Raw genomic sequence first — 42,844 nt, forward strand, 5'->3', positions numbered from 1 at the left:
GGTGCGGACATCGAATTGGTCCGACTCGGCATCGGCTCCGACCCGCGCATCGGCTACAGCTTCCTGTACGCCGGCGCCGGCTACGGCGGCTCGTGCTTCCCGAAGGACGTGCAGGCGCTGATGCGCACGGCCACGTCGTACGGCAAGCCGATGCGGGTGCTGGAGGCCGTGGAGGCCGTCAACGACGCCCAGAAGCAGGTCTTGGCCAACAAGGTCATCAAGCGCTTCGGCGAAGACCTGACGGGCAAGACCTTCGCAATCTGGGGTCTCGCCTTCAAGCCGAATACCGATGACATGCGGGAAGCCCCGTCGCGGGTGCTGGCGCGCGAACTGGTGTCGCGCGGCGCCGCGCTGCGCGTGCACGACCCGGTGGCGATGCCCGAAGCGCGCCGTGTGATCGAGACAGATCTTGCGGACATCGAAGGCGGMGCGGGGCGAGTACACTTCTGCGAGGCGCAGATGGATGTCCTCGAGGACGCCGACGCGCTCGTGATCGTGACCGAGTGGAAGGTCTTCCGGAGCCCGGATTTCAGTGCCATCCGCGCCAAGCTGAAGACCCCGGTCATTATCGACGGCCGCAATCTCTACGAACCCGATGCCATGGCGACAGCCGGCATCGAATACCACGCGATCGGGCGCTCTGCCTCGATGCGCTGAGACCCTATGAGCAAGAATCAGATTTCGCAGGACCAGATTCGACAATCGCAGGTGCTGGTGGTGGGCGACATGATGCTGGACCGTTACTGGTTTGGCGACGTGGAGCGCATTTCCCCGGAGGCGCCGGTGCCCGTGGTGCAGGTCAAGCGCAGTGACGAGCGCCTGGGCGGCGCCGCCAACGTGGCCCGCAATGCCGCGGCGCTGGGCGCCCGGGTAGGCATGCTCGGCGTGATCGGCGATGACGAGCCGGGCCGCACGCTCGAGGCGCTGCTGGCCGAGAGCCACGTGCAGCCCTACCTGCAACGCGATCCCACCCTCAATACGACGATCAAGCTGCGCGTGCTGGCCCATCAGCAGCAGTTGCTGCGCGTCGATTTCGAGAGCGCGCCGGCCAACGAAGTGCTGGCTTCGGTACAGGAGCGCTTCAATACTCTGGTGGCCGACTATCAGGTGCTGGTCTTGTCCGACTACGGCAAGGGCGGTCTGGCGCACGTCGGCCGCATGGTGGAGGCGGGCCGCGCGGCCGGCCGCACCGTGCTGGTGGACCCCAAGGGCGACGACTACTCGCGCTACCGGGGTGCCACGCTGATCACGCCGAACCGTGCCGAGATGCGTGCCGTGGTGGGCGCCTGGAAGACCGAGGCGGACCTGACCATCCGCGCCCAGAACCTGCGCCGCTCGCTCCAGCTTGAAGCGCTGCTGCTGACGCGCTCGGAGGAGGGCATGACGCTCTACACCGAGGCCGAGGTGCTTCATGTCTCGGCCCAGGCGCGCGAAGTCTATGATGTATCGGGGGCCGGCGATACCGTGATCGCCACGCTGGCCACGATGATCGGTGCCGGCGTGCCGCTCAAGGAAGCCGTGCAGCACGCCAACCGGGCCGGCGCCATCGTGGTCGGCAAGCTGGGTACCGCCGTTGTCACGTATCCCGAACTGTTCGGCGCCTGAGGCGCGTGTCGTAAAAGTCCGAAATTCGAGTCTGAAACTACCATGACCATCATCGTGACCGGCGCCGCCGGCTTTATCGGCAGCAACCTCGTCAAGGGCTTGAACGAGCGCGGCGAGACCAATATTGTCGCGGTCGACAACCTGACCCGCGCCGAGAAGTTCGGCAACCTCGTKGACTGCGAGATCGCCGACTACCTCGACAAGTCGGAATTCGTCCAGCGCTTTGCGCGGGGGGACTTCGGCAAGGTCCGCGCGGTGTTCCACGAGGGCGCGTGCTCCGACACCATGGAGACCGACGGCCGCTACATGATGGAGAACAACTACCGCTACACGCTGGCGCTGATGGAAGCCTGCCTGGAGCAKGGCACGCAGTTCCTCTACGCCTCGTCGGCGGCCACCTACGGGGCGTCGACGATGTTCCGCGAGGACCGCGAGTACGAGCGCCCGCTGAACGTGTACGGCTATTCGAAGTTCCTGTTCGACCAGGTGGTGCGGCGCCGGCTGCCGGCGGCCCACTCGCAGATCGTCGGCTTCCGCTACTTCAACGTGTACGGCCCGCGCGAGTACCACAAGGGCCGCATGGCCTCGGTGGCGTTCCACCACTTCAACCAGTTCCGCGCCGAGGGCTCGGTGAAGCTGTTCGGCGAGTACAACGGCTACGCGCCGGGTACGCAGAGCCGCGACTTCGTGTCCGTGGAGGACGTGGTCAAGGTCAACCTGTACTTCCTCGATCATCCGGAAAAGTCCGGCATCTTCAACCTTGGCACCGGCCGCTCGCAGCCGTTCAACGACATCGCCGCCAGCGTGGTCAACACGCTGCGCGAGATCGAGGACAAGCCGCCGCTCTCGCTGGAGGAGATGGTGCAGGAAGGGCTGGTCGAATACGTGAAATTCCCCGACGCGCTGCGCGGCAAGTACCAGTGCTTCACGCAGTCCGATGTGTCGCGCCTGCGGTCGGCGGGCTATACCGCCCCGTTCCTCACGGTGCAGGAAGGCGTCTCGCGCTACTGCAGGTGGCTGCTCGAGCGTAACGGCTGACCGTTTCGGATGTTTCCGACCGCCGATTGCAACATCCTCGTTGCAGTTGGCCACACATCCGCGCGGATGTTGTGAACGATTGTGGCCGACTACGCGTCTAGCCGTCACCCGCTCCTATCCTGACAAGGCTCCGTCGCCATCCCGGCACGGAGCCTTGAGTCCAATAAGGAAAGGAGTTTTCTGATGCGCAATCCCTTCGATGTTTCCCTGATCCAGTGCATGCGCCGGATGTTCGTGGCGCTGCTGGTGTCGCTCGCGTTCGGCGGCGCGGCCTATGCCAACGTGGACGTCAACGTKGCGGACGAAGCCGCGCTGACCGGCGTGAAGGGCATCGGGCCGGCTACCGCCAAGCGGATCCTCGATGAGCGCGAGAAGCATGGCGCCTTCAAGGATGCCGGCGACCTCGCGGACCGGGTGCCCGGCGTGGGGCCGAAGTCGGTGGCCAACCTCGAGGCCGCCGGGCTGACGTTCGGCAAGGCTGCGCCGCCCCCTCGCAAGGATCCCAAGGCAAAGGCCAGCGCGGCACCATCGACGCAGAAGGCGGCCCGCTGACGCCATGCGGCAGACCAGGCCCGGGGCGTCAACAGCCCGGGGCTGGTATGCGTTGTGCTTCCTTGCCGGCCGGCGCCGGCCCGGTCGCTTCGCGGCCAGGGCGGCGCGGAGTATCATGCGCGACGTCGATAACAGGGAGAAAACAACATGGCGAATGGCGAGGACACGGGCTTCCTGCCGAAATGGCGGCTGAAGACATCGGGCGTGATCGGCCCGGACGAGCGGCTGCCCGCGGGGCAGACGATTCTGGCGGGCATCCAGCACGTAGTGGCGATGTTCGGCTCCACGGCCATCGCGCCGATCCTGATGGGCTTCAATCCGAATATCGCCATCCTGTTCTCGGGCATCGGCACGCTGATTTTCTTCCTGTTCGTACGCGGGCGCGTGCCGAGCTATCTGGGATCGAGCTTCGCGTTCATCGCCGTGGTCATCGCGGCCACCGGCTATGCCGGCAGCGGGCCGAACCTGAATATCCCGGTGGCGCTCGGCGGCATCATCGCGGCGGGGGCGGTCTACACATTGATCGGCCTGATCGTGCAGGCGGTCGGCTACGCCTGGGTGGAGAAGCTGATGCCGCCGGTGGTGACCGGCGCCATCGTTGCAGCGATTGGCCTGAACCTGGCGCCGGTGGCCGTCAAGGCCGTCAGCGCCGCGCCGCTCGATACCTGGATCGGACTGCTGACCGTGCTGGCCGTGGGTCTGATCGCCGTGCGCGCGCCGGGCATGGTGGGGCGCCTGCCGGTGCTGCTGGGCGGGCTGGCTGGCTACCTCGCGTATTACATCGCCACCAATGTGATGGGCATGGGCAAGGCCATCGACTTCTCAGGCGTGATTGCGGCCGGCTGGTTCGGCCTGCCCGCGTTCACGGCGCCGGTGTTCGAGCCGAGCGCGATGCTGCTGATCGCCCCGGTGGCGATCGTGCTTGTGGCGGAGAACCTCGGCCACATCAAGGCCATCGGCGTGATGACGGGCCGCAACCTGGACCCGTATATCGGTCGCGCGTTCATCGGCGATGGCGTGGCCACGATGCTGTCCGCCTCGGGCGGCGGCACGGGCGTGACCACGTACGCGGAGAACATGGGTGTGATGGCGGTGACGCGCATCTACTCGACGCTGATCTTCGTGGTAGCGGCGGCGGTGGCCATTCTGCTCGGCTTCTCGCCGAAGTTCGGCGCGCTGATCCTGACGATTCCGGGCCCGGTCATCGGCGGCCTGACCATCGTCGTGTTTGGCCTGATCTCGGCCACGGCCGGGCGGATCTGGGTGCAGAACGGCGTGGATTTCTCCAGCTCGCGCAACCTGATCACGGTGGGGGCCACGCTGACCGTGGCCGCTGGCGACCTGACGCTGAAGCTCGGTGGCATGACGCTCGGTGGCATCGGCACGGCCACGTTCGGCGCCATCCTKCTGTATCACCTGCTGGGCAAGGGCCGCGACGAAGAAACCGCGCTGCCGCACTGATTCGGCGGCATGGCGGGGCCGGCTGGGGTGGGGGAATGCCCGCCCTGCCGGTGCGGGTAAGGTGGGTGCATTACAATGACCCGCGACAACAAAGACATTGGCGACACCCCCTCCCGCGACATTCCCCTGCACCATGGCCTACAAGACGATCGAAGACACCATCGGCAATACGCCGCTGGTCAGACTCCAGCGCATCCCCGGCGCCGCCATCGAGGCGCGCGGCAATGTGATTCTMGGCAAGCTCGAAGGCAATAACCCGGCCGGTTCCGTCAAGGACCGTCCCGCGCTGTCGATGATCCGTGGTGCCGAGGCGCGCGGCCGCATCAAGCCGGGCGACACGCTGATCGAGGCGACCTCGGGCAATACCGGCATCGCGCTGGCCATGGCTGCGGCCATCCGCGGCTACCGCATGGTGTTGATCATGCCGGAGGACCTGAGCCTCGAGCGCCGGCAGAGCATGTCGGCCTATGGCGCGGAGATCATCCTCACGCCGGTCAAGGGCGGCATGGAGTACGCGCGTGACCTCGCCGAAGCCATGGAGCGCGAAGGCAAGGGTGTGATCCTCGACCAGTTCGCCAATCCGGACAATCCGCTGGCGCACTACGAGACCACGGGCCCGGAACTCTGGGCGGAAACCGAGGGCCGTATCACGCACTTTGTGTCCGMGATGGGCACTACCGGTACGATTACCGGCGTCTCGCGCTTCCTCAAGGAAAAGAACCCGGCGATTCAGATCGTCGGCGCGCAGCCGGCCGAAGGCTCGCGCATCCCCGGCATCCGCAAGTGGCCGGAAGCCTATCTGCCGAAGATCTACGATCCGAAGTACGTAGACCGCCAGGAGCCGGTGTCGCAGGCCGACGCCGAGCACATGGCCCGCCGCATGGCGCGCGAGGAAGGCATCTTCTGCGGCATTTCCGCCGCCGGCGCGCTGTGCGTGGCGCTGCGCGTGGCCGAGGAAGTGGAAAACGCGACGATCGTGTTCGTGGTCTGCGACCGTGGTGACCGCTACCTGTCGACCGGCGTATTCCCGGCCTGATCGGTCCCGCGTTTCTCGTACGAGTAAAGGCCCCGCGCGTTTGCCGGGGCCTTTTTCTATCTAGCGCAAGTTCAGCGCGAAGTCGTCGAGCTGGGTGATGCAGGTGTTCCAGCCGTCGAAGAAGCCCAGCTTCTCGTGCTGGTCCCGCGTTTCGTCATCGGGGTGCATCACCGTGGCGGTGTAGCGGCTGCCCGTGCCTTCGTCGGCCATGGTGATGATGGCCGTGAAGCCGAGCCACGGCTTGGCCGGACGCCAGCCGCCGGTCAGCATCGACGTCATGACAAGGCGCGATTGCGGCACCACTTCGAGAAAGCTGCCAGGGTTGTCGCTCACGCCACCGTMGGGGCCGCGCATGATGGTATGGAAGGCGCCGCCGGGCTGGAGGTCGAAGGCCAGCACCTCGGTCGTCCAGGGCTTGGGGCACCACCATTCCTTGAGCAATGCCGGATCCGACCAGGCGCGCCACAGTGCCGAGCGCGGCGCGCGCAGCACGCGGGAGATGACGAGGTCGCGGGATTCAGCGTTGTCGGCTGGGCTGTTTGACATGGGCTTGCTCCTCCTGATGTAGATGTTCGACGAATTGGGCCATGCGATCGGACCTGGCCTCCCAGACGGCGCGCTGCTCGGCGATCCACTGCTCAGCCTGCGAGAGCCGCTCCGGCAACAACTCACACGTGCGGGTGCGCCCGAGCTTGTGCGTGCGGATCAGGCCGCTACGCTCGAGCACGGTCAGGTGCTTCATGAACGACGGCAGCGCCATGTCGAACGGCGCCGCCAGCGTGGACACCGACTGCGCGCCGCCGCCCAGTGCGCTGACAATCGCACAGCGGGTGGGGTCGGCGAGCGCGTGAAATACCTCGCTGACTGTCGCTTGATAGTTAGCCATATGGGTAACTATAGGCCAAAAGAAAATCCCCGGCAAGACAGAGCCTGGACGGGGATTTGGGGTCGGCGAATGGGGGGTGGCGATCAGCCCATCGCCGCTTTGACTGCCTCGCCGAGTTGGTACACCGCCAGCGCGTAGAAAAAGCTGCGGTTGTAGCGCGTGAGCACGTAGAAATTGCGCAGGCCGATCAGGTACTCGGTGGGCTGGTCCGGCGTGGGCAAGTCCACCACCAGCACGCCGGTCTCGCCTTCGCGCTGGAGGTCGATCGGCTCGTCCACGCGCAACCCGGCGCGGGTGAGCTGGTTCAGCGTGCGCGTGGGCCACGGCTCGCCGTCTGCCGCAGCCACGGCAATGCCCCGGCTGCCTTCGTCGCCGGCAATGCGCCAGATCACGGGCCGGCCCTGTTCCCAGCCGTGCAGCTGCAGGAAGCGGCCCACGCTACCAATGGCATCGACGGCGCTGTTGCGCAGGTCGACGTGCCCGTCCTTGTCATAGTCGATCGCGTACTCGCGCAGGCTGGTCGGCATGAACTGCGGAATGCCCACCGCGCCCGCGTACGAGCCGAGTACCGAATAGACATCGGTGCGGGTCTCGCGGCACCAGAGCAGGTAGTCCGCCAACTGCTCGCGGAACAGCCGGGTGCGTGCGTCGCGGTTCGGGGTGTCCGGATAGTCGAAGGCCAGCGTGGAGAGCGAATCCAGCACGCGGAACGTGCCCATATCGCGCCCGTAGATGGTTTCCACGCCGATGATGCCGACGATGACCGACGCCGGCACGCCGAATTCGGCCTCGGCGCGGCGCAGCGTGTCGCGGTTTTCCTGCCAGAAGCGCACGCCGGCGTTGATGCGGATCGGCTCGATAAAGCGCGAGCGGTACGTCCGCCAGCTCTTCCGGCCCGGCGTGCTCGGCGGCATGATCAGCCGCGACACCGTGGCCGAATACACGGCCTGACTGAAATACGTGTCCAGCTCCGCGCGCGGGAAGCCGTGGCGGGCCACCATGTCGTCGATGAACGCACGGGTTTGCGGATGATTTCGATAGCGGCCCGGTTCGATTTCTTCTTCCCGGACGGCCACGCGACGCTTGCCGGCAGCCATCAGTCGAGGAGAAACGCCGCACAGGCCCAATGCGGCAGCGGTGAGTGCGGCGCCCAGCAGCGGGCGGCGCATGGAGCGCTGTTTGTCGGTCATGTTGTCCTTTGCAAGTCGCACCGAGTATAGCGGATGCCTCCCGGCGCCAGCGACCCCGCCGGCCCACGGATGATGTGGCACGTCATGTGCTAACGTATCGATTGGAGACAAACTTGACCCGGAAACGACAATGCCAACGGGCTATTACACACATCCCGCATTCCAGCTGCACGAGATGGGACATTTCCATCCGGAATGCCCGGAACGGCTGCAGGCGATCGAGGATCACCTKATCTCGCACGGGCTGGACGGGCTGCTGGACCGCCGCGACGCGCCGGCCGCCACCGAGGAGCAGATCGAGCGCGTGCACCGGCCCGACTACGTCTCCCAGCTGGCGTCCGTGAGCCCCGCGAGCGGCTACCACGCGATCGATCCCGATACCACGATGAACCGCCACACGCTGACCGCCGCCACGCACGCGGCCGGCGCCGCCGTGGCCGCCACCGACGCCGTGATGGCCGGCGAACTGGAAAACGCGTTTTGCTGCGTGCGCCCGCCGGGCCACCACGCCGAGCCGGACCGCGCCATGGGCTTCTGCTTCTATAACAACGTGGCGATTGCCGCCCGTCACGCGCTGGTCGCGCATGGTCTGGAGCGCGTGGCCGTGATCGATTTCGATGTCCACCACGGCAACGGCACCGAGGCGGCATTCCGCAACGACCCCCAGGTGCTGATGTGCAGCTTCTTCCAGCACCCGTTCTATCCGTATAGCGGCACGGAGCACATGGCGCCGAACATGTYGAATATCCCGCTGCCCGCCTATACCAACGGCATGGCCGTGCGCGAGGTGGTGGAGACGATCTGGCTGCCACGCCTGAACGAGTTCCGGCCCCAGATGCTGTTCATCTCGGCCGGTTTCGATGCCCACCGTGAGGACGACCTCGGCCAGATGGGCCTGGTCGAGCAGGACTACGCCTGGATGACCGAACGGCTGATGGAAGTGGCGCGCGTGCACGCCAAGGGCCGCATCGTGAGCTGCCTCGAGGGGGGCTACAACCTCAGCGCGCTGGGGCGGAGCGTGCTCGCGCACCTGAAGGTGATGATGGAAGGGTGAATACGCTCAAAGATCATCGATGCAAGTGACCCGTAATTCGCAAAAATGCGATTGACGGTGCTTCTATATGCTCCCAGCGCATAAGGCGATCGAAAAAATCTCGTTTGAGGTATGAAGCGGATCGCATAAAATGCGAGCTTCAGAAAAATAATGCGCGGCAACAACGCTGGAGACCCCACGCTGTTGCCGTTTTCTTTTCTCTTTCCATGATCGAACTGCAAGGACTCTCGCAGCGATTCCCCGGCGGGTCGGGGGAAGTGCATGCGCTGCGCGATGTCAGCCTCTCCATCGCGCCCGGTGAAGTCTTCGGCATCATCGGCCGAAGCGGGGCCGGCAAGAGCACGCTGGTGCGTGCCATCAATCTGCTGAACCGGCCCAGCGCCGGCCGGGTGATCGTCGACGGCCACGATTTGACTGCGATGGATGCCAGCCGCCTGCGCGCGGCGCGCCGCGAAATCGGCATGATCTTCCAGCATTTCAACCTGCTGTCGTCGCGCACGGTCTATGACAACGTGGCGCTGCCGCTGGAGCTGGCCGGCAAGACCAAGGCCGAGATTGCCGCGACGGTGCTGCCGCTGCTGGACCTCGTGGGTCTGTCGGCGCTGCGCGACCGCCATCCCGCGCAGATCAGCGGCGGCCAGAAGCAGCGCGTGGGCATTGCGCGCGCGCTGGCGAGCAAGCCGAAGGTGCTGCTGTCCGACGAAGCCACCTCCGCGCTGGATCCCGAGACCACGCGCTCAATCCTCGACCTGCTCAAACAGATCAATCGCGAGCTGGGCCTGACCATCGTCATGATCACGCACCAGATGGAGGTCATCAAGCAGGTCTGCGACCGCGTGGCCGTGCTCGAGGCCGGTCAGGTGGTGGAAAGCGGCCGTGTGATCGACGTCTTCCTGCGCCCGCAGCACGAGGTCACGCGCGCGATGATCGGCGACGTGATTGCCCAGGAACTGCCGGCCAGCGTGCTCAAGCGCGTGGAAAGCCGGCTCGGCAACGGCCGCGACCACGTCTACCGGCTGGCCTTCACGGGCGAGAACGTCGACCAGCCGGTGCTGGCCCAGGCGATCCGCCAGCACGGACTGGACTTCAACATCCTGCACGGCCATATCGACGAGATCCAGGGGCAGGCGTTCGGCTCGCTGGCGATCATGGCCACGGGCGAGCCGGCCGCGGTGCGCGCGGCGATGGAGTATTTGCAGACGCAGGGCGTCGTGGTGGAGGAGATCGAACATGTGGTCTGAAATGTTTGACCTGTTCCTGGCGTCGTTCGGCGAGACACTGTTGATGGTGTCGATCTCGGGCGTGGTGGGCGCGCTGTTCGGCGTGCCGCTGGGCGTGCTGCTGCACCTGACCAACCGGGGCGGCGTGCTGTCGCATCCGCTGTTCAACCGCTCCATCGGCGTGGTCGTGAACGCGGTGCGGTCGATCCCGTTCATCATCCTGCTGGTGGTGGTGATCCCGTTCACGCGCTTTATCGTCGGTTCGTCKATCGGCACGACGGCGGCTGTGGTGCCGCTGACGATCGCGGCGGTKCCGTTCATCGCCCGGCTGGTCGAGGCGGCGCTGCGCGAGGTGGACAAGGGCCTGGTGGAAGCCGCGCAATCGATGGGTGCCACCACGCGCCAGATCGTCTGGAAGGTGCTGCTGCCCGAGGCGATGCCCGGCATCGTGGCCGGCCTGACCATCACCTTCGTGAGCCTGGTCGGCTATTCGGCCATGKCCGGCGCCATCGGCGGCGGCGGGCTGGGCGACCTGGGCATCCGCTACGGCTACCAGCGCTATATCACCGAGGTCATGGTCGCCGTGGTGGTGATCCTGATCGTCTTCGTACAGGCCGTGCAGAGCTTTGGCGACTGGCTCGTGCGCCGCATCAGCCATCGCTGATGGGTTTCAATTCGCAGGGAAACTAGGGGTAAATCAAAAATGCAACGTCGTAATTTGCTGAAGACTGCCGCAGCGGTGGCGCTGGGCCTGGCCGTTTCCACGGGCGCGCTGGCGCAGGAAAAGCCGATCAAGGTTGGCGTGACGGGCGGCCCGCACGCGCAGATCATGGAGCAGGTGAAGAAGGTGGCGKCCAAGGACGGCCTGAACATCCAGGTGGTGGAGTTCAGCGACTACATCCAGCCGAACGCCGCGCTGGCCGCTGGCGACCTCGACGCCAACAGCTACCAGCATCTGCCGTACCTGGAAGCCCAGATCAAGGATCGCGGCTACAAGTTCACGCACGTGGGCTTCACGGTCACGTTCCCGATGGGTGTGTACTCGAAGAAGGTGAAGTCGCTGGACCAGATCAAGCAGGGCGCCCGCGTGGGCGTGCCGAACGATCCGACCAACGGCGGTCGCGGCCTGTTGCTGCTGCAGGCCAAGGGCCTGATCAAGCTGCGTCCGGACGCCGGTCTGAAGGCCACGCCGCTGGACATCGTGGAAAATCCGAAGAAGATCAAGATCGTCGAACTCGACGCTGCCCAGCTGCCGCGCTCGCTCGACGACCTGGACGCCGCCGCGATCAACGGCAACTATGCCGAGTCCGCCGGCCTGTCCCCCACGCGTGATGCAATCGCCACAGAAGGCCCGAAGGGTCCGTACGCGAACCTGATCGCCATCCGCGCGGCGGACAAGGACAAGCCGTGGGTGGCCAAGCTGGTGAAGGCCTACCACTCGGCCGAGGTGAAGCAGTACATCGCCAACACCTACAAGGAGTCGGTGATCACCGCCTGGTAATCATCAATCGGGCGCCGGTCCGGGACGATTTTCGAGGAAATCGTCCAAACCCTGTGCACGCGGGGCATCCTGCGGCACAATGGGCGCAGATTTCTTCAGTTGCCGGGCTAGCCCCGGCAATTCTTTGTCTATAAAATAGTACGATCGTTCGAAAAACTAAAGCTGCGCCACCCCGGTGGTTATAATGGCGAGCGATTCAAATCTTTGGACTATCAGCTATCAGTGGAGTGAGCGCATGAAAGTACTCGTCGCAGTCAAGCGGGTGGTGGACTACAACGTCAAGGTCCGCGTGAAGTCGGATGGCTCGGGCGTCGACCTGGCCAACGTCAAAATGAGCATGAACCCGTTCGACGAAATCGCCGTGGAAGAGGCCGTGCGCCTGAAAGAAGCTGGCGTCGTCACCGAAGTGATCGCCGTGTCGTGCGGCGTCACGCAATGCCAGGAGACCCTGCGCACTGCGATGGCCATCGGCGCCGATCGCGGCATCCTGGTGGAATCGAACGAAGACCTGCAGCCGCTGGCCGTGGCCAAGCTGATCAAGGCACTGATCGACAAGGAACAGCCGCAACTGGTGATCCTGGGCAAGCAGGCCATCGACGATGACTCGAACCAGACCGGCCAGATGGTGGCCGCGCTGGCCGGCCTGCCGCAAGCCACGTTCGCCTCGAAGGTGGTGGTGGCGGATGGCAAGGCATCGGTGACCCGTGAAGTGGATGGCGGTCTGGAAACGCTGTCGGTCAAGCTGCCGGCCGTGGTGACCACGGACCTGCGCCTGAACGAGCCGCGCTACGTGACGCTGCCGAACATCATGAAGGCCAAGAAGAAGCCGCTGGAAACCGTGAAGCCCGAAGACCTCGGTGTGGATGTGGCCCCGCGTCTGTCGACCGTGAAGGTCGTGGAGCCGGCCAAGCGCAGCGCAGGCGTGATGGTGCCCGATGTGGCCACGCTGGTGCAAAAGCTGAAGTCTGAAGCCAAGGTTATCTGAGCGCGGGGAGAGAAAACATGACTGCACTCGTCATTGCTGAACACGACAATCAATCGATCAAGGCCGCCACGCTGAACACCGTGACGGCTGCCGCCCAGTGCGGTGGCGACGTCCACGTGCTGGTAGCCGGCGCCAATGCCAAGGCTGCCGCCGATGCCGCTGCCAAGATCGCCGGTGTGACCAAGGTCCTGCTGGCCGATGCCGCCTATTTCGGCGACGGCCTGGCCGAGAACGTGGCCGAGCAGGCCCTGGCCATCGCCAACGACTACAGCCATATCCTGGCGCCGGCAACGCCCTACGGCAAGAACATCCTGCCGCGCGTGGCCGCCCGCCTGGACGTGGCCCAGATCTCGGAAATCTCCAAGGTCGACGCACCGGATACCTTCGAGCGCCCGATCTACGCTGGTAACGCCATTGCCACCGTGAAGTCGGCCGACAAGATCAAGGTCATCACGGTGCGCGGCACGGCGTTCGACGCGGCTGCCGCCGAAGGTGGCTCGGCTGCTGTCGAGACCCTGCCGGCCGTGGCCGACCTGGGCATCTCGCAATTCGTCTCGCGCGAAGTGGCCAAGAGCGACCGTCCGGAACTGACCGCTGCCAAGATCATCGTTTCCGGTGGCCGTGGCGTGGGTTCGGGCGAGAACTACACCAAGGTGCTGACGCCGCTGGCCGACAAGCTGGGCGCCGCGCTGGGCGCCTCGCGCGCGGCCGTGGATGCCGGCTTCGTGCCGAACGACTATCAGGTCGGCCAGACCGGCAAGATCGTCGCGCCGCAGCTGTACATCGCGGTCGGTATTTCGGGCGCGATCCAGCATTTGGCCGGCATGAAGGACTCCAAGGTGATCGTCGCGATCAACAAGGACGCCGAAGCCCCGATCTTCTCGGTGGCGGACTACGGCCTGGTGGGCGACCTGAACACCGTGGTGCCTGAGCTGGTGGCAGCACTGGGCTGAGGTCTGGCCCCGCGCCGGCCCCCGTACTGTCTGGTACGGGCGCCGGCGCCACAACAAGAAGAATGAAGCCGTTCCGGGAGCGTCCCGCGAGCGGCTTTTTTACAAGATCCAGGAGACTTCGATGACCTATCGCGCACCGCTCAAGGACATGCTGTTCGTCATGAACGAACTGGCGGACCTGAACGCCGTCAGCCAGATGCCGGGCTATGAGGAAGCCACCCCGGACACGGCGCAGGCCGTGCTTGAGGAAGCGGCCCGGTTCAACGAGGAAGTGGTGGCCCCGCTGAACCGTGCGGGCGATCTCGACCCCAGCAGCTGGAAGGACGGCGTGGTCACCACCACGCCCGGGTTCCGCGACGCGTTCCGCCAGTTCGGCGAGGGCGGCTGGCAGGGCGTGCTGCATCCGAGCGATTTTGGCGGCCAGGGCTTGCCCAAGCTCGTCGGCACGCCGTGCATCGAGATGCTGAACAGCGCCAACCTGTCGTTCGCGCTGTGCCCGCTGCTGACCGATGGCGCCATCGAAGCCCTGCTGACTGCTGGCACCGACGAACAGAAGACGGTCATCCTGCCCAARCTGATTGCGGGCGAATGGACCKGCACGATGAACCTGACCGAGCCGCAGGCCGGCTCGGACCTGGCCGCCGTGCGCACGCGCGCCGAGCCGCAGGGCGACGGCACATTCAAGCTGTTCGGCACCAAGATTTTCATCACGTACGGCGAGCACGACATGGCGAAGAACATCGTCCATCTGGTGCTGGCCCGCACGCCGACCGCGCCCGAGGGCGTCAAGGGCATCTCGCTGTTCGTCGTGCCGAAGTTCCTGGTCAACCCGGACGGCACGACCGGTGCGCGCAACGACGTGCACTGCGTGTCGATCGAGCACAAGCTCGGCATCAAGGCCAGCCCGACGGCGGTGCTCCAGTTCGGCGATCACGGCGGCGCCGTCGGCACGCTGGTGGGCGAGGAGAATCGCGGCCTCGAATACATGTTCATCATGATGAATGCGGCGCGCTTCGCGGTGGGCATGCAGGGCATCGCGGTGTCCGAGCGCGCCTACCAGCACGCCGTGGCCTATGCGCGGGAGCGCGTGCAGAGCCGGCCGGTCGATGGCTCGGCGCGCGAGGCCGTGACGATCATCCATCACCCCGACGTCAAGCGCATGCTGATGACGATGCGCGCACTGATCGAAGGCGCACGTGCCGTGGCCTACGTGGCCGCCGCGGCCAGCGATGCCGCCCACCAGCATCCGGACGAGGCGACGCGCCGCGAAAACCAGGCGTTCTACGAGTTCATGGTGCCCGTGATMAAGGGCTGGAGCACCGAGCTGTCGATCGACGTGACCAGCCTCGGCGTGCAGGTGCACGGCGGCATGGGCTTCATCGAGGAAACCGGCGCGGCCCAGTACTACCGCGACGCGCGGATCCTGCCGATCTACGAGGGCACCACGGCCATCCAGGCCAATGACCTCGTCGGCCGCAAGACCGTGCGCGATGGCGGTGCCGTGGCGCGCGCGATCTGCGCGAAGATCGCCGAGACCGAGGCCGCGCTCGGCCAGCACAGCTGCGCCTCGTTCCAGGCGGTGCAGGGCCAGTTGAAGCGGGGTCGCGAGGCGCTCGAGGCCGTGGTGGGCTTCGTCGTGGAGAACGCCAAGGGCGATCCGAACGCGGTGTTCGCGGGCAGCGTGCCGTACCTGAAGCTGTGCGGCATCGTGTTCTCGGGCTGGCAACTGGGCCGCGCGATGCTGGCGGCGGATGCCAAGCGTAGCGAAGACCCGGCGTTCTACGAGGCCAAGATCGCCACGGCGCATTTCTTCGGCGAGCACATCCTGTCGCAGGCGTCGTCGCTGCGCGACGCCATCGTGGCCGGCGCCGAGCCGGTCAAGGCGATGTCGGTGGACCAGTTCTGACGCGCAACTTGCGTTGGGGATGAAAAAAGGCGACCCGAAGGTCGCCTTTTTTTCGTCGAAGTCCGAGATCAGGAACGATCAGGCCGGCACCGGACGCGGCACGCCGTGCGTGCGCGCGGGCTGGCGGTAGCGGTCCACCGACAGGTCGTCGGCGCGAATCGCTGGCTGCGTGCCCGAGACCAGGTCGGACAGCAGCTTGCCCGAGCCGCAGGCCATGGTCCAGCCGAGCGTGCCGTGGCCGGTGTTGAGCCACAGGCCGCGAATCCCGGCGGGGCCGACCACGGGCGTGCCGTCCGGCGTCATCGGACGCAGGCCAGTCCAGAACGTGGCGCGGCTGACATCCCCGGCGCCGGGGAACAGGTCCGTCACCACGTGTTCGAGCGTGCGGCGCTTGGCCGGATCGAGCGAACGGTCGTAGCCGACGATCTGCGCCATGCCGCCCACGCGGATGCGGTCGTCGAAGCGCGTGATCGCCACCTTGTAGGTCTCGTCGAGCACCGTGGATACCGGGCTGCGCGCGGCATCGGTCATCGGCACCGTGATCGAGAAGCCCTTGAGCGGGTACACCGGCAGGTTCGACAGCCCCGGCAGCACATTGCGGACGAACGGCGTGGACCAGCTCCCGAGCGCCACCACCACGGCCTCGGCATACATCGGCTGGCCGCCGACCACGGCACCGGTCACGGCATCGCCCTGGGTCATCAGGCCGTCGATCGAGCGGTTGTAGAGGAACTGCACGCCGAGCGATTCGGCCATGGCTGCCAGCCGTTGGGTAAACAGCTGGCAATCCCCGGTTTCATCGTTCGGCAGGCGCAGGCCGCCGGCCAGCTTGTGGCCTGCGGCGGCCAGCGCCGGTTCGCTCGCGCCGAGTTCCTCGCGCGAAAGCAATTGATAGGGCACGCCCGCTTCCTCGAGCACGGCGATGTCGCGCGCGGCGGCTTCGAGCTGCGCGTCCGTGCGAAACACCTGGAGCGTGCCTTGCTGGCGGCCTTCGTAGGCAATACCGGTCTCGGCCCGCAGCGTGCGGATGCAATCGCGGCTGTACTCGGCCAGTCGCACCATGCGTTCCTTGTTCACGGCATAGCGTGCCGGCGTGCAATTGCGCAGCATCTGCCACATCCACTGGAGCTGGAACAGCGTGCCGTCAGGCTTGATGCTCAGCGGCGCGTGCTCCTGGAACATCCACTTGATGGCCTTGAGCGGCACGCCCGGCGCGGCCCACGGCGACGCGTAGCCCGGCGAGATCTGGCCGGCGTTGGCAAAGCTGGTGCCGAGCGCGGGCGCGGACTCGCGATCCACGACGGTCACTTCATGACCGGCACGGGCCAGGTACCACGCGCTGGTCACGCCAATAACGCCACTGCCAAGCACTAGAACACGCATCTCGATGACTCCGGACCTGMGAAAGAATGGAATAGAAGGATTCGTATCTATACTATTGACTTCAAAGCAGTGTTAGTTACCGATTAAATTAGAAAAACAGGAAAAAGTCATGAGAACGACACGTCAGCCGGTACGCGGCCTCGATCGGCTGGATCGGAAGATTCTCACGGTGCTCCAGGACGACGGGCGGGTGTCGATGAAAGACCTGGCGGAGCGGGTGGGGCTGACCATCACGCCCTGCATCGAGCGCGTGAAGCGGCTGGAGCGCGACGGTGTCATCATGGGCTACTACGCCCGGCTGAATCCGGGGCTGCTCGGCAGTGCGCTGCTGGTATTCGTGGAGATTTCGCTGGGCAACAAATCGGGCAATATGTTCGAGCAGTTCCGGCGCGAGGTGCTGCGGATTCCCGAGGTGCTGGAATGTCACCTCGTCTCGGGCGACTTCGACTACCTGATCAAGGCGCGGATTCGCGAGATCAGCGAGTACCGCCGTCTGCTCGGCGACATTCTGTTGCAGTTGCCGGGCGCAGCCCAATCTAAAAGCTACGTGGTGATGGAAGAAATCAAGGAGACATTGGCCATCTCGGTGGAAGAGCGCGAGTAAGGCCGTTCGATGCAAGATGGGTGACGAACACGACTTCGGCGGCGACGGAGAGGGCGAGGGCGCCCGCCGTCCGCCCGTGGCCCGCAAGGGGCGCGGCGCCGTCAGCAACCTCCAGGGACGCTTCGAGCGCGACCAGCGCGAGGCGTTCGACGACGGCTGGGCGCCGGCCGATGACGACCCGGCCCCCGCCGATGACGCGCTGCCGCCCAAGCTCGTCACCCGGGTCACGCTCGAGCAGGCCCGCTCGATCCTGTCGCGCAACGCCTCGCCCGACATCCCGTTCGATGTCTCGCTCAATCCTTACCGGGGCTGCGAGCACGGCTGCATCTACTGCTTCGCCCGGCCGACGCACGCCTATCTGGACCTGTCACCGGGGCTCGATTTCGAGACGAAGCTTTATGCCAAGACCAATGCGGCCGAGCGCCTGCGCGAAGAATTGTCCAAGCCGTCGTATCGGTGCGAGACCATCGCGCTGGGCGTGAACACCGACGCCTACCAGCCCATCGAGCGCGAGCAGCGCATCACGCGCAGCCTGCTGGAGGTACTGCACGAGACCGACCACCCGGTGGCGCTGATCACGAAGTCGTCACTGATCGAACGGGATATCGACCTGCTGGCGCCCATGGCCGCCAAGCGGCTCGCGGTGGGGGCTGTGACGATCACGACACTCGACGCCGGCATCGCCCGCACGCTGGAACCGCGCGCAGCCACGCCGGCGCGGCGGCTGCGCACGATTCGTGAACTGACCGAGGCGGGGATTCCGGTAGGGGTGAGCGTGGCGCCGATTATCCCGTTCGTCACCGAACCGGACCTCGAGCGCGTGCTGGAAGCCGCCCGGGAGGCCGGGGCGGTCTACGCCAACTACATCGTGCTGCGTCTGCCGTGGGAGGTGAGTCCGCTGTTCCAGGAGTGGCTCGAAGCGCATTTCCCGGATCGTGCCGAGCGGGTCATGAACCGCGTGCGCGAGATGCGGGGCGGCAAGGATTACGATGCCGACTTCGCCTCGCGCATGCGCGGCACGGGGATTTGGGCCGATCTGATGCGTCAGCGGTTCTACAAGACCGCCGAGCGGCTAGGCTTCCGTTACAACCGGTTCGAACTCGATACGTCGCGCTTCAGGCCCCCGCCCAGGCCGACCCGGCCCAACGGGCGTCCGCGCGGTACCGACGACCGGCAGGGTTCGCTGTTCTGAGGCGCCGCCTGCTGATCCTCGATCATGCGGCAGGCCAGCTCCAGCGCGGCCTTCGCACTGGTCGTCGGCAGGCCCGACGACAGGGCCAGCCTGACTGCGATAGCAGCCAGGCGTCCTTCTTCATACGTGGGATGTTCCATCGGGCACTCCTTTGCATCGTCCCGCCATGGCGGGCCATGCTCCATTCCGTGCGTACTCGGACTTACCAGTATGGGTGATTTGCAGAAGCGCGTTTGACCAATGTCATCCCATTGTCAGGTTGCAGCGAAAGTGCGCGCTGACTATTGGGAAAGCGCCTTGGCCGCCTCCACCTGCGACTCGAAGAACGTCTGGAAGCTGATGGCGAGCCCGGCCATGAGCAGGCCGGTGCCGATCAGGAGCGACAGGATGACCAGGATCACCACGGGCCAGCCGGAGCGCGTGGGCGTGTCGTGTGCGTTATAGCGCGCATCCCAGCGGTCGTCGGGGCGTAGCCCGAACACGATGGCGGTCAGGAATGCCGCAATCACCGAGGTGCCGCCCGCCACCGCGAACGTCCAGTTCAACGCGGTGGACCCGGCGCCCGTCACCAGCGACGCAATTCCGATCGCCCCCGCCAGCGTGGCCAGCAGGTGTGCCCAGCCGAACTTGTCGCCKAAGCCCTTCAGATAGAAGCGATGTGCTCCCAGGCTGCCGAACAGGAAGGCCAGGGCGACGGTGATCAGCTTGGACTTGCCCCGGGCCGGGCGGCGCGCATCGGCGCCGAGGGCAGGGGCTTGGCTTGCGGTGGTAGGCATTGTGGAGGCGATGTGGCAGGCACGGAGGCTGACAATCGTCACATTGTACGTGGAGGCTGCGCCCGGTGAGGATATCGGGACAAGACCGGAGTGGCCGGAGCCGGACCAGTGGGTGCCGGGCAGAGGCAGGTMAGTTCGATTGCCGTCTGCGCAACAACGGCACGCTGCGAGGGCGCCGGGGTTGAACCCCGTCTGGAATCGCCGACTGCACCGGGCGGCAGCCTGTGCGGGCACGAGGCCCGCACATCTTGAAAGACCAAGCAAAACGGCCGGAGTTCCGGCCGTTCGAGAAAGGGGAGAAGGGGAGAGGCGCGGGACTCAGCGCCCGCCATCGCGGCTGCGCGCCTGCCAGCCCGGGCCCATGCCGGATGGACGCATGTCGTTGCTGCGCCCCGGGTTATCATTCACGCTGCTGCGGTCGGACGTCTGCCGTACCGGACGATCCTCGTCGCGGCCCGGCGCACCGGGCGGGCGCCCGCTCAGGCGGTCGTCATTGCGCGCCCGCTGCTCCATGCGTTCGATCTGTGCCCGCACATGATCCCGGCTTTCGGCACGTACGCTCGCCATTTCCCATCCGCCGGCAACGCGGTTGACGCGCGCCGACTGTTCGGCCCGGGCGGTGTGCCAGAAGGCAACTTGCGCGTGGCTGGCGGCAATACTGCCGATCAGGCCCGAGAGGGCCAAGGTACCAGCCACCAGGAGACGCAGGTGGGGGCGGGTAAGCATGGGAGATCCCAAGATCCTTAGCAGGGAAAGAGTCAGGAAGATGGGTTCATGGTACGCAGGCGCCGTGTGACCGCCTATGCCAATCCCGTTACCCGTGTAACCGATTGTTTCGACATTTTTGCCAGCTTTATAACGTCGCGCCGGTGGCGGGGTTTGCGCGGGATTCGCGGTTTACGCGACGGTGCCTGCAGGCCATGTTGCGCCAACGGCGCACCGGTGGCCGCGCCCGGCGCGAATTGCGCGCTAAGTGTTTGTTTGGCATTGGGAACTGGGCTATACTCTTGCGTTTCGTGTTCGCACACCCCCGTTTTTTCGAGGAATAACCCCATGGTCGTAATCCGTCTGGCTCGCGGCGGCAGCAAGAAGCGCCCCTTCTTCAATATCGTTGCCGCTGACTCGCGCAACCGTCGCGATGGCCGTTTCATCGAGCGCGTTGGTTTCTACAACCCGCTCGCCTCCGGCAAGGAAGAAACCCTGCGCCTGGTGCAAGACCGCCTGACGTACTGGCAAGGCGTTGGCGCCCAGCTGTCGCCGACGGTTGCCCGTCTGGTCAAGCAAGCCGCCAAGGCCGCTGCCTGATTGCCGCCAAGGCGCGCGGCCCGTTGTGGCGCGTGCCTGACGCATCGGACGCATCGTCTCAGTGACTGGCAACGCCCCCGGCCGCAAGCCGTTAAATCGGCAAGGTACCGCGGCGCAGGCCGAGGTATCGGGCCAGCCGCCCAAGCCCCGCAAGCTGCCCGCAGCGCTGCTGTTCACCGACAGCCTGCCCGACGATCTCGTCGAAGTGGGCTATGTGGGCGCCGCCTATGGCATCCGTGGCTGGATCAAGGTCCAGCCGCACGCGGACGACGCCTCCGCATTGCTCCACGCCCGCCGCTGGTGGCTGCTTCGTGCGCCGCAGGCCGGCGTGGTGGTGGCGCCGGCACAGCCGGACGAGGCGCTCTGCGTCAAGATTGCCCAGTCGCGCGAGCATAGCGGCACCGTGGTGGCCCAGGCCACCGGCGTAGCGGAACGCAATGTTGCCGAAGCCCTGAAAGGGCGTCGCGTCTGGATCCGGCGCGCGGATTTTCCGCCGCCGGAAGAGAATGAGTTTTACTGGGTCGACCTGATCGGTTGCGCCGTGCTCAACGAACAGGGCGAAACCCTGGGCGAGGTATCCGGCCTGATCGACAATGGTGCCCACCAGATCCTCCAGGTGGCGTACACGCTGCCGGATGGCAAGCCCGGCGAGCGGCTGGTGCCGTTCGTGGACGCGTTCCTGCGCACGGTGGATACCACCACCCGGCGCATCGTGGTGGACTGGGGGCTCGACTACTGAAGTACCGAAGCACACCAAGGGGCCGCGGATGCAGTTCGATGTAATCACGCTGTTTCCCGAGATGTTTCGGGCGCTGACCGACTGGGGCATTACCAGCCGGGCGGCCAAGCAGCAGCGTTACGCGCTGCGCACCTGGAATCCGCGCGACTTTACGGTCGACAATTACCGCACCATCGACGACCGGCCTTACGGCGGTGGTCCTGGCATGGTGATGCTGGCCAAGCCGCTGGACGACGCGATCGACGCGGCGGCCGCGGCGCAGGCGGAAGCCGGTGTGGCAGTCCCGCATGTGGTGCTGATGTCGCCGCAGGGCGCCCCGCTCACGCATGAGAAGGTGATGTCGCTGTCGCAGCGGCCTGGCCTGGTGCTGTTGTGCGGTCGCTACGAGGCGATCGATCAGCGATTGATCGAGCGTCGCGTGGACGAGGAAATCAGCCTCGGCGATTTCGTGCTGTCCGGCGGTGAACTGCCGGCCATGGCGCTGATCGACGCGGTAGTGCGGCATCTGCCCGGCGTGCTGGGCGATGCGCAGTCGGCCGTGCAGGACAGTTTCGTCAACGGCCTGCTCGATTGTCCGCACTACACGCGGCCGGAAGAATATGAAGGTGTGCGGGTGCCCGATATCTTGCTCGGGGGCCATCATGCCGAGATCGAGAAATGGCGGCGCCAGCAGGCGCTGGCCAACACCGCGCGCAAGCGTCCCGATTTGATCGAGGCGGCGCGTGGTCAAGGGTTGTTGTCCAAGGCCGATGAGAAATTTCTGTCGGAGTGGACGGCGAAAGCAGGGCGGGAGTTCGCTCCCGCCAAATGAAAACCCCATCCTCTGCCGGGGCCCGGGACAAGTCCTGGGGCATACAACGCTGGCATGATGGTAATGGAGAAAAAACGATGAACATCATCGAGCAAATCGAGCAGGAAGAGATTGCGCGCCTGACCGCGAACAAGACCATTCCCGCGTTCGCCCCGGGTGACACCGTGATCGTCAACGTGAACGTCGTGGAAGGCACCCGCAAGCGCGTGCAGGCCTACGAAGGCGTCGTGATCGCCAAGCGTAACCGTGGCCTGAACTCGTCCTTCATCGTGCGCAAGATCTCGTCGGGTGAAGGCGTGGAACGTACGTTCCAGCTGTACTCGCCGCTGATCGCCGGCATCGAAGTGAAGCGTCGTGGCGACGTGCGCCGTGCAAAGCTGTACTACCTGCGCGAGCGTTCGGGCAAGTCGGCACGTATCAAGGAAAAGCTGGTCTCGAAGGCTGCGAAGGCTGCTGCCGCCGAGTAAGGCGATGCCGTCCGGCGCCGGGCAACCGGTGCCGTATCGGATTCGGAAAGGACACCTTCGGGTGTCCTTTTTGCTTATATGTGTGCTGCAGCGCGACATGGCGCGCTTCTGTCATACTCAATGGTGTCATGCGCCCCAAATTCKACCCAGAAACCTTGCCGGTCATCGGCACCGACGCCCAACGCGCGCCGCTCTCGGCGCCCCGGATGCGCCCGGACTTTATCCGCCACCGCCTGCTATCGCCGCCAGCCTGGGAACCCGAGCTGACCGATGAGTCGCGCGTCTACGACCGGAGCCGCGGCCTGCGCGAAGCCGCCGTGCTGGTGCCGTTGGTGGACCGCGCCGACGGCCTGACCGTGCTGCTGACCGAACGCAACGCCAACCTCAACGCCCACGCGGGCCAGATCAGCTTTCCGGGCGGCCGGCAGGAGACCTACGATGCGGACCGCATCGCCACGGCGCTGCGTGAGACGAAGGAAGAAATCGGGCTGGATCGGGACTATATCGAGGTGCTCGGCTCGCTCCCTGATTACATCACGGGCACCGGCTACCACGTCAGCCCCATTGTGGGGCTGGTGCGCACCGGCTTCGCGCTCGAGGCCGATGCCGGCGAAGTGGCGGACATCTTCGAGGTGCCGCTCGCCTTCCTGATGGACCCCTCACGCCACGAGCGGCGGCTGCTGCGCTGGGCGGACGGCGAACGTCAGTTTTATTCGATGCCGTACCCGCGCGAGGAAGGCGGCCACCGCTTCATCTGGGGCGCCACCGCGGGCATGCTGCGCAACCTCTATCACCTGCTCGCCGCGTAAGAACTCGGCGTATTACCAGGCGGGACGCAGGCGTCAGGCGGCTGCCTGACCGGCCTGCGTCGCGCAATGCGGGCATTGCTTGCCCACCGCATAGCTGGGCTGCTGCTGTTCCTCAGGCGTAACCACCGCGCGGCAGGCAAAGCACTGCACCGGGCCGGCCGGCTCGAGATTGGGGTTCAGGGCGGTTCGGTAGTCGAACACGAAGCAGTCGCCCTTGTAGTGGCTACCGCCCACTTCCTCAAAGTACTTCAGGATGCCGCCTTCGAGCTGGTAGATGTGCGCCATCCCCACTTCCTGCATGTGGATGGCGGCCTTCTCGCAGCGGATGCCGCCTGTGCAGAATGACACCACCGTCTTGCCCTCCAGCTCGGCCTTGTGGGCGGCGATGGCGGGCGGGAAATCGCTGAATTTCGCAATGTCGTATTCCACCGCGTTCTCGAAGGTGCCCACGGCCACCTCGAACGCATTGCGTGTATCGAGCATCACCACGGGGCGGCCGGCGTCGTCGTGGCCCTGGTCGAGCCAGCGCTTGAGATCCACGGGCCGCACGGACGGCGCCCGGCCCGCTTCGGGGCGGATCAGCGGCATCTTCATCGTGATGATTTCCTTCTTGGCGCGCACCAGCATCCGCTTGAACGGCTGGTTGTCCGACAGGCTCTCCTTGGGCGCGATGTCCGCAAAGCGGGCGTCGGCGCGGAGCCAGGCCATGAAGGTGTCGATGGCGTCGCGCGGGCCGGCCAGGAACATGTTGATGCCCTCGGGCGCCAGCAGGATCGTGCCCTTGAGGTCGGCCGCCTCGCAGCGCGCGCGCATTTCCGGACGCAGGGTCTCGATGTCGTCCAGCGTGACGAATTTGTAAGCGGAAATATTGACGATCTGCATGGGATGGGTGCTGCCGGACCGCGCGGCGGGCCGCGCGATAACTGCCTGATTGGAAAGGCGAAATTATAGCCGCTTGCGGGCCTGGCCGACACCCTGTTTCCAGGCACTCCGGACCGGGCCAGGCGTCGTCCCAGCCCCTCATTTTCCGAAAAGTCTCAAGTTTTCAGGCGGGGGGAGCCGGTACAATGGCGCCCTATGTCTGCACCCCGCTTCGTACACCTCCGCCTGCATTCCGAATACTCCGTCGTGGACGGCATCGTCCGCCTGGAGGATGCCGTCAAGGCCGCCGCCAAGGATGGCATGGGCGCGCTCGCCCTGACCGACCTCGCCAACGCCTTCGGCCTGATCCGCTTCTACAAGGAAGCGCGCGGAGACGGCGTGAAGCCGGTAGTGGGCGCAGACGTCTGGCTGACCAACGCCGATGACCGCKACAAGCCCGCGCGCATGCTGCTGCTGGTGCAGGACCGCCGTGGCTACCTGAACCTGTGCATGCTGCTGTCGCGCGCGTGGCTGGGCAACCAGCACAAGGGGCGCGCCGAGATCGAGCCGGGCTGGTTCGACGAACCGGGCGAGGAAGGCCTGCCGCTGGCCACCGGCATGATCGCGCTGTCCGGCGCCATGGGCGGCGATATCGGCCAGGCGCTGGCCAATGGCAACGAGGACGGCGCCCGCCGGGCCGCCGAGCACTGGGCGCGCGTGTTCCCGCAGCGGTTCTATATCGAACTGCAACGGGCCGGGCACCCCGGCACCGATGCCTACGTCCAGCAGGCCGTGCAACTGGCCGCCGCAATGCAGCTGCCGGTGGTGGCCACGCACCCGGTGCAGTTCATGACGCCGGACGACTTCACCGCGCATGAGGCCCGCGTCTGCATCGCCGAGGGCGAACTGCTGGCCAATCCGCGCCGCACGCGCAAGTTCACGACCGACCAGTATTTCAAGACGCAGGACGAGATGTGCGCGTTGTTCGCGGACATTCCTTCCGCGTTGCAGAATGCCGTCGAGATCGCGCGGCGCTGCAACCTGACGCTGGAACTGGGGAAGCCGCGCCTGCCGCTGTTCCCCACGCCGGACGGCATGTCGCTCGACGACTACCTGATCCACATGGCGCGCGAGGGCCTCGAGAAGCGTCTGGCCGTGCTGTTCCCGGACGAAGCCACGCGCGAGGCGCAGCGGCCCGAGTACTACGCGCGGCTGGAGTTCGAGACCGGTACCATCATCAAGATGGGCTTCCCGGGCTACTTCCTGATCGTGGCGGACTTCATCAACTGGGCCAAGAACAACGGCGTGCCGGTGGGGCCGGGCCGGGGCTCGGGCGCTGGCTCGCTGGTGGCATACGCGCTGGGCATTACCGACCTGGACCCGCTCAAGTACGCGCTGCTGTTCGAGCGTTTCCTGAATCCGGAACGGGTCTCGATGCCCGACTTCGACATTGACTTCTGCCAGCACGGCCGTGACCGCGTGATCACGTACGTGAAGGAGAAGTACGGCAAGGACGCCGTGTCGCAGATCGCCACGTTCGGCACCATGGCCGCCAAGGCGGCTGTGCGCGACGTGGGCCGCGTGCTGGACCTCGGCTATGGCTTTGTCGACGGCGTGGCCAAGCTGATTCCGTTCAAGCCGGGCAAGCTCGTCACGATCGAGGAAGCCAAGAAGGAAGAGCCGGTCCTGGCCGAGCGCGAGAACAACGAGGAAGAGGTGCGCCAGTTGCTGGAGCTGGCGCAGCGCGTGGAAGGCATGACCCGGAACGTGGGCATGCACGCCGGCGGCGTGCTGATCGCGCCGGGCCGGCTCACCGATTTCTGCCCACTCTACACCCAGGGTGGCCAGAACGACGGCATGAGCGGCGTGGTGAGCCAGTACGACAAGGACGACGTGGAAGCCGCCGGCCTGGTCAAGTTCGACTTCTTGGGCCTGACCACGCTGACCATCCTCGACTGGGCCGAGCGCTACATCCGCCGGCTGGATCCGAGCAAGGCCGACTGGAACTGCAGCCAGATCCCGCTGGCCGATGGCCCCGCGTTCGACATCCTGAAGACCGCCAACACGGTGGCGGTGTTCCAGCTGGAAAGCCGGGGCATGCAGGGCATGCTGAAGGACGCCAAGCCTGACCGCTTCGAGGACATCATCGCCCTCGTGGCCCTGTATCGCCCGGGTCCGATGGACCTGATCCCGAGCTTCTGCGCCCGTAAGCACGGCCGCGAGAAGGTCGAGTACCCCGATCCGCGCGTGGAACCGGTGCTCAAGGAGACCTACGGCATCATGGTCTACCAGGAGCAGGTGATGCAGATGGCGCAGATCATCGGCGGCTACTCGCTCGGTGGCGCCGACTTGCTGCGCCGCGCCATGGGCAAGAAGAAGGCCGAGGAGATGGCCAAGCACCGCGAGCTGTTCCGCGAGGGTGCTGACAAGAACGGGCTGTCGTCACAGCAGGCCGACGACATCTTCGACCTGATGGAGAAGTTCGCGGGCTACGGCTTCAACAAGTCGCACGCGGCCGCCTACGCGCTGCTGGCGTACTACACGGCGTGGCTCAAGGCGCACCATCCGGCCGAATTCATGGCGGCCAATATGTCGCTGGCCATGGACGATACGGACAAGGTCAAGATCCTCTACGAGGATTGCCGACTGAACGGCATCGCCGTGCTGCCGCCCGATGTCAACGCCAGCGAATACCGCTTCGCCCCGACCGATGCCAAGACCATCCGCTATGGTCTGGGCGGCATCAAGGGCTCGGGGCAGGGCGCCATCGAGGACATCTTGCGCGCCCGCGAGGAAAAGCCGTTCGCGGACCTGTTCGATTTCTGTGAGCGCGTGGACCGCCGGCAGGTCAATCGCCGCACGATCGAGGCGCTGATCCGCGCCGGCGCGTTCGACAGCCTTAATGACAACCGTGCCCAGTTGCTGGCCTCGGTGTCCATCGCCATGGAGGCGGCCGAGCAGAAGGCGGAGTCGGCCAACCAGGTGTCGCTGTTCGACCTGATGGGCGACGCCGGCGATGCCCACCGCCCGGAGCTGCTCGACGAGCCGCGCTGGACGGCCAAGCGCACGCTGCAGGAGGAAAAGCAGGCGCTCGGCTACTATTTCTCCGGCCATCTGTTCGATGCGTGGCGCGACGAGGTACGCCGCTTCGTCAAGGGCACGCTGGCCGGGCTCGAAAAGGAAGTACAGGGCAACGGCGGCGGCTATGGCCGCGACGTGCKGGGCAAGATCGTGGCGGGTGTCATCACCGGCATCCGCACGCAGATGACCCAGCGCGGCAAGATGCTGATCGTGCTGCTCGACGACGGCACGGGCCAGATCGAGATGACCGTGTTCAACGAACTGTTCGACGCGAACCGGCACATGTTCCGCGAGGATGAACTGCTGATCGCGCAGGGCAATGCCCGTCACGATACCTTCACCGGCGGCGTGCGGTTCACGGCCGAGTCGGTGATGGACCTCGTGGCCGCGCGCGCCAAGTATGCCGACGCGGTCTGCCTGGGCTTCAACGGCAACGCCTCCACCGAGCGGCTGCGCGAACTGCTGACGCCGTACCTCGCCAACACGGCTCGTACGCCGGGCGTGCCGGTGCGTATCCGCTACGTCAACAAGACCGCGCAGTGCGAGGCCACGTTGGGCGACCAATGGCAGGTCACCCCGTCGGACGACGCCCTGACCACCTTCCGCAATGCGCTGGGCGACAGCGTCCGGATGATCTATGGCTGAGGCGGCGGTGCGATCGATGACGCAGGGCGGCAAGCGTCGCATCCTGTTCCACGTCACCCATCTGCTGCATGGGGGTATCGAGACCGCGCTGGTCTCGCTGCTGAACTCGCTGGACCGCGGCCAGTTCGAGATCGGGCTGACGATCACCTATCCGTCGGACGAGCTGGCCTCGCATTTTCTTGAGAGATTGCCGAAGGACGTGAAGGTCCACGTTCTGGCGCCCGAGGCCTGGCTGTCGCACTGCCGGCAGCTCAAGAAGAAGCGCAAGCTCGGGCCGCTCGGCAAGATCTACGAGGAACTGCTACTGCCACCGGTGCGCAAGCCGCTGATGAATCGGCGCTTCCGCAAGATTCTGCAGGGCTATGACCTGGTGGTGGACTACGACATGTCCGTGTCACGGCTGACGGGCAAGCTGCCCGTGCCGATGATGGGCTACCAGCATTTCAGCGTGGCCCACCTTGCACGCGGGCATGGCCGCAAGCTCCGCAAGCTGCGGCGCCAGTGCCGCGAGCACTACGACGCCGTGGTCGTGCTCAACGACATCATGCTGCGCGATGCGCAGGCGCTGATTCCCGAGGCTGCGGACCGCTTCGTGCGGCTCTACAACCCGATCGATCTGGACAGTATCCGCGAGAAGGCCCAGGCGCCGGTCGATGCGCCGGCCGGGCCGTTCGTGGTGTCGGTGGGGCGGCTTGAGGAAAGCCAGAAGGACTTCACCACGCTGCTGCACGCCTACGCGCGGCTGGTGGCGGATGGCATCGAGGACCGGCTGGTCATCGTCGGCGATGGCGCCTCCCGCCCGCAGCTTGAGGCGCTGGCCGGGTCGCTCGGCATTGCCGACCGCGTCACGTTCCAGGGTTTCCAGTCGAATCCGTACGCCTGGATCCGGCGCGCGCGCCTKATGGCGTTCAGTTCGAAGATGGAAGGGCTGCCGAACGTCCTGCTGGAGGCGCTGGCGGTGGGTCAGGTCGTGGTCAGTACCGACTGCCCGACCGGGCCGCGCGAGATTCTCGACGAGGGCCGGGCGGGACTGCTGGTGCCCGTCGGCGATGCGCCGGCGCTGGCGGATGCAATCGGGCGCGGCCTGCGAGATGCCTCGCTGCGTGCCGCGCTGCTGGCACACGCGGCGGTCCATATCGAGCAGATGGGCTTCGGGCCCACCGCGCGGGAGTTCAGCGTGGTGGCAAATCGGTTGATGGCGGGGGTGTCTCCGTTGCCTGCCGGTGCAGCAGCCACAGCTTGACGTACTTGTAGTAACTGGCCTGCCCGTTCATCAGCGCCACGCCGAGCCCCTGCGGGCCGTCGAGGAAGCCGCACCGGAACAGGTAGGTCCGCAGGAAGGCCCAGCTGCCATGCAGCAGGGCGCTGGCCGGCGAGGCGGTCTTGCCGCGTGCGAAGGCCTGTTTGGCGCCGAGCGTTGAATATTGATCGATCTTGCGCAGCACCTGCGAGAAGTCGTCGTAGGTGTAGTGCAGCAGCGGTGAGCGCAGGTGCGCCACCGGGGCATCGGTGACCACGTTCTCGTGGACGAGGTCATCGGTGAAGCGGGCCTTGCCCAGCCGGAACAGGCGGGTGAGGCGGTCCGGATACCAGCCGCCGTGGCGGATAAACCGGCCGCAGAACCGCGAGAGCCGGGGCATGTCGTAGGCATCGGCCTGGCCGGAGCTGATGGCAGCCAGGATCTCGTCGCGCAGCGCGGGCGTGACACGCTCGTCGGCGTCGATGGACAGGACCCACTCACTCTGGGCCTTGGAGAGGGCAAGGTTTTTCTGGGGGCCGAAACCGGGCCACGTGGCGGTCTCGTAGACCTCTGCACCCATGGCGCGGGCGGCCTCCACGGTGCCGTCCGTGCTGCCCGAATCCACTATAATCGCGCGGTCGCACCAGGAGACGCTTTCGAGGCACTCCCGGATATTGTGTGCCTCGTTTTTCGTAATCAGTACGACAGAGATTTTCATAGAGATGCTTGCAAGGTTCCCCTTTTGGAACGCCATTCTAGCGGTAGTCGCAGTCTTGGCAGGCACAACCCCCCGTGCGAGCGGGGCGGAGTCATCGTGAACGAAAACAATAAACAAACGCCCCAGGAAGCCGACACCCTCAAGCGGGTCTGGGCTTACCTGAAGCCCGAGATGCGCGTGTTCGCGCTGGCCATCCTCGCCATGGCGCTGGTGGCCGCCAGCGAGGGGATTATCCCCAAGGTTGTCAACGACCTGCTTGACAAGGGGTTTGGCGGCGACTACGCCGGCAAGCTCTGGCATGTGCCCGCGCTGCTGACCGGCGTGGCGCTGGTCCGTGGCGTGGCGCAGTTCGCGTCCGGCTACCTGCTGGCCCAGATCTCGAACCGCGTGCTGTTCAAGATGCGCATGCAGATGTTCGGCCGGATGCTGCAGGCGCCCGCGCTGTTCTTCCACCGCAACACCGMCGCGTCGCTGATCAATGCCGTGATCTTCGAGGTCAACCAGGTGATGCAGATCCTGACCGGGGTGTTGATCACGCTGGTGCGTGACTCGCTGACCGTGCTGGCGCTGCTGATCTACCTGTTCTATACCAACTGGCGGCTCACGCTGGTGGTGGCGGTGCTGCTGCCCGTGATCGGCTTCGTCATGTCGAAGGTGAACCGGCGCCTGCGCCGGCTGAACCGTGACCACCAGACGCTGACCAACGAGGCCGCGTACGTGGTCGAGGAAGCCGCCGGCGGCTACAAGGTGGTCAAGCTGCATGGCGGGGAGACCTACGAGCAGTCGCGCTTCGAGGCCATGGCCGAGCGCCTGCGCGGCTATTCGATGCGCATGGCCGTGGCGGGCGGGCTGAACCAGCCGGTCACCGCGTTCCTGGCGTCGCTGGCGCTGTCCGTGATCCTGACCATCGCGATGATCCAGGCCCAGGGCAACCAGACTACGGTCGGCGGCTTTACCGGCTTCGTCATGGCGATGCTGCTGCTGATCTCGCCGCTCAAGCACCTGACCGACCTGAACCAGCCGCTGCAACGCGGGCTGACCGCCGCCGAGATGATCTTCCGGCTCATCGACGAGCCGATCGAGCCGCAGACCGAAGGCCTGCGGCTGGAACGTGCCAAGGGCGATCTGGTGTTCGAGGACGTCGGTTTCCGCTATGGCGACGCCGGCCGGCCGGCGCTCCAGCATGTCAATTTCCGGGTGGCCCCGGGCGAGGTGGTGGCGCTGGTCGGTCCGTCCGGCAGCGGCAAGACCACGCTGGTCAACCTCGTACCCCGCTTCTTCGATCCGACCGACGGCCGGATCCTGCTCGATGGCCAGCCCATCGCCCAGTTCGCGCTGACCGACCTGCGCCGCCAGATCGCGTTCGTGAGCCAGGATGTCGTGCTGTTCAACGACACCGTGGCGGCCAACGTGGCCTACGGCGTGCATCCGCGAGAAGCGATCGATATGGCACGCGTGGAGCGTGCACTTGCAGCGGCCTACCTGACCGATACGGTCAAGGGGCTGCCGGAGGGGCTGGAAACCAATATCGGCGACAACGGCATGAAGCTGTCCGGCGGCCAGCGCCAGCGGCTGGCCATTGCGCGCGCGATCTACAAGGACGCGCCGATCCTGATCCTGGACGAGGCGACTTCCGCGCTCGATTCGGAATCGGAACGGCAGGTGCAGGCGGCGCTGGAGTCGCTGATGGTGGGGCGGACCACGCTCGTGATCGCCCACCGGCTGTCCACGATCGAGAACGCCGACCGCATCGTCGTGCTGGAGCAGGGCCGCGTGGCCGAGCATGGCAGCCATGCCGAACTGCTCGCCGCCAACGGGCTCTACGCGGGCCTGCACCGCATCCAGTTCGCCACCCAGCAGTAACTTCCTCCGATCACCCGAGGGGCGGCGCCGGTCAGATTTACCGGATCTCCGCGCAAGCGCCGCTTTTCGGGTCGAACAGCACCGGCCACGCCTGCTCGTAGATACCMGGCGTGCAGTGCTTCTCGCAGCGGGCATGGGCCAGCGTCACCCGGCGCGGGTCCTGCCACACCATCAGCTTGCAGCCGCTGCCGTCAATTGCATGCAGTTCTATGTGTGGCGTCTGCTGTACCTGCTTGAAATCCTCCAGATCGAACGTGCACGAACCCTTCCGGGACACCCAGAGCTTCCATTTCAGCGTCTGCACGGCATTGCCCGTGACCTTGACCAACGCGTCTTCGCGGAAGCCATCCTCCTCGGTGCGCTTGCAACTGCCAGACAGGTTGATCACGCGCGCCGCGATGGGCGTGGCGCGGCTTTCAGGCGGCGGTGGGTAGGGCTTGGGGGCGGTGGGGCCCTGCATGGGCGCCGAGCGGTCGGCCAGCATCGGCGGCGTGCACGCCGCGCACAAAAAAACAGCCAGCATGGCTGGCAGTGTGGGTTTGAACGGCATGCTGGCTCCTCGGTGCGATCCGGCCGTCATGCATGGCGGCCCGCCTCCCTTATATATATAGAGGACGGCGGCCGGAACGCGAGCGGGAGGGGATCGGGACAAGTCCTGAGGAGCGCGCCGGCTCCGGCAATCTATAGTGAGAGAATGCCCGGCACGTGCCGGGTCTCGTACTTGTCAGACTCGCTCCAGCCGCCTGTGCGGCAGCGGCGGCAGGATGGTCTCGATACCCTGACCGGGCCGCACCACGCCGCCCGCCACCACCACGCCCATCACGCCAGCCTTGCGCACGATCTCGCCGTGCGCGTCCTTATACACCACCTGACTCAGCAGCCCTTCACGGAAGTGCTCGATTTGCGCACACGGGTTGCGCAGCCCGGTGATCTCAATCTGCGCATCGCCAATCCGCAGGCGAGTGCCGACCGGCAGCCCGAGCAGGTCGATGCCGGCCGTGGTGATGTTCTCCCCCAGTTCCCCATAACCGATGTCGAACCCGGCCGCCGCCAGCGCCGCGTGTAGCTCGGCGTGGATCAGGTGGACCTGACGCAGGTTCGGCTGGGTCGGGTCCACGGCCACGCGCGAGCGATGCTTGACCGTGGTGCCGGCATGGGCGTCGCCTTCCACGCCGATGCCGGGCAGCAGCCGGATGGACGTCTCGCGCGGCTTGCTGAAGCCGTGCACGGGGCTGCGGCTGACCCCCACCACCTGCGCCAGTCCGGCGGCTAACCCGGCGGGAAGTCCGGTCCCCATCAGGCGACCTCGCGCATGGCTTCGCGCGGCACGGCATGCTGCACCGCGCCAGCCGGGTAGCCGGCCGAGAACACCAGCCGGCCCGCCGACCACGTGTGCGTGACCATCGGCTGCCCGGCCACGGTAGCCACGGCGATCAGGTCCGCGCGCAGGCCCGGCACCAGGCGGCCCCGGTCGTCGAGCAGGCAGGCGTCGGCGGGGTTGGCGGTGACCAGCGCCAGCGCCTCGTTGAGCGGCAGATCGGCCTGCCGCGCCGCGGCGTAGGCCGAGGCGATCAGCGTGGACGGCTGGTAGTCCGAGCAGAGGATGTTGCCCACCCCGGCTTGGATGGCGTCGATGGCGCGCATCGACCCGCTCTGGCTCTTGCCGCGCAGCACGTTGGGGGCGCCGAGGATGGTCGGCAGCGCATGCGTGTTCGCCGCGCGGGCGGTTTCCAGGTTGATCGGGAACTCGCTCATCCGCACGCCGAGTGCCTGCATCGCGGCAATGCGCTGGGGGCTGTCGTCGTCGTGGCTGGCCGTGGGAATGCCCAGCTCGTGCGCCCGGGCCACCAGCCGGTTCACGCGCTCGTGCGCGCCGTCCAGTTCGGCCGTCTTCTTGGCGGCGGCGTCGGCGGCTTCCTCGCGGCTCATGCCGTGGTTGCCCATCATGTACGAGAGATAGGCGTCCAGCGTCTTGAACTGGCCCTGGCCCGGGGAGTGATCCATCACGGAGAGCAGGTCCACCACGCCTTCGGCCATCAGCATTTCGAGCACGGGCACGGCGGCGGCGTCGGTCACCTCGTAGCGGCAGTGGATGCGGTTGTCGACCAGGCTACTCGCACGGTACGCGGCCACGGTGCGCACCAGCGTGGMGGCCGTCTCGTTGTTGCGCACGCCGAACTGGTTGCTGGCGAACGAGAGCGCGTGGTACGGCGTGGTGATGCCGGCGGCGGCGTTGCGGCGGTCCACCTGCGCAACGGCGAAGTCCAGCGGGAACAGCACATTGGCGCGCGGCTCGGCTTCCTTCTCGATGGCGTCGCAGTGCACATCGATCAGGCCCGGCATGACCGCGTGGCCGCGCAGGTCGATCACGGTGGCGTGGGCCGGCACGGCAGCCGGCGCGGGTTCGATGGCGGCGATGCGGCCATCCTCGATCAGCAGGGCGCTGTCTTGCAGCACGCGGTCCGGCAGGACCAGCGTGGCGTGGGTCAGGTAGGTGGTGGTCATGGGGGCGGTCGTCCGTCAGGCGATGGCGGTAGCGGGTTGCAGCGGCAGCAGGCGAGTGGCCACGGCGTCGCGCACGGCTTCGTCGTGGAAGATGCCGATCAGCGCGCGGCCTTCGGCCAGGGCTTCGCGGATCAGGCCGATCACCACGGCGCGGTTGTCGGCGTCGAGCGAGGCGGTGGGCTCGTCCAGCAGCAGGATCGGATGGCCGCCGATCAGCCCGCGCGCGATGTTCACGCGCTGCTGCTCGCCGCCCGAGAAGGTGGCCGGCGGCAGGTCCCAGAGGCGGCGCGGCAGGTTCAGCCGTTCGAGGAGCACGGCGGCGCGGGCGCGGGCTGCCTCGTGCGAGGTGCCACGCTGTTCGAGCGGCTCCGCCACTACGTCGAGCGCCGAGACGCGCGGAATGGCGCGCAGGAACTGGCTGACGTAGCCAATCACATGGCGGCGCAGGTGCAGGATGCGTTGCTCCGGGGCCTGCGTCAGCTCGACCCACGGCGCGCCTTCGGCGCTGGTATCACGCAGGCGGATGGTGCCTTCGGTGGCCAGATAGTTGCCGTAGAGGCAGCGCAGCAGCGTGCTCTTGCCGGTACCGGAGCGGCCGGACAGCACGAGGCATTCGCCGCGCGCGGCGTCGAAGTCGATCGCGCGCAGCACGGGCAGGCGGATGCCGCCCTGGTTGTGCAGCGTGAACATCTTCCCAAGGCCGCGTACCTCGATCAGTCGCTCGGCAGGGGTGTGGAGGTTGTMGGTGGACATCGTCGTCAGCCTTGCAGGATGGAGGAGACCAGCAGCTGGGTGTAGGGGTGCTGGGGGTCGTCGAGGATCTGGTCGGTCAGGCCCTGTTCGACCACGCGGCCGCCCTGCATGACCAGCGTGCGGTGGGCCAGCAGGCGGGCGACGGCCAGGTCGTGGGTGACCAGCACGGCGGCGAGGCCGAGATCGGTCACCAGGCGGCGCAGCAGGTCGAGCAGGCGGGCCTGTACGGAGACGTCGAGCGAGGCGGTCGGCTCGTCCATGAAGACCAGGCGCGGATGGGTGACGAGGTTCCGCGCGATCTGCAGGCGCTGCTGCATGCCGCCCGAGAACGTGCCGGGCACGTCGTCCAGCCGGGCCAGATCGATTTCCATCTTCTCGAGCCAGGCGCCGGCCACTTCGCGCAGATTGCCGTAGTGGCGCTCGCCCACGGCCATCAGGCGCTCGGCGATGTTGGCACCGGCGCTGACCTGCATGCGCAGGCCGTCGCGGGCGTGCTGGCGCACGAAGCCCCAGTCGGTGCGCGCCAGCAGCCGCATACGGGCGCTGGAGAGCGTGGCGAGGTCGGTCAGGCCCGATTCGCGCATGTCATAGCTGACGCTGCCGCGCTGCGGCGGCGCCTGCATCGACAGGGCCTGCAGCAGCGTGCTCTTGCCCGAGCCGGATTCGCCGACCACGCAGAGCACTTCGCCCGGATAGAGGTCGAAGCTGACGTCGTGGCAGCCGTGCAGGCCGTCCCAGGTGCGCGTGAGGTGGCGGACGGAAAGAAGCGGCGTGGCGGTCATTGGCACACTCCCGCGGCTTCCACGGCCTGCGCGGCCTGGCGGTCGGCGCAGTACTCGGTGTCGGAGCAGACGAACATGCGGGTGCCGGCGTCGTCGGTAATGATTTCGTCGAGGTAGCTGTCCGTGGCGCCGCACTGGGCGCAGCAGCTCGACCACTTCTCCACCGTGAACGGGTGATCCTTGAAATCGAGGCTCCGGACCGAGGTGTACGGTGGCACGGCGTAGACGCGCTTCTCGCGGCCAGCGCCGAACAGCATCAGCGCGGGGCTGCGGTCGAGCTTGGGGTTGTCGAACTTCGGAATGGGCGACGGACGCATCATGTACCGCTGGTTGACGATCACGGGATAGTCGTAGGTCGTGGCGATATGCCCGTGGTGGGCAATATCCTCGTAAAGCTTCACGTGCATGGCGCCGTACTCGGACAGCGCGTGCATGGTGCGCGTCTCGGTCTCGCTCGGCTCCAGCCAGCGCAGCGGCTCGGGAATGGGCACCTGGTAGACCATGGTCTGGCCTGCGCGCAGTGCCGTTTCCGGAATGCGGTGACGGGTCTGGATGATCGACGCCTCGGCGGTGCGCTCCGTCGTCTGCACGCCGGTCACGCGGCCGAAGAAGCGGCGGATGTTGATGGCGTTCGTCGTGTCGTCGGAACCCTGGTCGATCACCTTCAGCACGTCCTGCTTGCCGATGATGGCGGCCGTCACCTGGATGCCGCCGGTGCCCCAGCCATAGGGCAGCGGCATTTCGCGGCTGCCGAACGGCACCTGGTAGCCCGGAATCGCCACGGCCTTGAGCAGCGCGCGGCGCAGCATGCGCTTGGTGGATTCGTCGAGGTAGCCGAAGTTGTAATGATCGTCGCGGGCGACGGTGGCCGGATGGGCGATGGTCTGTGTCATGCCAGCGTTTCCTCTTGGGTAGCGGCTTGCGCGGCGGCATGCGGCGCGGCCGGGGCGGCGGCGTTAGGCGCAGCGGCTTCCTGCTCGGCACGCAGGCGGCGCAGCAGTTCCAGGTTGGCCTGGAAGTCGACGTAGTGGGGCAGCTTCAAATGCTGGACGAAGCCCGAGGCCTCCACGTTGTCGCTGTGATAGAGCATGAATTCGATGTCGTTGGCAGGGGCGTCGGCAGCTTCGCCCAGCTCCGCCGCGCGCATCGCGCKGTCCGCCAGCGCCATCGACATGGCCTTGCGCTCGTTGTAGCCGAACACCAGCCCGTAGCCGCGCGTGAAGCGGGGCGCCTCGTCGGCGTTGCCGCTGAACTGGCTGACCATCTGGCACTCGGTCAGCTCGACCTCGCCGATCGTCACGGCGAAGCCCAGTTCCTCGACGAACAGTTCCACCTCGGCCGTGCCGTAGCGGATCTCGGCCGCGAACGGGTGCGAGTTGCCGTAGCCGCGCTGGGTCGAGTAACCCATCGACAGCAGGAAGCCCTCGTCACCGCGCGCCAGGTTCTGCAGGCGGGCGGCGCGGTCGGCCGGGAAGGTCAGCGGCTCGCGCGTCAGGTCCGGCGGGGCGGGGTCGCCGGGCGGGATGGCGTCGGCTTCGACCAGTGCATCGGCTTCCAGCAGGCCMGTCACGCGCGGCATGCCGGCGGCCAGCGGCTGGGCGGACGGCGGCAGCGGTTCCGGGTCGCGGCCGGCTTCGAGCGAGAAGTCGAGCAGGCGCTGGGTGTAGTCGTAGGTCGGGCCGAGTACCTGGCCGCCCGGCACGTCCTTGAACGTCGACGAAATGCGGCGTTGCAGGCGCATGGTGCCGGTATCGAGCGGCTGGGTGTAGCCGAAGCGCGCCAGCGTGGTGCGATAGGCGCGCAGCAGGAAGATCGCCTCGATCTGGTCGCCGGCGGCCTGCTTGAGGGCGAGGGCGGCGAGGTGCGGGTCGTAGAGCGAGCCTTCGGCCATCACGCGGGCCACGGCCAGCGGCATCTGCTCGCGGATCTGGGTGAGTGTGAGTTCGGGCACCGACGTATCGCCACGGCGATAGGTGTCGAGCATCTGGTACGAGTTCAGGATGGCGCGTTCGCCTCCCTTCACGGCTACGTACATGTCAGTTCTCCCCGTGCGTCAGGTGCGTGGTGCGCGTCAGTGCGCAGAATTGGTCGCCGCTGGCCAGCAGCAGGTCGACGCCGAGCGGGAAGCCGGCGTTGTTCGCGGCCCAGCTGGCCTGGAAGTCGGCGGGCAGGCCGGTGACGGTCAGCGCCTGCGTGGTCTCGATGCCGGGGCCGCGCAGCGTGAGCGTGTCGCCTTCGGTCAGCGAGGCCACTTCGACGATCAGCGTGGCCGAGCGGTCCGGGTAGGCCGGCTGGCCCTGGGCGCAGTCGGCGAGGGCGGGCATCGCATGGCCGGCCGGCACGCAGACGAAGGTGGCGGCGTCCAGTTGATCGACCAGCGGGCAGCCGCAGTGGAAGCGCAGGAAGGCGCGCCCCGGGGCGGAGACGCCGGCGGGCAGCCAGACCGGCGTGTCGGGGTCGGCCAGCGTCAGCAGCAGCGCGGCCAGCGCGGGCGAGAGGCCCTCGGGCACGCCGCTGGTGGCCGGCAGCGACGCGAGCCGGCCCGGATGGGCGAAGGCTTCCAGCGTGGCGCGGAACACCTGCTGGGCGTCATCGACCGGATTGTCGAAACCGGGCAGCAGCGAGGCGGCCGGGGTGCCGAAGTTCGGCAGATTCGATTGCGTGGTGGGCATGTCAGTCCTCTCCGCGTGCCATCGTGAAGAATTCGACGCGCGTCTGCGCGGCGGTGGCGGCCTGCTGCGCTGCGCGGTCGGCAAAGGCCTGCGCCAGCGGGGCCAGGACGAGGTCCGTCACGCGCTGGTGCCAGGCCGGCAACTGGAGCAGGGCGTCCAGCACGGCGGCCTGCTCGGCGTGGCGGGTGCCACGGCCCTGTACATAGGCGACGCCGGCGGTCCCACCGGTTTCGCCATCCTCGATCACCACGGCGCAGCGCGTGACGGTCATCTCGCCCAGATTGAACTGGGCGCCCGTGCCGCCAGCGCGGCCTCGCACCATGGCCATGCCCGACTCCGGCTTGCGCAGCAGGCGGTAGGCCGGCAGTGCCGCCGCCTCGCCGAGCCGCGCGTAGGCCGCTTCCAGCGCGTCAGACCGCGCCAGAGCCAGGGTTCGCAGCCATGCGGCGCGTGCCGCATTGGTTTCGCTTTGCATCATCACCCCTATACGTCTATACGTTTAGATGTAAAATACCACAACACGGCGATACTAGACCACAGCCACATGAAGCTTTCATGACGCGCTGGCCGACCCGGAGCGGATTGATCGGGCACGCCACGCGGGCGCTCCGTGTGAGGCACAATCGCACGGTATTGAATGACGATGAAAGCATGATGAAAGAGGGAAGCGATGTCTGAACGGGAAGTCGAACGTGGCTCCGGCGTGGCCGTGTGGCGCCAGATTGGCGAGGCGCTGGCGGACGACATCCGCAACAAGCTCTATGGCCCCGGCGAGCAGCTGCCGCCCGAACCGGAGCTGGCCACGCGCTTTGCCGTGAACCGCCACACCATCCGGCGCGCCATGGGTGAGCTGGAGCTGAGCGGTCTGGTGCGCATCGAGCAGGGGCGCGGCACCTTCGTGCAGGAGCACGCCATCGACTACGCCATTGGGCGCCGCACGCGGTTCTCGCAGAACCTGGCCGCGCAGGGCATGCGCGGGCATATGGAGATCCTGGGCAGCCAGGTGATCCGCGCGCCGGAGGTGGCCAAGCACCTCGGTCTGGCGCGCAATGCCGACGTGCTGCACGTGCAGATGGTGGGCAAGGCCGAGGAGCGGACCATCGACGTGGCCGAGCACTACTTCGACCCCAAGCGCTTCCCGGGCATGGAGGAGCAGGTGCGCGCCAAGCTGTCGATCTCGCGCGCGCTGGCGCACTTCGGCATTGCCGACTACACGCGCAAGTGGTCGCGCATCACCGCCGCCATGCCGAGCGCGCCGGTGGCGCGGCTGCTGAACCAGCCCAAGACGCGGCCGGTGCTCCAGGTGGAAGCGCTCAACGTGGACATCGACGGCGCACCGCTGCAATACAGCATGACCCGCTTTGCTGGAGACTGGGTGCAACTCACCGTCTCCGACAGCGACTGAATCCGGGTGCGCCGCGAGTGCGGCGCTTGCATCGCATTGGTCTAGACATCCGGTGTAGACATGCGAGTGTCATCAACCAGGGGTAGTGTGTTGCCCATGCCTACGACAAACCAAACTCATTCGGCGCGGCTGGCCGGCATCACGGGTCGCCGTGTGCTGGGCGCGGCCGCCATTGGCCCGGCAACGCTGGGCTTCGACCACGGCAGCGTCGCCTCGCCGCAGCAGGCGCCCGAGAGCGGCCCCTGCATCGATGCGGGCGATCTGCTGGTGCTGCCCGGCATCGTCGACATCCATGGCGATGCCTTCGAGCGTGCCGTGATGCCGCGCCCCGGCGTGAGCTTCCCGTACGCGGGCGCGCTGCTCGACGTGGACCGCCAACTGCTGTCGCACGGCATCACGACCGAATTCCACGGCGTGACGCTCTCCTGGGAAGGCGGCCTGCGTGGCGAAGCCTACGCGCTGCGTATGTTCGATGCCCTGGCGCACTTGCAGCCGGTGCTGGGCGCTTCCCACAAGGTGCACCTGCGCTTCGAGGCCTATCACCTCGCCGGCGTGGAGACCGCGCTGTCCTGGATGGCCGATGGCCGCGTCGGCCTGCTCGCCATCAACGATCACCTGCCGATGATGGCGCGCAAGATGGCCAACGACAGCAAGCTGGCCCAGTACGCCGAGCGCGCCGAGTGCGACCCCGAGACCTTCCGTACGCGCCTGCGCACGGCCAGCCGCAACGCGCAGGACGTGCCGGCGGGCGTGTCCAGCCTGATCGCGGCCGCCCGCGCGGCGGGCCTGCCGGTGGCTTCGCACGATGACCCGGACCTCGCCACGCGCCAGCACTATCACCGCCAGGGCTGTCATATCGCCGAGTTCCCGCTGACCATCGAGGTCGCAAAGCTCGCCCGCCAGATCGGCGACGAAACCGTGTTCGGCGCGCCCAACGTGGTGCGCGGCACCAGCCACACCGGCGCCCCCAACGCCACCGAGATGGTGGCGGCGGGCCTGTGCACGGTGCTGGCCTCTGACTATTACTACCCCGCGCCGATCCAGGCCGCGTTCAAGCTCGCGCAGCTTGGCGCGGTCTCGCTGGCGGAGGCGTGGCACCTCGTCTCGCGCAACCCGGCCCGCGCGGCTGGCCTGCGCGACCGGGGCGTGCTCGCGCCGGGGCTGCGCGCCGACGCCATCCTCGTCGATGACAGCGTGCCGGGCCTGCCACGCGTGTGCGGCACCATCGTCAACGGTGAGCTGAAGCACGCCACGCGCGTGCTGCCGATGATCGACATCGCCGAGGCCCGCTACACGACGGACGGCGACGAAGGCAGTCTGGCCGCATGACGATGGCCGCACCGCGCTTCGCGATCTACCTGGCGCCGGCCGAGCCGTTCCGCACGTTCGGCGCGCAGTGGCTGGGGCGCGATGCCGATACCGGCGCGCCGCTGCCACTGCCAAAGAACCTCGGGCCGCGCCCGGACGCCTGGGTGGCGGCGCCCGCCCACTACGGCCTCCACGCCACGCTGAAGCCGCCGTTCCGGCTGGCGGCGGGCACGGATGGCCCGATGCTCGATGCCGCCGCGCGTGACTTCGCGCATGGCGTCGATGCCTTCCACGCCCGGCTGACGCTGCGCGCGCTGCGCGGCTTCCTCGCGTGGTGCCTCGATGACGGCACAGAGAGCCACGAAGGCGCCCGCCAGATGCACGCGCTGGCCGATGGCTGCGTGCTGGCCTTCGAACCGTTCCGCGCGCCGCCCACCGAGGCGGAGCTGCGCAAGCGCAAGCCGGACCAACTGAGCGCCGCCCAGCGGCGCATGCTCGAGGCGTGGGGCTACCCCTACGTGTTCGAGACCTTCACCTTCCATATCACGCTCACCGGCATGCTCGACGCTGCTGCGGAAGCCGCCGCGCTCGCGCAACTCGCGCCGGCCAGCCAGCAGCTCTGCAGCGCGCCGATGCATGTCGATGGCATCGCCGTGTTCGTGCAGCCCGAGCMCGGCGCCGACTTCCTCGTCGCGCGCCACTATGGCTTTAACGGCAGCACGCGCGATGGCGCCGGTGCAGCCTGGCTCGCATCATGACGATCTATACCCGCGCCAATCCCCACACTGATCCCCACGCGGACGGCCACGGCCTGTTCTACGTGATGGGCCCCTCCGGCAGCGGCAAGGACTCGCTGTTGCGCGCGCTGCGCGAGCGGCTGGGCCCGCAGGACCGCGTGGTGGTGGCCCATCGCTACATCACGCGCGCCGCCGATGCCAACGAGGCCTCGGTGGCGCTGTCCACGGACGAGTTCGCGCGCCGCCGGGCGCTCGGCTGCATGGCGCTGCACTGGCACAGCCATGGGCTGGACTACGGCATCGGCGTGGAGATCGAGGACTGGCTCGCGCGCGGGCTCAAGGTCATCGTCAATGGCTCGCGCGAGTACCTGCCGACGGCCGTCGCCCGCTATCCGGGGCTGTGCGCGGTGCACGTGCGCGTGAAGCCCGAGGCCCTGGCGGCGCGCCTGCGCCAGCGGGGGCGGGAGTCCGAAGCGGCGATCGCGCAACGGCTGGCGCGCGCGGGGCAGGCGTTCGACGTGCCGGCCGGCTGCAAGCTGGTCGAGATCGACAATAGCGGGGCGCTGGATGACTCGGCGGCGTCGTTCGCCCGGTTGATCGGGGTGAGGCACGACTGAGTTGTTGATCGTCGACAGCAAAGAAAAAGCCCGGGACTGAACTGCACCCCAAAAGTTGGACACCAACTTTTGGGGTGTTTTCATGTATCGGTACTCGGAGCAGTTCAGGCTGACAGTTATCCAGAGCTACCTGGACGGTCAGGCAGGCTATGGTGAGATCGCCAAACGCCATGAAATAGACAGC

45 protein-coding genes are annotated in these 42,844 nt (G+C 66.8%); 28 read left to right on the plus strand and 17 right to left on the minus strand.

From position 1 onward, the window contains the following. The 6 genes from AC1EJR_RS25495 to cysM all read left to right on the plus strand — a co-directional run. A partial coding sequence (locus tag AC1EJR_RS25495) for a UDP binding domain-containing protein (protein ID WP_477147751.1) occupies positions 1 to 657 on the plus strand: 657 nt, incomplete at its 5' end. 6 nt (positions 658 to 663) lie between these two features. Then, on the plus strand, positions 664 to 1,605 hold the full coding sequence (gene rfaE1, locus AC1EJR_RS25500; RefSeq protein WP_092302007.1) for a D-glycero-beta-D-manno-heptose-7-phosphate kinase: 942 nt from the start codon (positions 664 to 666) through the stop codon (positions 1,603 to 1,605). A 42-nt stretch (positions 1,606 to 1,647) separates the two neighbouring features. Continuing rightward, positions 1,648 to 2,643, plus strand: coding sequence for an ADP-glyceromanno-heptose 6-epimerase (gene rfaD, locus AC1EJR_RS25505; protein ID WP_477147752.1), 996 nt, complete (start codon positions 1,648 to 1,650; stop codon positions 2,641 to 2,643). Between the two features lie 183 nt (positions 2,644 to 2,826). Further along, positions 2,827 to 3,195, plus strand: a complete 369-nt coding sequence (locus AC1EJR_RS25510) for a ComEA family DNA-binding protein (protein ID WP_092302013.1) — start codon at positions 2,827 to 2,829, stop codon at positions 3,193 to 3,195. Positions 3,196 to 3,342: 147 nt separating this feature from the next. Next, a complete protein-coding gene (locus tag AC1EJR_RS25515; protein ID WP_441593607.1) occupies positions 3,343 to 4,656 on the plus strand; it encodes a solute carrier family 23 protein in 1,314 nt (437 codons plus the stop codon). Positions 4,657 to 4,789: 133 nt separating this feature from the next. Continuing rightward, complete coding sequence (gene cysM / locus AC1EJR_RS25520) at positions 4,790 to 5,692, plus strand: cysteine synthase CysM (protein WP_477147753.1); 903 nt, start codon at positions 4,790 to 4,792, stop codon at positions 5,690 to 5,692. Between the two features lie 60 nt (positions 5,693 to 5,752). On the opposite strand, the gene AC1EJR_RS25525 is transcribed toward cysM, so the two are convergent. The 3 genes from AC1EJR_RS25525 to mltB form a co-directional block, all read right to left on the minus strand. Further along, positions 5,753 to 6,238, minus strand: a complete 486-nt coding sequence (locus tag AC1EJR_RS25525) for an SRPBCC family protein (RefSeq protein WP_477147754.1) — start codon at positions 6,236 to 6,238, stop codon at positions 5,753 to 5,755. Then, positions 6,210 to 6,578 (minus strand): ArsR/SmtB family transcription factor, encoded by a 369-nt coding sequence (locus AC1EJR_RS25530; RefSeq protein WP_454756871.1) that lies wholly within the window; start codon positions 6,576 to 6,578, stop codon positions 6,210 to 6,212. The genes AC1EJR_RS25525 and AC1EJR_RS25530 overlap by 29 nt, the downstream gene beginning before the upstream one ends. A gap of 83 nt (positions 6,579 to 6,661) precedes the next feature. Then, positions 6,662 to 7,768: a lytic murein transglycosylase B gene (gene mltB / locus AC1EJR_RS25535; RefSeq protein ID WP_092301901.1), complete on the minus strand. Its 1,107-nt coding sequence runs from the start codon at positions 7,766 to 7,768 to the stop codon at positions 6,662 to 6,664. Between the two features lie 130 nt (positions 7,769 to 7,898). Here mltB and AC1EJR_RS25540 point away from each other — a divergent pair, with 130 nt between their 5' ends. The 7 genes from AC1EJR_RS25540 (at position 7,899) to AC1EJR_RS25570 (ending at position 15,387) form a co-directional block, all read left to right on the plus strand. Continuing rightward, the gene (locus AC1EJR_RS25540; protein WP_477147755.1) at positions 7,899 to 8,822 is read left to right on the plus strand and encodes a histone deacetylase family protein; all 924 of its coding nucleotides are present in this window, start codon (positions 7,899 to 7,901) and stop codon (positions 8,820 to 8,822) included. Between the two features lie 206 nt (positions 8,823 to 9,028). Continuing rightward, positions 9,029 to 10,063: a methionine ABC transporter ATP-binding protein gene (locus AC1EJR_RS25545; protein WP_092301906.1), complete on the plus strand. Its 1,035-nt coding sequence runs from the start codon at positions 9,029 to 9,031 to the stop codon at positions 10,061 to 10,063. Next, positions 10,053 to 10,706 carry a methionine ABC transporter permease gene (locus AC1EJR_RS25550; protein WP_477147756.1) on the plus strand — a complete coding sequence of 218 codons (654 nt, stop codon included), beginning with the start codon at positions 10,053 to 10,055 and terminating at the stop codon, positions 10,704 to 10,706. Before AC1EJR_RS25545 ends, AC1EJR_RS25550 begins: the two co-directional genes overlap by 11 nt. A 39-nt stretch (positions 10,707 to 10,745) precedes the next feature. Then, positions 10,746 to 11,543 (plus strand): MetQ/NlpA family ABC transporter substrate-binding protein, encoded by a 798-nt coding sequence (locus tag AC1EJR_RS25555; RefSeq protein WP_477147757.1) that lies wholly within the window; start codon positions 10,746 to 10,748, stop codon positions 11,541 to 11,543. A gap of 235 nt (positions 11,544 to 11,778) precedes the next feature. Beyond that, a complete protein-coding gene (locus AC1EJR_RS25560) occupies positions 11,779 to 12,528 on the plus strand; it encodes an electron transfer flavoprotein subunit beta/FixA family protein (protein WP_092301915.1) in 750 nt (249 codons plus the stop codon). A 17-nt stretch (positions 12,529 to 12,545) separates the two neighbouring features. After that, positions 12,546 to 13,481, plus strand: coding sequence for an electron transfer flavoprotein subunit alpha/FixB family protein (locus AC1EJR_RS25565; protein ID WP_092301918.1), 936 nt, complete (start codon positions 12,546 to 12,548; stop codon positions 13,479 to 13,481). 121 nt (positions 13,482 to 13,602) lie between these two features. After that, the gene (locus tag AC1EJR_RS25570) at positions 13,603 to 15,387 is read left to right on the plus strand and encodes an acyl-CoA dehydrogenase (protein WP_477147758.1); all 1,785 of its coding nucleotides are present in this window, start codon (positions 13,603 to 13,605) and stop codon (positions 15,385 to 15,387) included. Between the two features lie 78 nt (positions 15,388 to 15,465). Here the strand turns inward: AC1EJR_RS25570 and AC1EJR_RS25575 are convergent, their stop codons facing one another. Beyond that, entirely contained in the window at positions 15,466 to 16,770 is a 1,305-nt protein-coding gene (locus tag AC1EJR_RS25575; protein ID WP_092301924.1) for a D-amino acid dehydrogenase, read from the minus strand. A gap of 109 nt (positions 16,771 to 16,879) precedes the next feature. Between AC1EJR_RS25575 and AC1EJR_RS25580 the strand changes: the two genes are divergently transcribed. Together AC1EJR_RS25580 and AC1EJR_RS25585 are read left to right on the plus strand one after the other, a co-directional pair. Next, positions 16,880 to 17,374 carry an Lrp/AsnC ligand binding domain-containing protein gene (locus AC1EJR_RS25580; protein WP_092301927.1) on the plus strand — a complete coding sequence of 165 codons (495 nt, stop codon included), beginning with the start codon at positions 16,880 to 16,882 and terminating at the stop codon, positions 17,372 to 17,374. A gap of 16 nt (positions 17,375 to 17,390) precedes the next feature. Further along, positions 17,391 to 18,566, plus strand: a complete 1,176-nt coding sequence (locus AC1EJR_RS25585; protein ID WP_477113853.1) for a PA0069 family radical SAM protein — start codon at positions 17,391 to 17,393, stop codon at positions 18,564 to 18,566. Between the two features lie 281 nt (positions 18,567 to 18,847). On the opposite strand, the gene AC1EJR_RS25590 is transcribed toward AC1EJR_RS25585, so the two are convergent. Both AC1EJR_RS25590 and AC1EJR_RS25595 read right to left on the minus strand, forming a co-directional pair. Next, positions 18,848 to 19,342, minus strand: coding sequence for a TM2 domain-containing protein (locus AC1EJR_RS25590; protein ID WP_477147759.1), 495 nt, complete (start codon positions 19,340 to 19,342; stop codon positions 18,848 to 18,850). Between the two features lie 318 nt (positions 19,343 to 19,660). Next, on the minus strand, positions 19,661 to 20,068 hold the full coding sequence (locus AC1EJR_RS25595; protein ID WP_441645051.1) for a hypothetical protein: 408 nt from the start codon (positions 20,066 to 20,068) through the stop codon (positions 19,661 to 19,663). A 327-nt stretch (positions 20,069 to 20,395) separates the two neighbouring features. Here AC1EJR_RS25595 and rpsP point away from each other — a divergent pair, with 327 nt between their 5' ends. From rpsP to AC1EJR_RS25620, 5 genes are all read left to right on the plus strand, one after another. After that, on the plus strand, positions 20,396 to 20,647 hold the full coding sequence (gene rpsP, locus AC1EJR_RS25600; protein WP_092301938.1) for a 30S ribosomal protein S16: 252 nt from the start codon (positions 20,396 to 20,398) through the stop codon (positions 20,645 to 20,647). 61 nt (positions 20,648 to 20,708) lie between these two features. Beyond that, positions 20,709 to 21,386 (plus strand): ribosome maturation factor RimM, encoded by a 678-nt coding sequence (gene rimM / locus AC1EJR_RS25605; protein ID WP_092301941.1) that lies wholly within the window; start codon positions 20,709 to 20,711, stop codon positions 21,384 to 21,386. Positions 21,387 to 21,414: 28 nt separating this feature from the next. After that, the gene (gene trmD, locus AC1EJR_RS25610) at positions 21,415 to 22,197 is read left to right on the plus strand and encodes a tRNA (guanosine(37)-N1)-methyltransferase TrmD (RefSeq protein WP_092301944.1); all 783 of its coding nucleotides are present in this window, start codon (positions 21,415 to 21,417) and stop codon (positions 22,195 to 22,197) included. 77 nt (positions 22,198 to 22,274) lie between these two features. Next, the gene (rplS, locus tag AC1EJR_RS25615; RefSeq protein WP_092301947.1) at positions 22,275 to 22,664 is read left to right on the plus strand and encodes a 50S ribosomal protein L19; all 390 of its coding nucleotides are present in this window, start codon (positions 22,275 to 22,277) and stop codon (positions 22,662 to 22,664) included. Between the two features lie 128 nt (positions 22,665 to 22,792). Continuing rightward, entirely contained in the window at positions 22,793 to 23,473 is a 681-nt protein-coding gene (locus tag AC1EJR_RS25620) for a CoA pyrophosphatase (protein WP_477147760.1), read from the plus strand. 33 nt (positions 23,474 to 23,506) lie between these two features. On the opposite strand, the gene AC1EJR_RS25625 is transcribed toward AC1EJR_RS25620, so the two are convergent. Next, on the minus strand, positions 23,507 to 24,355 hold the full coding sequence (locus AC1EJR_RS25625; protein ID WP_092301953.1) for a sulfurtransferase: 849 nt from the start codon (positions 24,353 to 24,355) through the stop codon (positions 23,507 to 23,509). A 195-nt stretch (positions 24,356 to 24,550) separates the two neighbouring features. Here AC1EJR_RS25625 and dnaE point away from each other — a divergent pair, with 195 nt between their 5' ends. Together dnaE and AC1EJR_RS25635 are read left to right on the plus strand one after the other, a co-directional pair. After that, a complete protein-coding gene (gene dnaE, locus AC1EJR_RS25630; RefSeq protein WP_477147761.1) occupies positions 24,551 to 28,060 on the plus strand; it encodes a DNA polymerase III subunit alpha in 3,510 nt (1,169 codons plus the stop codon). After that, positions 28,053 to 29,303, plus strand: a complete 1,251-nt coding sequence (locus AC1EJR_RS25635) for a glycosyltransferase (RefSeq protein ID WP_477113854.1) — start codon at positions 28,053 to 28,055, stop codon at positions 29,301 to 29,303. The genes dnaE and AC1EJR_RS25635 overlap by 8 nt, the downstream gene beginning before the upstream one ends. On the opposite strand, the gene AC1EJR_RS25640 is transcribed toward AC1EJR_RS25635, so the two are convergent. Then, positions 29,233 to 30,018: a glycosyltransferase family 2 protein gene (locus AC1EJR_RS25640; protein ID WP_092301959.1), complete on the minus strand. Its 786-nt coding sequence runs from the start codon at positions 30,016 to 30,018 to the stop codon at positions 29,233 to 29,235. The two genes, AC1EJR_RS25635 and AC1EJR_RS25640, sit on opposite strands and share 71 nt — an antisense overlap. Positions 30,019 to 30,114: 96 nt before the next feature. On the opposite strand from AC1EJR_RS25640, the gene msbA reads away from it, so the two are divergent. Next, positions 30,115 to 31,881 carry a lipid A export permease/ATP-binding protein MsbA gene (msbA, locus tag AC1EJR_RS25645; RefSeq protein ID WP_477147762.1) on the plus strand — a complete coding sequence of 589 codons (1,767 nt, stop codon included), beginning with the start codon at positions 30,115 to 30,117 and terminating at the stop codon, positions 31,879 to 31,881. Between the two features lie 37 nt (positions 31,882 to 31,918). Here the strand turns inward: msbA and AC1EJR_RS25650 are convergent, their stop codons facing one another. From AC1EJR_RS25650 to phnG, 9 genes are all read right to left on the minus strand, one after another. Further along, positions 31,919 to 32,431, minus strand: coding sequence for a hypothetical protein (locus AC1EJR_RS25650; protein WP_092301965.1), 513 nt, complete (start codon positions 32,429 to 32,431; stop codon positions 31,919 to 31,921). Between the two features lie 174 nt (positions 32,432 to 32,605). Beyond that, positions 32,606 to 33,178, minus strand: a complete 573-nt coding sequence (locus tag AC1EJR_RS25655; protein WP_477113856.1) for an MOSC domain-containing protein — start codon at positions 33,176 to 33,178, stop codon at positions 32,606 to 32,608. Then, positions 33,178 to 34,386 carry an alpha-D-ribose 1-methylphosphonate 5-triphosphate diphosphatase gene (locus tag AC1EJR_RS25660; protein WP_477147763.1) on the minus strand — a complete coding sequence of 403 codons (1,209 nt, stop codon included), beginning with the start codon at positions 34,384 to 34,386 and terminating at the stop codon, positions 33,178 to 33,180. The genes AC1EJR_RS25655 and AC1EJR_RS25660 overlap by 1 nt, the downstream gene beginning before the upstream one ends. 15 nt (positions 34,387 to 34,401) lie before the next feature. After that, complete coding sequence (gene phnL / locus AC1EJR_RS25665; protein WP_477147764.1) at positions 34,402 to 35,139, minus strand: phosphonate C-P lyase system protein PhnL; 738 nt, start codon at positions 35,137 to 35,139, stop codon at positions 34,402 to 34,404. 5 nt (positions 35,140 to 35,144) lie between these two features. Next, on the minus strand, positions 35,145 to 35,921 hold the full coding sequence (phnK, locus tag AC1EJR_RS25670) for a phosphonate C-P lyase system protein PhnK (protein WP_092301977.1): 777 nt from the start codon (positions 35,919 to 35,921) through the stop codon (positions 35,145 to 35,147). Next, positions 35,918 to 36,814 carry an alpha-D-ribose 1-methylphosphonate 5-phosphate C-P-lyase PhnJ gene (locus tag AC1EJR_RS25675; protein ID WP_143093951.1) on the minus strand — a complete coding sequence of 299 codons (897 nt, stop codon included), beginning with the start codon at positions 36,812 to 36,814 and terminating at the stop codon, positions 35,918 to 35,920. Before AC1EJR_RS25675 ends, phnK begins: the two co-directional genes overlap by 4 nt. Then, positions 36,811 to 37,956, minus strand: coding sequence for a carbon-phosphorus lyase complex subunit (locus AC1EJR_RS25680; RefSeq protein WP_477147765.1), 1,146 nt, complete (start codon positions 37,954 to 37,956; stop codon positions 36,811 to 36,813). Before AC1EJR_RS25680 ends, AC1EJR_RS25675 begins: the two co-directional genes overlap by 4 nt. Position 37,957: 1 nt before the next feature. Further along, positions 37,958 to 38,593, minus strand: a complete 636-nt coding sequence (gene phnH / locus AC1EJR_RS25685) for a phosphonate C-P lyase system protein PhnH (protein ID WP_477113858.1) — start codon at positions 38,591 to 38,593, stop codon at positions 37,958 to 37,960. Between the two features lies 1 nt (position 38,594). Next, a complete protein-coding gene (phnG, locus tag AC1EJR_RS25690; protein ID WP_092301986.1) occupies positions 38,595 to 39,071 on the minus strand; it encodes a phosphonate C-P lyase system protein PhnG in 477 nt (158 codons plus the stop codon). A gap of 192 nt (positions 39,072 to 39,263) precedes the next feature. Here phnG and phnF point away from each other — a divergent pair, with 192 nt between their 5' ends. From phnF to AC1EJR_RS25715, 5 genes are all read left to right on the plus strand, one after another. Then, positions 39,264 to 39,998: a phosphonate metabolism transcriptional regulator PhnF gene (phnF, locus tag AC1EJR_RS25695; RefSeq protein WP_092301989.1), complete on the plus strand. Its 735-nt coding sequence runs from the start codon at positions 39,264 to 39,266 to the stop codon at positions 39,996 to 39,998. A 96-nt stretch (positions 39,999 to 40,094) separates the two neighbouring features. After that, on the plus strand, positions 40,095 to 41,327 hold the full coding sequence (locus tag AC1EJR_RS25700) for an alpha-D-ribose 1-methylphosphonate 5-triphosphate diphosphatase (RefSeq protein ID WP_477110811.1): 1,233 nt from the start codon (positions 40,095 to 40,097) through the stop codon (positions 41,325 to 41,327). Next, positions 41,324 to 42,064 carry a DUF1045 domain-containing protein gene (locus tag AC1EJR_RS25705; protein WP_477147766.1) on the plus strand — a complete coding sequence of 247 codons (741 nt, stop codon included), beginning with the start codon at positions 41,324 to 41,326 and terminating at the stop codon, positions 42,062 to 42,064. Before AC1EJR_RS25700 ends, AC1EJR_RS25705 begins: the two co-directional genes overlap by 4 nt. Beyond that, positions 42,061 to 42,660 carry a phosphonate metabolism protein/1,5-bisphosphokinase (PRPP-forming) PhnN gene (gene phnN, locus AC1EJR_RS25710; RefSeq protein WP_092301998.1) on the plus strand — a complete coding sequence of 200 codons (600 nt, stop codon included), beginning with the start codon at positions 42,061 to 42,063 and terminating at the stop codon, positions 42,658 to 42,660. Before AC1EJR_RS25705 ends, phnN begins: the two co-directional genes overlap by 4 nt. 82 nt (positions 42,661 to 42,742) lie before the next feature. Then, positions 42,743 to 42,844, plus strand: a 102-nt coding sequence (locus tag AC1EJR_RS25715) for a transposase (RefSeq protein ID WP_477106569.1), incomplete at its 3' end; no start/stop codon positions are given.

Source organism: Cupriavidus sp. 05T42 (assembly GCF_056396345.1).

What these genes read in the sequence shown, in the direction of transcription:
- rfaE1 (WP_092302007.1), top strand. Translation starts at nt 664, where the DNA reads ATGAGCAAGAATCAGATTTCGCAGGACCAGATTCGACAATCGCAGGTG.
- AC1EJR_RS25530 (WP_454756871.1), bottom strand. Translation starts at nt 6,578, where the DNA reads ATGGCTAACTATCAAGCGACAGTCAGCGAGGTATTTCACGCGCTCGCC.
- mltB (WP_092301901.1), bottom strand. Translation starts at nt 7,768, where the DNA reads ATGACCGACAAACAGCGCTCCATGCGCCGCCCGCTGCTGGGCGCCGCA.
- AC1EJR_RS25545 (WP_092301906.1), top strand. Translation starts at nt 9,029, where the DNA reads ATGATCGAACTGCAAGGACTCTCGCAGCGATTCCCCGGCGGGTCGGGG.
- AC1EJR_RS25560 (WP_092301915.1), top strand. Translation starts at nt 11,779, where the DNA reads ATGAAAGTACTCGTCGCAGTCAAGCGGGTGGTGGACTACAACGTCAAG.
- AC1EJR_RS25565 (WP_092301918.1), top strand. Translation starts at nt 12,546, where the DNA reads ATGACTGCACTCGTCATTGCTGAACACGACAATCAATCGATCAAGGCC.
- AC1EJR_RS25575 (WP_092301924.1), bottom strand. Translation starts at nt 16,770, where the DNA reads ATGCGTGTTCTAGTGCTTGGCAGTGGCGTTATTGGCGTGACCAGCGCG.
- AC1EJR_RS25580 (WP_092301927.1), top strand. Translation starts at nt 16,880, where the DNA reads ATGAGAACGACACGTCAGCCGGTACGCGGCCTCGATCGGCTGGATCGG.
- AC1EJR_RS25585 (WP_477113853.1), top strand. Translation starts at nt 17,391, where the DNA reads ATGGGTGACGAACACGACTTCGGCGGCGACGGAGAGGGCGAGGGCGCC.
- AC1EJR_RS25595 (WP_441645051.1), bottom strand. Translation starts at nt 20,068, where the DNA reads ATGCTTACCCGCCCCCACCTGCGTCTCCTGGTGGCTGGTACCTTGGCC.
- rpsP (WP_092301938.1), top strand. Translation starts at nt 20,396, where the DNA reads ATGGTCGTAATCCGTCTGGCTCGCGGCGGCAGCAAGAAGCGCCCCTTC.
- trmD (WP_092301944.1), top strand. Translation starts at nt 21,415, where the DNA reads ATGCAGTTCGATGTAATCACGCTGTTTCCCGAGATGTTTCGGGCGCTG.
- rplS (WP_092301947.1), top strand. Translation starts at nt 22,275, where the DNA reads ATGAACATCATCGAGCAAATCGAGCAGGAAGAGATTGCGCGCCTGACC.
- AC1EJR_RS25625 (WP_092301953.1), bottom strand. Translation starts at nt 24,355, where the DNA reads ATGCAGATCGTCAATATTTCCGCTTACAAATTCGTCACGCTGGACGAC.
- AC1EJR_RS25640 (WP_092301959.1), bottom strand. Translation starts at nt 30,018, where the DNA reads ATGAAAATCTCTGTCGTACTGATTACGAAAAACGAGGCACACAATATC.
- AC1EJR_RS25655 (WP_477113856.1), bottom strand. Translation starts at nt 33,178, where the DNA reads ATGGGGACCGGACTTCCCGCCGGGTTAGCCGCCGGACTGGCGCAGGTG.
- phnK (WP_092301977.1), bottom strand. Translation starts at nt 35,921, where the DNA reads ATGACCGCCACGCCGCTTCTTTCCGTCCGCCACCTCACGCGCACCTGG.
- AC1EJR_RS25675 (WP_143093951.1), bottom strand. Translation starts at nt 36,814, where the DNA reads ATGACACAGACCATCGCCCATCCGGCCACCGTCGCCCGCGACGATCAT.
- phnH (WP_477113858.1), bottom strand. Translation starts at nt 38,593, where the DNA reads ATGCCCACCACGCAATCGAATCTGCCGAACTTCGGCACCCCGGCCGCC.
- phnG (WP_092301986.1), bottom strand. Translation starts at nt 39,071, where the DNA reads ATGATGCAAAGCGAAACCAATGCGGCACGCGCCGCATGGCTGCGAACC.
- phnF (WP_092301989.1), top strand. Translation starts at nt 39,264, where the DNA reads ATGTCTGAACGGGAAGTCGAACGTGGCTCCGGCGTGGCCGTGTGGCGC.
- AC1EJR_RS25700 (WP_477110811.1), top strand. Translation starts at nt 40,095, where the DNA reads ATGCCTACGACAAACCAAACTCATTCGGCGCGGCTGGCCGGCATCACG.
- phnN (WP_092301998.1), top strand. Translation starts at nt 42,061, where the DNA reads ATGACGATCTATACCCGCGCCAATCCCCACACTGATCCCCACGCGGAC.